Raw genomic sequence first — 44181 nt, forward strand, 5'->3', positions numbered from 1 at the left:
TAAACGTCCCGCCCTGGAACTCCCACATTTCTACCTTGCCGTCCGAATTGATGAATGACACCTTTAACCCGATATTTCTAAGTTCTTGCGGGACTAAGACTACTTTTCAAGGCAAAAAATAGAAAATGAGTGGCTTTATATAGGCTTCTGAAGTATATCTGTAAGGGGAATATAAGAAAAACATGAAAAGATAGAGTAGGGTAGAAAATCAGTAGTATTTATATTGACATTTTATGTCAGTGGAATGTAATATAAATAGGACGATTGGAATATAAGGAATTATAATTTTGGATAAAATTAAAATTTGGAATTATGATTTGTATGTTGATTTCTTTAGTTTTGATTGTAGCGTATATCGTATATGCTATCAGTGTCATGCAGGGAATTCCCTGGAGTGTGAGCGATACTTATTATCAGCTTGATAAACGGGGTCGCCCCAAATGGCTGTTCCAAGCGGCTATGATTGTCCCGGCTTTTTTACTTCTCCCCGCATGGCTGGATGTGTCTCCTGTGGAGATACAGTTTCTCGCTTTCCTTTCCGGCGTCGGGCTTATTTTTGTAGGCGCTGCGCCCTGCTTTAAGTTGGAACTTGAAGGCAAGGTGCATTATATCGCTACCGGAGTTTGCGGTGTGGCTTCGTTGGCTTGGATATGCCTGGTGGGGTATTGGCTGTTTCCTTTGCTACTGTTCGCTTCCTGTATTTATTTGACATACCGCTACCAAAGACCTATGTTCTGGGTAGAGTGCAGCCTTTTCCTGAGTGTTTATCTTACCGTGTTTTGTCTGCTGCTATGAATGTGAATGACTGGGTAATATTGATTACTGCATTAGGTGGTATCGAGGGAATCAAACAGCTTTTAAAATGGTGGATGTCCCGAAAGACGGACGCCCGTAAAGAGGATGCTTCTGCCGATGCTATGGAGAATGAGAATGAACGCAAACAAATTGCCTGGTTGGAAGAACGGATAGCACAACGTGATACGAAAATAGACGGTTTGTATGCCGAGCTGCGCCAGTCGCAAAGTGCCCATCTGGACGAAGTTCATAAACGGCATGAGACAGAATTAAAACTGAAAGAGGCTGAAATGAAACGGTGTGATGTTCGAGGATGCGGGGGACGAAAGCCGCCAAGTGATTACTGATGCATGGAAGGAAGGTGTTTCCCAACAGCTCCCTTCCGCCTTTAAATTTGACACAACTTAAAGTTTAACAAAGGCGAATTGCAAATATAACGAATATTTATGTAAAATCAAAAAGGAATGACAACTATTGATACTATTATCATTCATTGTTCGGCCACGAAAGCCGGGCAGGATTTACGTGCCAAAGATATCGACCGCATGCACCGTGCACGCGGCTTTAATCAGATTGGCTACAACTTTGTGATAGACCTTGACGGAACGGTAGAGAGTGGCCGCCCGTTGTCAATCGACGGGGCGCACTGTAATACGAAAGGCTTCTCCGGTTTGTCGTACAACAAACACAGTATCGGTATCTGCTATATCGGCGGGTTGGATACTAACGGTAAGCCGGCTGATACCCGTACGGAAGCGCAGAAAAAGGCTTTGCGTAATTTGGTTGTCAAACTCTGTAAGGAGTATCCGATTATAGAGCTGCTCGGTCATCGAGACACCTCACCCGATTTGGACGGCAGTGGAGAGGTTGAACCGTCTGAATACATCAAGGTATGCCCTTGCTTCGATGTACGGAGCGAGTTCTGCAATTTCTTACGTAACATTGTGATACGGCCATGAAACAACTGCCCTGGATATTGGTCGTATTGCTGGCTATCGCTTGTGTGGCGGCGTGGTTCCGCCCGCACGAGCCTTTGCCGGCAGAAATACGTACCGAAACGAGGATACAGACGGTTGTCAAACTTGATACGGTTCTTATCTCTGCACCGATAGCCGTCTTTTGGCAGATATTGCCGAATGATACTATACGGATAGGTGATACCTTGCTTCATCGCAAACGGGTTGTGTATGAAGATAGTCTGTATCGTGCGGTGGTGAGCGGATATGTAGACCCTCGGATGGATAGTATGACTGTTTATCCGAGGACGGTCTATCAGACTGTGACGAACGATATTTACCACACCATCAAACCCAAGAAGAAGCATTGGGGATTAGGATTGCAGGCTGGATACGGTTATCCTAATGGCTTCTACGTCGGTGCAGGAATAAGTTATAATCTATTTGTATGGTAAGAAAGAAATTAAGGATGTAGAAGTCTGCTTATATCTGGCACTCTTTGGAGGGCTTAGAGTAAACAACGTTTTACGTTAATATTACCACATGAATATCGTTCTTTTAATTATTGGGATTGCCACTTATTTTAATTTTTCGCTTATTTCTATAATAGAGCGATGTGTTATTTTAATTTTCCGTGAAAATTTGGAATAGGAAAAACTTTATTCTAATTTTGCCATAAAGATTAAAATAACAAATATGAAGAGTTTTAAATCAGGTACTTATATAAATCAAGGGTATTATAGCAGCTTCCAGCCTAATTTTATAAATAAGGCTTGGGAAATTTCTGATATGGAGGTAGTTACTTTGTTGAGTAAAGCTGATAGGATGCTCGGAAGATTAGATATGTATTCCGAACATATTCCTAATATTGACCTGTTTATCAGCATGCATGTGATGAAAGAAGCTACGCAATCATCTAAAATAGAAGGAACGCAAACCAATATGGAAGAAGCCATCTTGGCTAAAGAAGATGTTCCTCTTGACAAAAGAGATGACTGGGTGGAAGTTCATAACTACATCAATGCCATGAACGAAGCTATTAAGTTATTGGATGAATTGCCTTTTTCTTCCAGATTGATAAGAAACGTTCATAAAATTCTTTTGCAAGGCGTAAGAGGAGAACATAAGCAACCCGGAGAATTTAGAAGAAGCCAAAATTGGATAGGAGGTTCGAATATAAATGATGCCATATTCGTCCCACCTGTCCACTCGTCTATACCGGATTTAATGGAAGATATAGAAAAATTTGCACATAACGACAAGATATTCTTTCCTGAGCTGCTTAAAATAGCCTTGATACATTATCAATTTGAAACGATACATCCTTTTCTTGACGGGAATGGGAGGACTGGGAGACTGATGATTACGTTGTATCTGGTAAGCAAAGGTATTTTGAAAAGACCTATTTTATATCTGTCCGATTATCTTGAAAAGCATCGGAACTCTTATTATGCCAGTCTTATGCAAGCAAGAAAAAATAACGATATATCTGGATGGTTTAAGTTTTTCCTTACAGGGATTGTTAAAATGGCAGAGAATGGTGTTAGGACTTTTGAAGAAATACTATTGCTTCAAAAAGAAAATGAAGAAAAAATAAAATCGTTAGGAAGCAGATCTGCAAACGCGTTGAAAGTTGTTACGGAACTATATAAACTTCCTGTTACAGACGCCAATATGGTCACAAATATAACAGGAATTAGTAGTGCTTCTGCATATACTTTAATTTCAAGTATGGAAAAATGCGGAATACTATCCGAAGTTACTGGAGGAAGAAGAGGGAGAATTTATATGTTAAAGAAGTATTTTGATATATTTAATAAATGACATTTAAAAGAGTTATTTTATATTTAGGTGGTGATTTTAAAGTTTCACCGCTTTTTTGTATCCGGGCGGTTTCCGGGTGGTTTTTATGTTGGGGCTGTGGTGAGTTGTGATTTATGGCAGTGGTAATTTCTGTCTTAAAGTTCAGTAAATTAGTGAAAAAAATTATTTTGAACTCTTTTTTGAGCAGATATATACCTCTTTCTGATTTGTTATTTTTACAATCTGTATTGTTTCCATTTTCATGTGTTTTATTCGTGAAAGTCCTCAAAGCGAACAGGCATTTCATGTTTTTGGGCTATAATTGAATTTATTATTTTAATAGGAATAGCGACACCATAGCCAAGCTCATCATAACTATCTCCTTCGGCTATTGTATCGCTAATCGCAACACCAACAATGGAACCATATTTATTAATAACTGGTCCGCCACTGTTACCACCTGTTATCCGAGCTGTTATTAACATTAATTGAGTGATATTTTGTGTGAACATTTCATTTGCAATGGAAGTAATAGCCCCACGTGATGGGGTAAAACGAACATTTGCTAAAGACGAAACTGTAGCTTTTTCAACCGTGAGAAAATTAAGAAAACGGGGTATCATTGGATATCCCATAACAAGAATATCATCTAAGATATATGGATCTTGAATAAAAACTTGCTCCGTTTTTTGAGACAAATCTATATAGGCTATATCAATAGCATCATTGTCACTTATATAAATTTTGGCTTTGCTTAATTGTTCCTTGCTATAACCTGGTATTGAAACATAAGCCCCGTCTTCTAAACAGTGTTTAGCGGTAACAATGCCATTAAGAAACTTAAAGCAACTTCCCATCATAGGCTTTTTATCTTCTGTATATGCAATAATAGGAATAACCTTATCTTTGTAGAAATTATATACATATTCGAAACCATAAACTACAGAGTTATAGTAATGGGACATTTCGTCCTTTAGGGTAACTAAAGCATCTAAATTTCCTACATATCCATAATTATTGTTTATTCCCAGTGCAGTACCCCCTTTAATCAAAGACATTATATTGTTATTGCACAATATATCACATATCTTGGTAATGATAGCTGGCTGTAAAAATTGTACCCCCTGTGGAGAGTGTGTTGTACAAAAATCTACAATATTTTTCTTATTGATACTATTACTGACATGAAAATATTTCAAGATGTCAATTATTAATTCTGGATATAAAATATCATAGTCATTAAAGTCTTTCATTTCTACAAATTTAATATTGATAAGCAAAGATACTCATTGTTACTGAAAATATGGGTAGGTTATGTAATTTTAGTTAGAAGTAAATATCTATAATATTATAAATATCTACATTTAGTAGAATGGTAAAAATTGTGTTTTGATTAAATTTGCAGTGTTGGTAAAAGCATAAATGTATCAGTCAATAATGAATTTGATGTGCCACGTTGGGATATGGTTATTATGGATAATTGGGCATTGATAATAAGCAATTGATATAAAAATCCCCGATATGCTCGAATACCGGGGATTAGTTGTCATAAGAAACAGCTATTAACTTGTAATAGACAGCGAGCTGATTTTATTTCCAATTTCTTTTAGTGCGCGGTTGAATGTGTCTACTTCTTCACGGTTCAGGGTGTATACCTTTCCGCATACCTTATTACCGTTTATGCGCTGATATAACCATGCTGCGCTTTTACCGAAATAGTTTTTAGCAATGTAGGAGAGGGGCAGGATATCGGCCACTTCTTTCAACTGGTCTCTAATTTTTAATTCATGCTCTATATGGGTGATACTTTTTTCAATCTCCCCTAATCCCTCTTCATACCATACTTTAGCTGCAGCTTTATTTTCGGTAGTCATTTGAAGGGTTTTTAATTCCTCTTCTAAAGCATTTAACTTTTTCCGTTCTTCTGCATCCAAAGAACCCATTAGCGGTTTCATTTCTGCTAAAATATCTTGTACACTTCTCATAGGATAATGTTTTTAGGATGCCCGCTGAGGGGCATCCGGTTGTTTTTACTTCTTTTCCTTTAGCAATTTACTAAGGTCGTCTAACATTAGATTTATTTGCCCTTCCTTTTCTTCTGGTGTAATTCCCAGTAGTGGGGCGATTCTTGTGTAATCGGCAATCTTTTGTTTGACTTTCTCAATTTCTTGTTTTAGTTCTTCATCTGTCATTACTTGTTTTTTAAAGGTTAATACTCTGTTTTCTTATGACACTACAAATATACATAATAAATTTGTTATGTGCAACTATTACATGAATAATTTTCGTTATCTCGCATATTTTTTCCATATTTGCAATGCGTTACATGTTTTGATTTGCGTCGGGTGGTATCCTGACCGTTGAGCTACTGGTGATTGATTTTGCCAGTAGCTTATTCATATACGGTTCCGACCCCCGTGAGATAGCTTAATGGCATCCTGTATCCGACGCAAGTAGATATGTAACGCAACGGGAAAGCGGAACCGTTCTTTTTTCCGCTCCTTAAACCGTTGCATTATGGGCAAATCTCAATCATCCTCTCCAAAGCTCACAAAGGCTTTCATTGGCTACGGTCATTATCAGCTAACAGTCACGTATTCCGATTGCGTGAAAACCGCAATAACGGGAAATATGGAGTTAATAGACCGTTTGAACTCTGATGTAGAAAAGGAGAGGGAAGAAGCTACTGCCGAAGCAATAGTTTTCGTTCAGAAACAATCATTTTAAACTATCGAAAATTTTCCTCATTGCATCATCCGCATGTTTCCGCATTACTCGAAAATAGTTGAATATAGGGCGGTTCGTTTTCATTGACTGACCGATACAATATTCAAGAATTTCTAAGGATATACCTAATTCAAATCCATGCTGAACGAATGATTTACGTGCAGAATAATAAACTACATGCTTTCTTATTCCTGCTATTTTGGCGAGTTCTTCCATTTTGCGGGATACAACAGAATAACACTGCCCGAATGTTTTGTACTTGCCAAAAACAAGTTTTCCATTCTTCTGCATATATTTGTTTATGATTTCCCTTGCTTCCGGCTGGATGGAGAATGCAGTTTTACTTTCACCACTTTTTTTGTTTTTTGTTTTTCGCCGGTAATATTCTATCCATTCTTTTCGGAAATCGATATCAAGCATATCTACAAGATTGATACCCCCCAGATAATAGCTTAACATGAAAATATCACGTACTACTCCGATATTGTATTTAGGAATTTCCATATCTCGGATTGCTCTTACTTCATCAATGCTGAGGTCTAATTCACGGATATTGGCTGACGGCATTCTGCAAAATTCAAACGGTTCTACTTCGTATCTGACCATATTATGCTTTTTGGCATAGTTGATGATTACTTTAAGTAATGTAAGATAGATTTTGATAGTAGTAGGAGAGAGCCGCTTGTCTTCAAGGCTCATTTCAAAATGCTTGATGTTCCGGGGAGTAATCATTGAAAGTAACAAATCACCTTGGGACTTGATGAATGATTGGCATGCCAAGCGATACAACTTCTCAGATTTGTTTCTTTTTTCCTCTGCAAGCTCTGATAGATAAGATGCCATTGCAGAGGAAAACTTGGCATTGGTGTAGTCTTTCTTTTTTATGATGATTTCCCGGAGTTCGGAACATGAATATACGTCCACATCATATATGTTGTCGATAACATTCTGATAATGGTTAAGCAGATTCCGAAGTTTCATGTTCATGGAAGCCGCTTCCGGATGATTGATAACTTGCCCCTCTTTGAATTGTGATGGGGTGTCAATAATACAGTTTGTTGGAATATACCTGGTATTGGAATTATGAGCCAGTGATATTCTTACTTTGTGCTTTCCGTTGATAAGCACTTTTGCAGGTACGATACAAAGTTTAAGCGTTGCCATATTTTTGTTTAATAAAGTTGCGACAATTTGGTAGTAATAAAATCGGTGTCCGACAATTGTCCGACAATCAAATTTTGCAACCTGCTGCGAAATATTGGAAATACGCATTTTCGTAAGTACTTGATAAGTCTATAAATAAAAGCACTTCCAACGTTCGCTTACGAAGGAAGTGCTTACACAAAAACTAAACTAGACTTAACTAAACTATTCTATTGGGGGAGTTTCACAACTCCTATCTGTTCGCCGCAAAGGTAAAAAAACATCTTTTAATATGCAATAGGATATTATTAGAAATAGGCCGATTTCAATAAAATATAAACCTATGAGGGGCTTTTTAACTCCTTTTATTAAGAAAGTCCTGGAATATTTGTTTGTAACTGTCACTGATGGGGATATAGTTCTTGCCAAAAACGATACGTCCGCGGTCGATGATACGTATCTTATCTTTTTGAACGATATAAGAACGATGCACGCGTATGAAGCGGGAAGCGGGCAGGAGTTCTTCCATGGACTTCATGCTCATGAGTGAGAGAATGGGCTTGGGGGAGTTCTCCTCATAGATTTTGATATAGTCTTTCAGGCCTTCGATGTAGAGGATGTTCCTGAGTTCCACTTGTACCAGCTTGTAATCACTTTTCACGAAGATACTTTCAATTTCCTCTTTGGGCTGTTGCAGCAGCTCAAACCATTGCACGGCTTTGTTGGCGGCTTGCAGAAAGTCTACGTACGAGATAGGTTTCAGCAGATAATCGAGGGCGTTGACTTTATACCCGTCTATGGCATATTGGTCGAAAGCGGTGGTGAAAACTATGCGCGTATGCGTATCTACCATTCTGGAGAACTCCAGTCCGTTGAGTTCGGGCATTTGTATGTCGAGGAAGAGAAGGTCGATATGCTTGTCCGGCAAATCGTTCATCGCTTGCACCGCACTGGAGTATTTGCCGGCAAGTTCCAGAAACGGGGTTTTGTTGACGTAGCTCTCCAACAGGTTCAGAGCCAGCGGTTCATCGTCTACGATTGCGCACTTCAGATTCATATTGTCAGTGATTGATTACTAAAACCGATTTATATTCTTTTCCGTCCTCGCTTACGCCGTGCTGCCATGCGTACCGGCCGGGATAGGTCAGCTCCAGACGCTTGCGCACTTGCTCCAGTCCGATGCCGCTACCGCTCTTATCGGCTTCGTTCTTGGGGTGGTAACTGTTGGCGATTTCGCAACGCACCTCATGCGCGCTTTCACTGAAATAGATACGGATATAGCTGGGCTCGGTGGGAGAGATGCCATGCTTGAAAGCATTCTCTATGAGAGAGATGAATATCAGCGGGGCAATCTCCGTAGGGCTGTCGGGACGGATGTCGAAACGTGTTTCAACGGTGACATTGGCCGAGAGGCGGATGCGCATCAACGCGATGTAGTTCTTTATGAAATCCATTTCCTTGCCCAAAGTCACGAAATTCTGCTGATTGTCGTAAAGGACATGGCGCAGCAGGCGGCTCAGTTCCTGTACGGCCGTTTGAGCCTTATCCGTATCAAAGGCGATGAGCGCGTAGATATTGTTCAGCGTATTGAGCAGGAAATGAGGGTTGAGCTGATTGCGCAGATTCTTCAGTTCCGCTTCTGTACGGCTTTTCTCGGCTTCACGGCGGGCGGCTTCCACCTGTACCCAACGTCCGCTGAGACGGATGGCCGCACTCAGTCCTACGGTAAGTATCATGGAAAAGAAATCGCGCATGATGAATATCCATTTCGGCGGGCCCATGTGCCGTCTGCCCTCGTCTTCCACTTTGGCATAGGCGTGGAATGCGTACTCCTGCCAGAAGTGCACGCCGGCGGTAACGCAAACTATCAGCAACACATTCAGCAGCAGATACTGCCTGATGCGTCCCTCGAACAGATAGCGGGGGATGAGGAAGCAGTAATTACCGTAGAACACGATAAGAAACGACAGCGGAACAACACTGCCATGACGCAGGTATTCCACCCACGTAATGGTGAATCCGCTGCGTGTCATCATCACAAAAGGAAAGGCAAATACTATTCCCCAGCCGATGATATGAATCAAGGCTTCGATGATGCGCGACCGTGAGTAGAGAAATTGTTTCATACAAATGCAAAGATAGTTTTTTTTAGGGATTAGTGATAAGTGATTAGCGATAAGTGATAAGTGATTAGGGATTAGCTATCAATAAAAACTAACCGTTTATCCCCAATCGCTAACCGTTTATCCCCAATCGCTAATCGTTTATCCCCAATCGCTAATCGTTTATCACTTATCGCTAATCACTTATCCCTAATCCCTCATCACTCATATCGTATCGCTTCTATCGGGTCTAAGTCTGCCGCTTTCTTGGCGGGATACCAGCCGAAGAACACTCCCGTTACCGTACAGACGGCAAAGCTGAGGAATACGCTCCAGGCTTGTATGTAAATAGGCCAATGGGCTGCGCTCTTTACTATCCAGCTTGCGCCGCAGCCGATGATAACGCCGATAAGTCCGCCGGTGATGCTGATGAGGATAGCCTCGATGAGGAATTGCGACAGAATATCCACTCCTCTGGCGCCCACACTCATGCGCAGACCGATTTCGCGGGTACGTTCCGTTACGGATACATACATGATGTTCATGATGCCGATACCGCCTACTACCAGCGATATGCCTGCGATACAGGCGAGGAGAGTGGTCATCAGGTCGGTGGTGGTGTTCAGCATCGAGCTGAGCTCCTGCTGGCTGCGTATGGTGAAATCGTCGTCGTCGCTGTCTTTCAGTTTATGGTTACGGCGCAGAATCCCGGTGATTTCCTCGGTGGCGTTGTCCGTCATGTCCTCGGTGAGGGCGGATGCGAAGATACCTTGCAGATAAGTCTGTGCAAGCAGACGCTTCATCACGGTGGTGTAGGGAGCGAGCACCACATCATCCTGGTCCATGCCCATGCTGTTGTAACCTTTGGCTTTCAGTACACCCGTCACACGGAAAGGCACCTGGTTGAAGCGGATAATACGTCCTACGGGGTCTTCTCCATCGGGGAAAAGATTGTCCTGTATCGTCTTGCCGATGACGCATACTTTGGCGGAAGTCTGTATGTCGGCTTCCGTAAACATCGTGCCGTTGTCCACCGTAAGCTGGCGGATTTCGAGGTAGTCCGTACCTACGCCGTTTACGGAAGAGGGGTAGTTGTTGTTGCCCGCGATGAGCTGTCCCGACGAGGATACGTTGGGGCTGACGGCAGACAGGAAGTTCGTTTCGTTGCGCAAGGCTTCGTAGTCGGTGAGCTTCAGCGTCTGCATGGCGCTGGGGTCTTGCCGTACGCCGCCGCGCATGTCCGCTCCCGGATGAATCATTATCATATTCGAGCCCATTTCGGAGATTTGCGCCTGGATGCTTTTCTTTGAACCCTGCCCGATGGCAAGCATCGTGATGACGGACGCCACGCCGATGATGATACCCAGCATCGTGAGGAAAGCCCGCAGCTTATTGTTGGCAAGCGCCCGGAGAGCTATTTTGAAAAGGTTGGTTCCGTTCATTGGTTTAGTGTTTTATGAATATTGTTTTCTGTATCAATCATCCTCTTGTTTGGGCAGCGCGGCCAATGTCTCGGCGGCGTTCAGGATGTCGGAGTTGACTGTGTCGTCTTTCACCCGCCCGTCGCGCAATACGATGTTGCGGCTGCTGTATTGGGCTATCTCCGGATTGTGCGTAACGAAGATGATGGTACGCCCTTCGGCATGCAGCTTTTGGAAAAGCACCAGAATTTCAAACGAGGTGCGTGTATCCAGATTACCGGTGGCCTCGTCCGCCAGAATCACGGCGGGATTGTTTACCAGTGCGCGGGCGATGGCTACGCGTTGCATCTGTCCGCCGGACATCTGATTGGACTTGTGTTCCAGACGGTCGCCCAGTCCTACGGCTTTCAACGCTTCGACGGCGCGTTTCCTGCGTTCGGCGGCCGATACGGACGAGTTGTACATCAGCGGCAGCTCCACGTTCTCCACGGCTGTGGTCTTGGCCAGCAGGTTGTAGTTTTGGAATACGAAGCCTATTTTACGGTTGCGGAGTACGGCACGCTGTGACTTGCTCATGGTGCGCACGGAGATGCCGTCCAGCAGGTACTCGCCTACGGTAGGCGTGTCCAGACAGCCGAGTATGTTCAACAGCGTCGATTTTCCCGAGCCGGACGTACCCATGATGGTCACGAACTCTCCCTCGCCGATGGAGAACGATACGCCGCGCAACGCATGCACCGTTTCGTCTCCCACCCGGAAGTTCCGCTTTATGTTTTGAAGTTCAATTACGGTTTTGCTCATGGTTAATGATGTATTATCATTTACTTTTTCTTCTTGTTGCTTCCCGGGGGGCCCGGCATGAACGGACTCTTCTCGCCGCTGGGTTCCTGCTGCGTATCCGCCGTCGCGCCTTCGCCCGGCATGCGGCCTATGGTGGCTTCGGTCACTACTACCGCACCTTCGCCGATGCCGCTTACGATTTCCGTATTCACACCGTTGGAGATACCCACCACTACGGGATGCGCGGTGAATGTATTGCCCTCGCGTGTCCAAAGCTTGTGCTCGCCTTCGCAATCTTTTACGATGTCATTGTCGCCGATGAGCGGCTTTTCGGGAGTGAAACGGAGCGCGCGCGCCGGAACGGAAAGCACGTCTTTGCGGTCGAGTGTATAAATCGTGACGTTGGCCGTGAGACGGGGCTTCAGTTTCAAGTCGGGATTGGGGGCGGAGATAACCACCTCGTAGGTGACAACCGTACTGGACGTGGTGCTGCTGCCGGAACTTGAGGAGCTGTCCTCGCCCAAGCGAATCTGCGTTACCACGCCTTCAAAGGTATCGTTGGGATAAGCGTCTACGGTAAAGGTAACGCGCTGCCCGTCTTCCACACCGCCTATGTCGGCTTCATCCACGTCGGCCACCACCTGCATCTGCGTAAGGTCGGCGGCGATGGTGAACAGGGTAGGGGTTTCGAAGCCGGATGCCACCGTCTGTCCTTCCTCTACCGCACGGTTGATGACCACACCGTCGATGGGCGAGGTGATGGTGGCGTACGACAGGTTACGTTCGGCCTTGGCCAGCGATGCCTGACTGCTTTCGTAGTTGCTTTTCGCTTTCTCGTAGTTGTAGACGGACTGCTCGTAGTCGGTGTCGCTGATGAGCTGTTTTTCGTGCAGTCCGCGGTTGCGTTCGTAGTTCTTCCGCTGATACTCGTATTCGGCTTTCGCACCGTTGTAGGCGGCACGTTGGGAAGCTACTTCGCTTTGCAGCGTCACGCGATCCATTTCGGCTATGAGCTGGCCTTTGGTGACTACGGAATTGTAATCGGCGTATATCTTGTCGATGATGCCGCTGACCTGCGTACCGACTTCCACTTCCGTCACCGGTTCGATGGTGCCGGTGGCGGTTACCGATTCCGATATCTCGCCTTTGGTGACGGCGGCTGTCTCGTAGGTCACTTTATGTTTGGCCTTAGAGCCGCCGAAGAGCCGGAAGCCTGCGCCGACCACTGCTACGACGATTACGGCGATAAGGATGATTTTCTTCTTGTTCATACTCTGTATCTTTATTAAATGTTGAATTTTAGTTTATACCGATAGTATCGGTTGATTAGGCATCTTTACTTATTTTGAGTTAGCCGGTTAAAGCGTAATCTTTTCTCCCTGATAGAATTTCAGCAGTTGCGTGTTCAGTATCGCCATGTATTTGGCTTGCAGAGTTTCCTGCTGCGCATTGAGCAGGTTGTTCTTCTCCGTCAGCAGTTCCACGGTGTTCTTCATGCCGAGGTTGAACTGCTCTTGGATGAGGTCGTAGCTGGTTTGTGTACTGCGCAGCTTCTCTGTGGCGGCAACGTAGCGTTGCTGTGCGCTGTTGGCGTCCAGCCATAGGCCTTCGATGGTTTTGTACAGGGCTTTCTGGCTGTCCAGCAAGTCCAGTTCGCTGCTCTGCTTCTGGATTTTGGCTTTCTGTACGGCGCTCTTGGTCTGGCGGTTGTTGAAGATGGGCACGCTTACGGTTACGCCCAGAGAGTTGTTCCAGTTCTGCTTGATTTGCTCGCCGAAGGTGAAGTCGTTGCCGTTGGTGTTCGTGCTCCCTATGCCTGCGCTGAGGCTGACGGTGGGGATGTAACCGGAACGGGCGATGTCGATGTCGAGCTCCGAGGCTTTGACATTCAGCCGGCCTGCCTCGATTTCCGGGCGCAGGGTGAGGGCGGAGCGGTAGACGTCGGTCTTTGAGGGTAGCGGAGACAATACGTTCTCATCACCGGGCGTGGGGATGTAGAGCGTCATTTCCTTTTCGCCGTCCAGTTCGAGGAGTTGTTTCAGTTGCAGTTTGTAATCTTGCAGGGTGGCTTGTGCGGTTACCAATTGATAGTTGTCGGTGCTGACTTGCGCTTCCAGTTGGGCAAGGTCGCTCTTGGCGATGCTTCCCGCCGCGAGCAGGGCGCGTGCCCGTTCGCATTCCGCCCGGCTGACGGCGAGGGTCGCTTCGTTTACTTTGACGGCTTCGGCGGCGTAGAGAATCTGTACGTAGATTTGCGTGATGCTCTCTTCGATGTTGTTCTCGCTCTCTGCCACGCTCAGTTCGGCGATGCGGTTGTTCATCCGTTGCTGTTTCAGGGTGTTCAGGCGTTTGCTGCCGTTGTAGAGCGTCCAGTTGGCATCGATGCCGTAGCTGCCGTTGTAGCTGGTCTTGCTCTGGCTGCTGGTGATGTTGTCGCCGTCGATAATCGTATTCGTCTCGCTGTTGGGGCGGTTTACGATACGCTGGCTTACGGATGCCGTGAGGCTGGGGAAGAGAGCTGCCTTGGCGGTCTTCACGTCCACTTCGGCGCTTTCGGCGTTGAGGCGGTTCTTGAGGATGGTGATATTCTGCCGCAAGGCGTAGTCGATGCACGTTTGCAAATCCCATTGTGCGGGAAGTGCCTGTACGCTGTCCCGTTGCTGTGCGCCGTTGCCGGCGCAGGCGCTTGCCACACAGAGCGATATCACTGTCAATCTTCTTACGTTTATCATATTTCCTGATTTCTATGTTTTACCTTCACAAAAGTAGGCGGCGCTTCCGGAAACGGCAAAAACAATAGACGTTTGCCGGGATTGTATCGGCGGACTACTTTTTTCTGCCGACAATTAACTTTTCAGCCTTTTATTTGTTATTTATATAAAAGTATTTTATATTTGTAATGATTATAAATTGAGCTTCTATGAGAAACCTCGTGACCGGTATTTGGCAATTCTATGTTGAGGGCTTCCGGAGTATGACATTAGGACGTACTTTGTGGCTGATAATTGCAATCAAACTGTTTATCATGTTTTTTATCCTTCGCCTTTTCTTCTTCCCGAACTATCTGAACAAAGCCGCCGTAGGCAGCGATAAGGAAGAGTATGTCAGCCGCGAACTGATTCTGAGGGCGCAGGAGAATGGTGATTAGGGATTAGTGATTAGCGATTAGTGATTAGGGGGCGGGATGGCTCTTTTCACTATTCTTTATACTTGATATTATACTTTATACTTAATACTTTATACTTTATACTTAATATTTTACCTCTCATGCTTGAAAACATTGACACTTCCCTGATTGACTGGTCGAGAGCGCAATTCGCTTTGACCGCTATCTATCATTGGATTTTCGTGCCGCTTACTTTAGGACTGGCGGTGATTATGGGCATCATGGAAACGGTGTACTACCGTACGGGTGACGAGTTTTGGAAACATACAGCTAAGTTCTGGATGAAGCTCTTCGGCATCAACTTCGCCATAGGTGTGGCTACGGGATTGATTCTGGAGTTTGAATTCGGTACGAACTGGAGCAATTACAGCTGGTTTGTGGGCGACATCTTCGGTGCGCCGCTGGCTATCGAAGGCATCCTGGCATTCTTTATGGAAGCCACGTTCATTGCGGTGATGTTCTTCGGTTGGGACAAGGTGAGCAAACGCTTCCACCTGGCCTCTACCTGGCTTACGGGTCTTGGCGCTACTATCTCCGCCTGGTGGATTCTGGTGGCAAACGCCTGGATGCAGAACCCGGTGGGCATGGAATTCAATCCCGATACCGCCCGCAACGAAATGGTGGACTTCTGGGCTGTGGCTACTTCACCGATGGCAGTCAACAAGTTTTTCCACAGCGTATTGTCCGGCTGGGTGCTGGCCGCGGTGTTTGTGGTAGGCGTGAGTTGCTGGTATCTGTGGAAGAACCGTGAGAAGAAGTTTGCCCTGTCAAGCATAAAGATAGCCGCCTGGGTGGGACTGTGCGCCGCTGTGCTTTCCGCATGGACGGGCGACGGTTCCGGTTATCAGGTGGCGCAGAAACAGCCTATGAAGCTGGCTGCCATGGAAGGTTATTATCAGGGACAGGAAGGAGCCGGGCTGGTGGCTTTCGGCATTCTCAATCCCGAAAAGGAAACGGCCGGTGACGGAAAGGATGCTTTCCTTTTCCGCATGGAGATTCCCAAGTTCCTGTCGCTGCTTGCCGAGCGTGACTCAAAGGCTTTCGTGCCGGGCATCAACGACCTGCTGAAAGGCGGTTATCCCCTGAAAGACGGTACGACCGCGCTCTCCGCCCAAGAAAAGATTGAGAAGGGAAAGACGGCTATCGGCGCTTTCTCCGCCTATCGCGCCGCCAAGGCTGCGGGCAATGATGCCGATGCGCAGGTGGCTGCCAAAGTGCTGAAAGAGAATGTGGCGTATTTCGGTTATGGTTATATCAAGGATGTAAACGAGCTGGTTCCCAATGTGCCGCTCACTTTCTATATGTTCCGAATCATGGTGATATTGGGCGGGTATTTCATCCTTTTCTTTATCGTGGTTCTTGTGCTTGCCTATAAGAAAGACTTGTCGCGGATGCGCTGGATGCATTGGGTGGCCATGCTGACCATTCCGTTGGGCTATCTTGCCGGACAGGCCGGTTGGGTGGTTGCCGAGTGCGGACGTCAGCCGTGGGCCATTCAGGATATGTTGCCCACCAGTGCCGCTATTTCCAAACTGGATGTCGGCTCCGTGCAGACCACATTCTTCATTTTCCTCATACTGTTCACCATTATGCTGATTGCCGAAGTGGGCATTATGCTGAAAGCGATACGGAAAGGCCCGGAAAACGAACTCCCCCATAACTCATAACTTATAACTCATAACTCATAACTTTTCACATGAATACCTATCTATTTCTTCAACAATATTGGTGGTTTGTAGTGTCCCTGTTGGGGGCCTTACTTGTTTTCCTGCTGTTTGTGCAGGGGGGTAACTCGTTGATATTTTGTCTGGGCAAGACGGAAGAGCAGCGTAAGATGATAATCAACTCTACGGGGCGGAAGTGGGAGTTTACGTTTACTACGCTCGTGACGTTCGGCGGGGCGTTCTTTGCGTCGTTCCCGCTGTTTTACAGTACGAGTTTCGGCGGAGCCTACTGGCTGTGGATGATTATCCTGTTTACTTTCGTGTTGCAGGCCGTCAGCTATGAGTTCCAGTCGAAGGCGGGCAATCTGCTGGGTAAGACGACGTATCGCGCTTTTCTGGTGATAAACGGAGTGGTAGGGCCGGTGCTGTTGGGCGGTGCGGTGGCAACGTTCTTTACGGGGTCGGAGTTCTATATCGACAAAGGTAATATCGCCGATACGGTGATGCCGGTTATCAGCAGTTGGGCGAATGCGGGACATGGCCTGGATGCGTTGCTCAATCCCTGGAATGTAGTGCTGGGGCTGGCTGTGTTCTTCCTGGCGCGTATTCTCGGTTCGCTTTATTTCATTAATAATATCAGTGATGCCGATTTGGTGAAACGTTGCCGCCGCGCGTTGTGGGGAAATACGGGGTTGTTCCTGGTGTTCTTCCTGGCGTTCGTTATCCGTACGCTGCTCGCCGAGGGATATGCGGTGAATCCGGAAACCGGAGAGGTCTTTATGGAGCCCTATAAGTATCTGACGAACTTCATCGAAATGCCTGTGGTGCTGATTGTATTCCTTGTGGGCGTGCTTGCGGTGCTTTGGGGAATTATCCGTACGGTGTGGAAGCCTGCTTTCGATAAAGGAATATGGTTTGCCGGTGCGGGTACGGTGCTTACGGTGCTGGCGCTGCTGCTTGTGGCGGGCTATAACAATACTGCTTATTATCCCTCTACCGCCGACCTGCAAAGCTCGCTGACGCTGGCAAACAGTTGCTCCAGCCAGTTCACGTTGCGGGTAATGGCTTATGTGTCTGTTCTGGTTCCTTTTGTGCTTGCATACATTTTCTACGCATGGCGTAGCATCGACAAGAAGAAAATAGATGCGAAAGAGATGCGGGAAGAGGGGGGACATGCTTATTGATTGTTCCGGACACCGGGAGTTTGTGTCCTGATTGCCGGGGATTTCCCTTTAAAACTGCCGGAGATAATATAAAAATGCCTCGCGTTTGGATTACCAACGCGAGGCGTTTTTATTATTAATGAAAGGGTTTCAAGCCTTTATTTATTGCTTTTCAAGTACAAGTACCATAGCCTCTTCTTCACCGTCTTCGTCTTTTTCATAGAAAGACATGGTAGCCTTTTTAGCGTTCATCTGCTCAATGGTACATTCCATGCTGTAATGATCATATTTCAAAGTGAGCTTCTGAGCATTAATTTTCCAAGTGAAGTTTTCGGTGTAACCTGCCTGTTTTTCCGAACCGGTACCATCTTTTTTGAAGCTGAAGATTTCATTGATGTAGTCGCCGTCTTCCTTGCCGTATTCCTCTTTTACCCATTTGCCGGTTTCTTCGTCTTGATATTTGTACCAACCGTATTCGTCAACCACTTTCCAGTCACCGATAATCAGTTCGTTGGCATCTCCCTCGATACCTTCATCATCATCACCGCAAGATGTAAAACCAAGGCATAAAGCCATCATCATACAAGACAACCAAAATTTAAGTTCAAAGTTTTTCATTTTGTTCTTTTTTTTAAATTAATATTAAAACGATGCAAAGATAATTTCTATCGAATCGAAAAACTTTGTCTGTATGTAGTTTTTATTTATACAGAAGTGTAGGATAATATTCTACATGAGGTGCGCTTTATTCCGCATCGTTTTCTTTGTTGTCTACGGGTGGAAAAGGGTGTTCTTGAAGCTCGCCGGAGTAGTACCGGAAGAAATCGCAGTTCAGTATGTAACAGATGCGCATTAGTAAATCTGTGTCTATGCTGTGTCGTTTGAAGATGGAATACACATTGGTGCGGTCGCAGTATAATTTCTTTGCGAACCAGCTTGCAGAGCGTTCCTGGCGGTGTAATTCCATTTCTATCAGTTTGCCGATGTTTATCATGGTATAGTGCATAAGCAAGTAAAAACGTCCATTCCCCCTCTTGTTTCCACAGGCTTTGAAACTCTGTTTCCCGAATAAGGAACAGGGTGGCCGGAGCGATTTCAACCTGTGCGCGGGTAGCGACGCTTTCCTTTCGCGTTTTATAAACTAAATTTATTTTTCAGTTTATCCTTTTTCGTTTCTTTTTTATTGCTTATTGCAAATGTATGAAAATTCTTATTTCTTCACAAGAGAATGTTTTATTATTTCTTTTTTTTCTTAGAGCCCGTCGGCTCTTCCGGTGGAAATTTCGGTACGAGTTTCATCAATCGCAGTATCTGTCCCTGCCTTTTCAGGATATAGCTTGAGGGGTGTGCGGAATCAAAGCGGATAGGGTTGGGCAGGGTTGCGGCAATCAGTGCGCATTGTCCGGCGGTGAGCTTGGCGGCGGTGGTATGGAACTTGTATCGGGCGGCCGCTTGCGCTCCGTAGATGCCTTTGCCCATTTCGATGGAGTTGAGGTAGACCGTCATTATCCGCTTTTTAGACCAGAACATCTCTATCATCCACGTAAAGTAAACTTCAAAGCCCTTGCGAATCCATGAGGACTGCGGCCACAGAAATACGTTCTTTGCCGTCTGCTGGCTGATGGTGCTCGCGCCGCGTTTCCGCTTGCGCTTCTCGTTCTCTTTCATGGCTTTCTGTATTTCGATGAAGTCGAAGCCGTTGTGTGTGGCAAAACGGTTGTCTTCCGACGCTATGACGGCCATAGGCAGGTGAGGGGAGAGCTTATCGAACGGCACCCATTCGTGATGCCATGCGGGGCTTTCCCCTTTAAATACCTGTTGCACGCTTCGGATAATCATCAGCGGCGTGACATATACCGGCATAAAACTATAAACCACTACCGTTACGGTAGTGGATATAAAGAAGAAGAGCAACAGATTGCGGATGATACGTAAGGGTTTGGAAAACTTCATGGGAGACGATGGCCGGGACTATCATTTTCCCGCTTCCGCGTTCTTAATCATCTGCTCGCTGGCATACATAAAGATTACCACACGGCGATTCTGGGCGGCCGACAGGCTTTCGTCGTATTCATTGTATCCCACACCTTCCACTTGCTTGAATTGCGAGGGAGATACGCCGCAATCCTGCAAGTAATTCTCTACGGCATAAGCGCGGTTCTTGGAAACCTTCATGTTGGCTTCGTACGTACCGACCTTGTCGGTATGCCCTATGATGGCGATGTCCGTGGTAGTATCTTCCTTCAGAATCTTGGCAAGGTCGCGCAAAGAAGCTTTCGCGTCGTTGCTCAGCGTAGAGGAGTTGAAGGCAAACAGAATACCGGAGTCGAACGTCACCTTAACGGCATCCAGGTTGTTGGCGTCTTTCACCACTTCCACCTGCGCGCCTTCAATCTTGGCGGCTTCGGCGGCCTTTTTATCCATCTTATGGCCGATGGCCACACCTGCGCCCGTACCTACCGCAGCGCCTACCGCCGCACCGATGGCCGCGCCTTTACCTTTGCCGAACAGTCCGCCGATAATGGCTCCTGCCGCCGCTCCCGAGCCGCCGCCGATGATACCGCCCTTGGTCGTATTATTCATGGTGCCACAGCTACCCAGTAGGATGGCACCGCTCAGCAGGAATGCTGTAATTTTCATCTTTTTCATACCTTTTATTTTTTAAATTGGTTCAAGTTTTACTAATGCAAATTTATGTATATAATACATCCGTTGGCATCAAAAAGTTTACCATTGTAGTTTTTTTAGAGAATTTTCCTTTTAATAAAGATAAACCAGCCCGTCAGGATTATTCCTTTGGCGATGGTGGTGCCGCTTACCGCCCACCAGATGGCATCCACGCCCATACCCGTTTGCACCAGCAGCAAGGCTGCCGGAATGCGCATGTAGTTGCACCCTATGCTGACGATAGCCGGCGGTACGGTGCGCCCTATGCCGTAGAAGACGCCCTGCATGGTGATTTCCAGCATCATGAACAGTTGCGAGTAGCCGTCGATACGCAGGAAGTTGCCGCCCGCGCGATAGGCCGCTTCCTCGGGCACGAAGACGGAGAACAGCTCGTTGCCGTAAAAGATGAACAGCAGCGAGCAAAGCGTGCCGAACACGGCCGTCATCCGGAGCGTCGTTTTCCATGCCTGCCATACGCGCGCTTTCTGTCCGGCGGCGTAGTTCTGGGCGATGAAAGTACTCAATCCGGTGGAGAAGCCCTGTGACGTATTCCAGGTGATGGCCTCTATTTGTCCGCCGGTGGTAAAGGCCATGAGCCCGATGTGGCCGCCCTGTTCCGCTGCCGTGCGCGACAGGAACATGTTGACGAAAGCGTACAGCGTATTCAGCGTGGCGACGGGCAGCCCCAGTTTGAAGATACGCCGGCTGTACTTCTTTTTCAGTCGGACGAAAAACGGGAATCCGCCGAGCAAGTCGTCTTTTCGCCGGAGCTTGTAGACGAAGATGAAGCATACGGAAGCCTCGGCCAGCCATGTGGCGAGCGCTGCGCCTACCGTTCCCCAGCCGAAGCCGAAGATAAAGAGAGGGTCGAGCAGGATATTCATCACAAGTCCCGTTCCGCTGATGTAGAACGGTGTCTTGCTGCGTCCAGAGGCGTTGTAGATACCCGTGAAGGCGGCGGAGAGGAAGACGAAAGGCAGTGCCGTCGATATGATGCGCAGATATGTTACGGCATTCTCGGTGATATGCGGTTCCAGCTCGAAAAGGCGCATGACGGGTCGGGCGAAAACAAACAGCAGTCCGCCCCAGCATACGGCGATAAGCAGTGCGATGCTGATGTTGTGCGAGGCGAAGGCACGTGCGTCTTCCCGGTTCTGCGCTCCGATGGACTGGCCTACGCTGACTTCCGACCCTACCTTGTTCAGCAGGGCGATAGAGCCTGACATCCACGTGAGAATACCCACCGCGCCTACCGCCGCAACCGCCTCGCTGCCCAGACGGCCTACCCACGCCATATCCGTCAGGCTGTACGCCATCTGGATGAAGGACGTAGCCATGATGGGCATCGCCAGGCCGAATAGCTGGCGGTTGATAGGGCCTTGGGTAAGATTTTTCGCTCCGTGCATGGTGTCGGGGGGATTATAAGGAACCGGTAAAAGGAAGAATCACGTTACTTATAATTCAGGAAACTTTCCTGAACCAGCTTGCCCGCCTGCCATACGGCGCGTATGTTCAGCTCCTTGTCCATGATGAGGATATCGGCGTCCTTATCCTTTTGCAGGGAACCTTTGCGGTCGTACACACCCATGATGCGTGCCGGGGTTTCGGAAGCCATGCGCAGGGCGTCGCCCAACGGGATGCCGGCTTTTGCCATGGTGCGCACCAGTACGTCCATGGTGGCGATGCTGCCTGCCAGAGAGGAGCGGTCGGCAAGTTTGCATACGCCGTCCTCGATGATGTAGCGCGGGTCGTTGATTTCCTTGCCTTCGGTGGCGGCGCAGGAGAGGGCGTCCGTTACGAGGCAGGTGTGCTCCACGCCTTTCAGTTTGTATGCCAGTTTCAGGATGGTGGACGGCAGGTGGATGCCGTCGGCGATGAGTTCGATGGTCATGCCGTCGGTCAGGTAGACGCTTTCCACAGTGCCCTCGTACTTGTATTCGCGGCGTTTGTGGAAGCCCGGCATGGCGTTGTAGAAGTGGGCGGCGTGGGTAAATCCGGCTTCGTAGGCGGCACGGATGCCGTCGTATTCGGCTTCGGTGTGCGATACGGCTGCCAGTATGCCTTTTTCGCGCAGGTAGCTTGCGAATTCCAGCGCTCCGGGCAGTTCGGGAGAGGCGTCCCAGCGGCAGATGCAACGGGTGCTTTCTACAAGCTCGCGGTACTCTTGTTCGTCAATCTCTTTCACCTGGTCGGCAAACTGCTCGCCTGCCATTTTCCTGTTGAGGTAGGGGCCTTCGATGTGAAGTCCCAGCACGGGGCTGTCCGGTTCTGCCATGAGCCGCTCGCACACTTTGGCGGCTTGATGCAGCTTGTCGAACGGAGACGAGGAAATGGTGGGGTAGAAGCTCGTTGCGCCATGAGCGAGGTGTGCGTCGATGATGCTGCGGAACGCTTCTTCGGTACATTCGTTGAAGTCGTGTCCGCCACCGCCATGCGCGTGCATGCAGACGAAGCCGGGCACGATGTACATGCCTTTGGCGTCGATGAGACGTGCGCCGATAAGGGCGAGGTCGCAGTTGGTCACTTCAAGGATTTTTCCGTCACGCATCAGGACGGAACCTTCATTCAGCCAGCCTTGCGGGGTGAATATGCGTCCATTGATAATTTGAGTTAACATGGAGGGAGGGGATTTAAGAGTTATGAGTTATAAGTTATGAGTTATGAGTTATTGGGGGTATGGGTTATGAGGGGGTTACCGTATTCTCCGTCTCCGGTGGTGGCGCTGTTTCTGCCGGTACTTGCGTATCTTGCCGTACACCAGCCATACGAACAGCACGCCGAATACGGAGAATATCAGCAGTACGATGCCGGTGTTGAGGTTGTCGCCTTTCACGCGGCTCCACATTTCGAGTACGAGTTCGGTGCGGTCGCCGAAGTCACGTATCATGGCGCAGCGCTCCACGACTTTTCTGTCGGGATATTGTACGGGATTGATTTGCAGGCTGTCCGCACCTACACCTTCACCGAAGAAGTAGCTGAGGTCGGAACGCGTCGCGATGGCGGTGTCCCGTTTGGCTTCCATGATTTCGGGGGTGGCAACGGCGCTGACGTAACCTATGGCGTCCATATTGCGCAGGGCGATGCCGGGTTGGCAGAGATAGTTGATGAAGTAGGCGGCAGCCTTGGGATTACGCGCGTATTTGGGGATTACCCAGCCGTCGTACCAGATGTTGCTGCCTTCGCGCGGCACTTCGTAGGCAAGGTCTACGCCTACCGCTTCGGCTTCATCGATGGCCCATACGGCATCGCCGCTCCAGGTGAGGTTGAGCCAGGTCTTGTTCTTGGTCATCATCTCCTTGCCGAAATCGGCTTCCCAACCGGAGATATTGGGCTTCATGGCTTTCAGATACTTCTCGGCCAGGGCTATGGCTTCGGGGGAGTTGTCGTTCATCAGTTGCTCCACGGTGACGGTGCCGTCGGCAAGCCGGCGGGCGTGGGCGTAGATGATGGCGGTTCCGTAGGCGTCGCGGTAGCTGTCTTTCATCAGGATTTTACCCTTGTTCTTGGAGTTCCAGAGGCAGTGCCAGCTACCGGCTTCGTCGGGGGTGATGAAGTTGCGGTTGTACAGGATGCCGGCCGTGCCCCACATATATGGTACGGCATAGTCGGTGGTGGTGCGTCCCGGCTGACTGGTCTTGTTCAGCTCCCGGCGGATGTAGGGGGAGATGTTGGGCAGGTAGTCCGGGGTCTTGCCGAAGTCGCGGTCGATGGGCAGGAGAAGGTTCTTCTTCAGCATCCGTTCGATGATGTATTCCGAGGGGCACACCACGTCGAAGTCTTCGTGCCCGCGCTCTATCTTGGTGAGCATGATTTCGTTGATGTCGAACACCTGGTAGATAAGGCGGATGTCCTGCCCCGTCTGTTGCTTGTACCAGGCGGGGAACTCGGCAAGTACGTCTTCGTCGATGTAGTCCGCCCAGTTGTAGACTTTCAGTACGTGGCTGCGCTCTTCGCCCGAGTCCTTGCACGAGGCGGCTGCGAGGACGAGGCAAAGGAGAAGGAGTATGTGTGTTAATCTTTTCATTTTTTTTTGTTCAGCAGGTTTATCTTGACTATACTTTCATTTTTCGGCTTGCGGGATGAATCTTTCCGTCCTGCGGGATGAGAAAATTCGTCTCACGAAGCGGGTGTATCCCGTCTTGCGGGGCGGATGATTTCATCTCACGGGAGCAGTCACCTTAGCCCGTGAGCAATCACCTCGCCCCGTGAGATGGGGCGGGTTTAATTTTTCCGTGCACGCTCCGCACGCTTGTTGATGACAATAAGCAGCACCAGCACCGTAACGAATATAATGGTGGAGAGGGGACGCAGCTCCGGTGTCAGTCCGCCTTTGCGCGCATCGGCGTAGATGTAGGTGGAGAGCGTTTCCAGTCCTTCGTTTCCAATGGTGAATATGGTTACTGCGAAATCGTCGATGGAGAGCGTGAAGGCAAGGATGAAACCGCTTATCATGCCCGGAAATATCTCCGGCAGAATCACCTTGCGCAATGCCTGGAAAGGAGTGGCTCCGAGGTCGAGGGCGGCTTCGTACACGTTCTGGTTCATCTTCTTCAAACGGGGCATCACGCTCAGCACTACGTAGGGGGTGCAGAACGTGATGTGCGCCAGTACCACCGTCGCGAATCCCTGCGAGATGCCGAAGCTGACGAACAGCAGGAACAGCGACACACCTGTGATGATGTCCGCGTTCATCATCGGAATGGCGTTGGCGAAGTTCATTACCTGACGCGTGCGTGTGCGCAGGTTGAAGATGCCGATGGCCGCGATGCTGCCCAACGCCGTACTGGCGGTGGCTGCCAGCATGGCAATGGCGAATGTGTTCCAGATGGCGTTCATCAGCGAGTGGTGCATGCCGCCCGTGAAGAGGGAGCTGTACAGCTTGGTGGAGAATCCCGTCCAGTTGCCCAGCACTTTGGCCTCGGTGAACGAGAATATCATTATGATAAGGATAGGCGAGTAGAGCAGCGCAAGCAGCAGCCACAGGTAGCCTTTGGCAAGAATACGTGTCATCATATCACACCTCCGCTTTCATTGGATGCGCTGTCCTCTTCGTTCGTAAAGAGGATGGTGACGCCTATCAGCAACAGCATGATGAGCGACAAGGCCGCACCGTAGTTCCACATTCCGTTGTATATATTCTCCTGCACGGTCGTTCCGAAGAGCTTGATGTTGTTCATCGTCAGCAGTTCGGCAATGGCGAAGGTGCTTACCGTAGGCATGAACACCATTACGATGCCGCTCATGATGCCCGGCATGGAGAGGGGCAGTATCACTTTGCCGAATACCTGCAAGGGGTTGGCTCCGAGGTCTTGGGCGGCTTCAATGAGGTTGTGGTCCATCTTCTGCAAGGTGTTGTAGATGGGGTATATCATGAACGGCAGGAAGTTGTACACCATACCGAACACGAGCGCGCCTTCGCCCAACGGCAGGTTGAGGAAGTCGAACAGCGCCACTGTGGCGAGCGTGCGTATCAGTATGTTCACCCACATGGGCAGGATAAACAGCACCACCATCGTCTGCGAGGTGTTGAACTGCCGCTGGCTGAGGATGTAAGCCGCCGGATAACCCAGCAACAGGCACGCCAGCGTCGTGATGATGGCTATGCCGATGGAATATACGAACGTGTTCATCGCTTCCGGGTGCATCATGAACTTGCGGAAATTGGCGAAGGTAAACGCTCCGTCGGCATCCGTAAAGGCGTACAGCACAATCAGCAGTAGCGGCACTATCACAAATATCAGCAGGAACAGCGCGTAGGGAACCGTCCAGTTGCGCCGCCGCATGAAGAAAGAAGATAACTTGTTTAACATCGCCTTATCACTTTATCGCCTTGTCATTTACTGTTACCCGTATGTTTTCCGGCGCAATCCGTATGCCCACTCTGTCGCCGTCGTCCCATACGTCGTTGGTGTCTACGAAGATGTCTTCGTCCCAGTCGGTAAATACGGTGAGGTGGTAGTGGTTTCCTTTGTAGAGGATGAATTTCACTTCGCCCGTCAGTCGTCCGTCTTCTTCGTTGTCCTCGAGGATGACGTTCCGGAAGTCCACTTCCACCGTTACGGGCGTTTCGGGCTCGATGCCCTGCACCGGACTGCATTCAAAGCTGCAACCCAGGAATTCCACGTGCGTCTCGTCCAGGAGCTTGCCTTCGAAGGTGTTGCAGGTACGCTCTTTCTTCATCACGTGGATGTCGAAGGGTTTTACCAGCAGACCCACTTTACGGCCTGCCTCGAAGCAGTGGTAGTCCTGTACCATCAGTTCGTAGCCCTCGTCGGTCTGTACCAGCATTTCGTAGTGCACGCCTTTGAAGATGGAGCTTGTTACGGTTCCCGTCAGTTGCGCCGCGTCCGATGGCTCGAAGATGTAGATGTCTTCCGGACGGATTACGACGTCCACCTGCGTCTGTTCGCCGAAACCGGTGTCCACGCAGTCGAATTCCTGTCCGCAGAAACGGACGAGCTGGTCGTGCACCATGACGCCGTTCAGGATGTTGCTCTCGCCGATGAAGTCGGCCACGAAGGAGTTGATAGGCTCGTTGTAGATGTCTATCGGGGTACCGGTTTGCTGTATCTTGCCTTCGCTCATGACGACGATGGTGTCGCTCAGGGTGAGGGCTTCTTCCTGGTCGTGGGTGACGTATACGAAGGTGATGCCTAGCTTTTGGTGCATCTCTTTGAGCTCCATCTGCATGTCCTTGCGCATCTTCAGGTCGAGAGCGGCAAGGGGCTCGTCAAGGAGCAGCACTTCGGGCTCGTTGACGATAGCGCGGGCTATGGCAACGCGCTGTTGCTGTCCGCCGGAGAGGGAGTCTACGTCGCGGTCTTCATAGTCGGTCATGCCCACCATGCGGAGCGCCTGCTTCACTTTCTTCTCGATTGTGGCGGCGGGCAGCTTCTTCAGCTTGAGGCCGAAAGCAATATTGTTGAATACGTTGAGGTGGGGAAACAGGGCGTATTTCTGGAACACCGTGTTCACCGGACGCCGGTGGGGCGGTGTCTGCGTGATGTCCTTCCCTGCAATGGTAATCACTCCTTCCGAAGCAGTCTGGAAGCCTGCAATCAGACGCAGCAACGTCGTCTTTCCGCAACCGGACGGTCCCAATATCGTTACAAACTCGCCCTTACGGACAGACAAATTCACATCATTCAGTACGGCTTTATCTCCGAAGAACTTCGATACGTGCTCTACGCTGATGATGCAGTCGGACTTTTGCATAAGCGTTTCTTACTTTATCCAAACTAATTAAACAAATCTCTACCTGATACAGTCAGTCATAAAAAAGTGGCGCAAAGGTACATATTTTCTTGAAAACTTTAAGGGTTATGAGTTATAAGTTATGAGTAATTTACCGATGCTCGCAAATAAGTCCTAACTTTGCGGCCTGTAACATTAAATTCCTTATAAGAAAATGGAAAAGAAAATCGTACTCATCACGGGCGCCTCTTCGGGCATAGGAGAGGGCTGCGCACGCAAGTTTGCCATGAATGGCTACCGCCTGATTCTCAACGGACGGAATATGGAGAAGCTGACCGCCGTAAAGCGCGAGCTGGAAACGGAATACCGCGCGGACGTCTGCCTGCTGCCTTTCGACGTACGTGACCGCGGGGCTGCGAAAGCCGCTCTCGACTCGCTTCCCGAAGAATGGAAGGCGATAGACATCCTCGTTAATAATGCCGGACTGGTAATCGGCGTGGATAAGGAACACGAAGGTAACCTCGACGAATGGGACATCGTGCTCGACACCAATGTCAAGTCGTTGCTTGCCATGACCCGCCTTGTTGTTCCCGGAATGGTGGAACGCGGTCGCGGTCATGTCATCAATATGGGCTCCATTGCGGGCGATTACGCCTATCCGGGCGGCAGTGTGTACTGTGCCAGCAAGGCTGCCGTAAAGGCGTTGTCTGACGGATTGCGCATCGACCTCGTGGATACTCCCGTGCGGGTGACCAACATCAAGCCCGGTTTGGTGGAGACGAATTTCTCCGTAGTGCGCTTCCGTGGAGACAAGTCGGCTGCCGATAATGTGTACAAGGGTATCCGTCCGCTTACGGGCGACGATATTGCCGAGGTGGTGTACTTTGCCGCCGCCGTACCCGAACACATACAGGTGGCCGAGGTACTGGTAATGCCCGCCAATCAGGCGACGGGTACAATCGTCAGCCGGAAATAGAGGCTCTTCCGTGATAGTTAAGAGTAAAGTCTGCCATGGGCGATAAGTACGAAGAACGCCTGGGTACGGAGCTGATAGGGATTGCTGTATATTATTCTTGACCCTGTATTCATCTTTTGGTTGGATATGGGGTAAAGGGCGCTGCGCTGGCTACGGTGTTGTCACAGGCTTGCAGTGCGGTGTGCGTGCTGTCCTTCCTTTGCTCCCGGTGTGCTTCGCCGTTACGGTATTCCGCAACTTCAATCCTGTTTACTGTTTCCTTTCGCTTTTTTGAGGTATCAGCGCATTCCGGTGTTGTTGACGGTTGTTTTTTTGTTTTGCATTACATGCATCCCTAATCGCAAAATCAATGATTCGGGTATAAATATCCGTAAATCATATACAAACCGGTTTGCGTAACCGCGGTAAATTTGCAATCGTAAAACAACCGGTAATAGTAATAACCTCATACGATAAATGAAACGACCATGAACAAGATTCTTTTAATTTCAGTATTCAGTATTTTAACTTTCAATGTTATGGCACAAGAGAAAATAGTACAGACAGCCGGGCGTACCCAATTAGGGGAGTTCGCTCCTAAATTCGCAGAACTCAACGATGATGTTCTTTTTGGAGAAGTGTGGAGCCGTACCGACAAACTCGGTTTGCGCGACCGCAGTTTGGTAACCGTTACCTCGCTCATCAGTCAGGGCATCACGGACAATTCGCTCGTATTCCATCTTCAGTCGGCAAAGAAGAACGGCATTACCCGTACCGAGATTGCCGAAATCATAACTCACATCGGTTTCTATGCAGGTTGGCCGAAAGCATGGGCGGCATTCAATCTGGCAAAAGGCGTATGGGCGGAAGATGCTGCCGGTGAGGATGCTAAAGCCGCTTTCCAGCGCGAAATGATTTTTCCTATCGGCGAGCCGAATACGGCATACGCAAAGTATTTCATCGGTAACAGTTATCTCGCCCCCGTTTCGCGCGAGCAGGTGGGCGTTTCCAATGTCACGTTCGAGCCTCGCTGCCGTAACAACTGGCATATCCACCGTGCAACAAGTGGTGGCGGACAAATGTTGATCGGTGTAGCCGGACGCGGCTGGTATCAGGAAGAGGGTAAGCCTGCTGTGGAAATTCTGCCGGGTACGGTTATCCATATCCCGGCAAACGTCAAACATTGGCATGGAGCTGCTGCCGACGGTTGGTTCGCTCATTTGGCTTTCGAGGTTCCCGGTGAAAATACTTCCAATGAATGGCTCGAACCGGTGACGGACGAAGAGTATGACAAGCTCGAATCGGATAAGCGATAATCTCGGCCGGGCTTCCCGGCGAACATATATTAAATAATGTATGATGGGTATAATAAGATGCTTAGGCTGTCCATCATGGCAAGTAATCGGAAACATTCAAAATCAGAATAAAATGAAACAAATTATATTGATAATTATGAGTTTACTAACTTTCAGCTGCTCATCGAAAGCGCAAAAACAGACAACGGATGCCGATACGCAATCCGATAAGAAAATCCTCGTGGCCTATTTCTCCTGTACCGGAACTACGGAGAGAGTCGCCGATGCCATTGCCCAAGCTGTTAGCGGTAAGCTGTACCGGATTACTCCGGCTGCGGCCTACACCTCGGCAGACCTTAATTGGAATAATAAGGCAAGCCGCAGTTCTGTGGAAATGGCGGATGAAACCTCACGCCCCGCGTTGGGCGGAGAAACGCTCAATCTGCAAGATTACGATGTGGTATTCCTCGGCTATCCGATATGGTGGGACTTGTGTCCGCGTCCGGTCAATACATTTCTTGAGAAATATGATTTCTCCGGTAAGACAATCATTCCGTTTGCCACTTCCGGCGGCAGTTCTATTACAGGCAGCGTAAAGCAACTCAGGAAGCTATATCCTAAAATTGAATGGCAGGCTGGCCGGCTGTGTAATGGAAGCGCAAAGCAGGCCGGAGATTGGGCAAAACAGGTTGCCAATGCCGAATAGAATCCCCTTGTTACGGGAAAACCCACTAAACAGAGTGCCCGTATCAGGCAGGTTGGTAATGACACCTGCGATATAGTCGGAGATAAAAGAAAAAGTCCTGTAATATCAATGTATTACAGGACTTGTCTCTTTTTGCCGATTTCGGCTTTGTTTTCTGGTGATCCGCCTGGGTCTTGAACCAAACGTTATTTCTTCCTCAATATCAGTACTTTCAGAAATTTAGGCTTTACATCCGTCACGCTTTAGTCCTTAAAAACTGTCTGCTGTTGTCCGGTGTCTGTCTGCCAACATCTTGGGTTCAAATGTACGCATTATTTTTGGACTATGCAAATCGTTGAAAATAAACATTCTAAGGTTAGTGCAAGGTGCAAGCTATATATATAGATATATACTTGCACCTTGCACTAAAAATTTAAGACTAAAAGAAAAAGAGGATACTTTTGCTTGTCTAAGACAATGCCTTTTTATTATTTTGCATTTGTATATTTGTTAGTTTAAATATGTTAGAACATCCAATATGAGTATCAATGATATAATAAACAGTATTTATGAACTACCACAAGTATCTCTTAACACCTTAATTCGTTTGGTGTCAGAGGTTGAGTATCCTAAACATTTTCATTTGTTTTTAGAAAACAGAAAAGGAACTAAATCTTATTTTGTAAAAAAAGGAATAGTAAGGGCATATACCCATAAAGATGATAAGGATATTACATTTTGGCTTGGTCAAGAAGGTGATTTAATATTTCCGTTGCAGACTCTTTTTGCGGGTTTAGGAGAATACACTAATGTAGAGCTATTAGAAGATTGTGTTTTATATGAAATTGACTTAGAACAATTACAATCTTTGTACTACACTGATATACATATTGCGAACTGGGGACGTAAATATGCAGAATATGCTTGCATAAAATCAGAGAAGTTGTTTATAGCCCGACAATTTAAGACATCTTTAGAAAGGTATCAAGAACTTATAAACGAATATCCCAGTATAACACAACGTGTTCAATTAGGTATAGTAGCATCTTATTTAGGTATTTCCCAAGTTAATTTGAGCCGTATTCGAGCCCAAATAAAGTGAATAATTTATCAAATGTAAAACGCTTTTTTAAAACATGTAAAAAAGAAATAACCTGCAAATAGCGAACTTTGCGCTCAAAAAAATAAAAACGATGAATTGGTTGCTTTTAGTTTTATCGGGGTGCATTGAACTCGCTTTTACGTTTTGCTTGGGAAAAGTAAGCAAGAGTATGGGATTGGAGAAAGGGTTATGGTGTTTAGGAACTGTTAGTGCTATTGCATTAAGCCTATTTATTATAACTAAAGTTCTCAAAACATTACCAATAGGTACAGCCTATGCCGTTTGGACTGGGATAGGTGCAGTTGGGACAGTGTTAATGGGTATTATCTTCTTTAAGGAACCTGTAAGTTTTGGAAGATTGTTTTTTATATTTACATTAATAGCTTCTATTATAGGTTTAAAAGTAGTATCTGCTTAAAAAATAAAATTTTAATAGTACATTTTATAACTAAATGAGCATTGTTTTTATTCATCAGTGCTCATTTTATTTGCTAAATAAGAAGGTTGTAAATGAAAGAAAGGATAAGGCAGATATTATTGGATATTGATTCAGAGATTGATGAAATAGACTTCTATGGTTATGATATTATTTCAATTTCTCTTTCGATGGCGCACCGTTTACGGGTTATCCTTAATGACCTAAGAGAAGAACTACAAAATTATGTTTTTTCAACTAAGGAGGATGAAATATTATTTTTTAAGGCACAAAAACCGGAAATACTTGGGCGGTTGTTGTATTTTCATAAAATATACCGTATAGAAACGCAATGTCCTAATGGTAGTAATGAAGCCGTTAAAAGCTATCTTAATAAGGAACTGGACAATCTGACCTATTTCTTCAATAGGAATTTAGATTTTTATCAGTATTATCGTTCACATTCAACCGTATATGATGAATACTATTTTGTTCGTGGAAAAGCTGATTTAAGATTATGTACGGATAGCGCACAACTTGACAAAGACCCAAATTTCTCAACTGGATATGATTACAAGGTCGCAAAAATTATAGCCAATGAGATGTTACGTATTTATTTAAATAAGAGGTTAGTTAAACTGGAAACCGATAATCTTGTAGAAGATAACCTGCAAAAAGGCACGAAATATCCTTTTCGTTTTACGGGTAAAAAAGTTTTTCTTATAGAATTGGGTTATTCTCTTGTTTCTTCGGGGGACATTAACAATGGAAATGTGGAAATTAAAGAAATAATGAACTTTCTCGGCACAGTGTTTCAAGTGGAATTAGGGGATTATTATGCTGCTTATATTGCCATGAAAGAACGGAAGAAAGACCGAACGGCATATCTTACCCGTTTGCAAGATTGTCTGATTAAGCGTATGGACGAAGATGATAGCAAATAATATTTTTTTCTTTTCGCAAGTAATTATGTTCTTGCAATAAATAAACTATTCAGTATTTCAATTAATATTGAATGGCTTATTGTTTTCATTCAATCTTGCCATATTGAAATCTTGCTTTCAATCAATCAAGCTATCAATACTTCAATAAAACAAGATTGCAGGATTGCAAAATAAACTCATCGGTCGGGGAGCGCCCAGCGGCAAGGGGCGGGACCACCCGTCCCGACGAGCGAAAAATCTTTAGTTAGGGAATGTTTTTCTTTTACTGGCAACACGACTTCGGAGTGAATTTGCCCAAGGTGTTTTGTGGCACGGAAAACGGTTCTATGTGCCATAGAACACACCTTGCTGTTATCTGACGATAACATGATTTCATCGGCTGGCAGTCCGGTGTGTAGCGTCCAACTTTTGAGCTAACATTTCCATATCGTTACTGACCTTCAAATCGGTAATCCTCGCATAAATTTGAGTGGTTCTGATATTGGTATGTCCCAAAATCTTAGATACCGTTTCAATGGGAACACCATTGGAAAGCAGCACCGAAGTCGCACAAGAATGCCTTGCGACATGATAGGTCAAGTTCTTTTCAATTCCGCAAATGGCTGCGATTTCTTTTAGGTAATCATTCATTTTCTGATTGCTGATAACTGGTAAAATCTTACCGTTTGGCAATTTATCTTTGTACTTTTCCAATATGGCTTTTGGTATATCCAGCAATCGGACGGTAGATGTAACATTTGTTTTGTGTCTTTTCCGTATAATCCACAAATTACCGTCAAATCCGGTACGAATGTCCTCCTGCCTTAACTCGCATACATCAATGTAGGAAAGTGCCGTATAGCAGCTAAAAATGAACAAATCACGTACTTGTTCCAGTCGCTTGGTGCAGAACTTGTGATTGTAAATAGCGGTAATTTCTTCCATAGTCAGATAATCCCTATCGGTACGTTCAAATTTTACCCGATAAGACCCGAAAGGGTCGGCAGTCACCAAACCCGTATTCTTGGCAAAGTTTACCACTGTGCGAAAGCGTTGTACGAACTTCATAGCCGTATTATGGCTACATCCGTAGTTGTTCTTGATATACAGCAGGAAATCTTCAATGAATACCACATTTATATCTTTTATGAGCATGTCGGAAACGGAGTACTTGAACTTCATAAACTCGATAAGCCGTTTCTTTGTCAGTTCATAACGTGAATAGGTTTTGTCTGTGGTATTCATTTTGACCTTTTGTAAATACTGCTCGTTGTGCTGTTTGAAGAACTCTATCAAAGTCCGTTCTCTTGCTATCTTGCCTAAAAAAGCGTTCTTTACCAGTTCTGCGGTTACATATCCGTCTTGCGCCATTAACGCATGGTAATGTTGATGAACTGTGCTGCGAATACTTTCCAGCATGGAATTGATGTGTACGGCTTCTGCGGTTCTGCCGGAAGCCTTGCCTAATTTCACGCTCCAGTGAGCCGGATTTATTTCCAGCTTGGTGTTAAACTGGGCTACAACTTGGTCAATAGTGATACGTGCGATAATCGGTGCGTTACCATTCTTCTTTACTGCATTTCGTTTGACGAAATAGAGTAGCTTAAAAGTACTTCTCATAATCTCTTTTTTTAGTTACAAACTTAAATTGATAAACTGAAAATGAGATATTTGCAGTACGGACAAATCAAGACAACAAACCGCCAATTTTGGACATTCCGTGACCTAAAATCTTAGAGGGTGGACAGGTCACGAATTGGTCACGAAAGTGTGTCTTTTTGTGACCTTTTCGTGTCTTAGGTCACAGACATTATACAAAGAAAAACTCCTACAATACCTTGATGTTGTAGGAGTTGTACATTTACTGTCCATTTCTGTCCAGCGTTTCAGTGATCCGCTTGGGGCTCGAACCCAAGACCCCAACATTAAAAGTGTTGTGCTCTACCTGCTGAGCTAGCGAATCAATCCTTTATTGCTGTTAAGCGGGTGCAAAGATAGAGACTTTTTTGGAAGTTGCAAAAGATTTTCGCTTTTTTTCTTATCTTTGTACCGGAATTTCGTGTGTAAGAGTCTTATATCACATCTCGGACATTATATTTTATATTTCATACTTTATACTTAAATTACATGGCAACAGTAGACGATAAGAAAATTATCTTTTCTATGGTAGGGCTGAACAAGACCATTCAGCAGAACAACAAGCAGGTGTTGAAGAACATCTACCTCTCGTTCTTCTATGGAGCGAAAATCGGTATCATCGGTCTGAACGGTTCGGGTAAATCGACCTTGCTGAAGATTATCGCCGGCTTGGATAAATCCTATCAGGGCGAAGTGGTGTTCTCGCCCGGATATTCGGTGGGATACTTGGCGCAGGAGCCTTACCTCGATCCCACAAAGACAGTAAAAGAAGTGGTAATGGAAGGCGTACAGCCCATTGTGGACGCATTGGCGGAGTACGAGGAAATCAATCAGAAGTTCGGCCTGCCCGAATACTACGAAGACCAGGACAAGATGGACAAGCTCTTCACCCGTCAGGCAGAGTTGCAGGACATCATCGACGCTACCGATGCATGGAACCTCGACAGCAAGCTGGAGCGCGCCATGGATGCACTCCGCTGTCCGCCCGAAGACCAGTCGGTAGAGCATCTTTCCGGTGGTGAACGCCGTCGTGTGGCACTCTGTCGCCTGTTGCTCCAGAAGCCCGACGTATTGCTCCTCGACGAGCCTACCAACCACCTCGACGCCGAATCCATCGACTGGCTGGAACAGCACTTGCAGCAGTACGAAGGTACGGTAATCGCCGTTACCCACGACCGTTACTTCCTCGACCATGTGGCAGGCTGGATTCTCGAGCTCGACCGTGGCGAAGGCATCCCCTGGAAGGGCAACTACTCCAGCTGGCTCGACCAGAAGACCAAGCGTATGGAGCAGGAAGAAAAGACCGCCAGCAAACGCCGCAAGACGCTGGAACGCGAGCTGGAATGGGTGCGTATGGCTCCCAAAGCCCGTCAGGCAAAGGGAAAAGCCCGTTTGAACTCCTACGACAAACTGCTGAACGAGGATGTGAAGGAGAAAGAGGAAAAACTCGAAATCTTCATCCCCAACGGTCCCCGTCTGGGCAACAAGGTTATCGAAGCCAAGCACGTGGCAAAAGCGTTTGGCGACAAGCTCCTGTTCGACGACCTCAACTTCATGCTGCCGCCTAACGGTATCGTGGGTATCATCGGCCCCAACGGTGCGGGTAAAACCACTCTCTTCCGCCTTATCATGGGCTTGGAGACTCCCGACAGCGGCGAATTCGAAGTAGGAGAGACCGTAAAAGTGGCCTACGTAGACCAGCAGCATAAGGACATCGACCCCAACAAGAGCGTCTATCAGGTAATCTCCGGCGGTAACGACCTCATCCGTATGGGCGGACGCGACATCAACGCGCGTGCCTACCTGTCGCGCTTCAACTTCTCCGGAGCCGACCAGGAAAAGCTTTGCGGCGTGCTCTCCGGTGGTGAGCGCAACCGTCTTCACCTGGCTCTCTGCCTCAAGGAAGAAGGCAATGTGCTGCTCCTCGACGAGCCTACCAATGATATCGACGTCAATACGCTGCGCGCTCTCGAAGAGGGTCTTGAGGACTTTGCCGGATGCGCTGTGGTCATCAGCCACGACCGTTGGTTCCTCGACCGTATCTGTACGCACATCCTCGCGTTTGAAGGCGACTCCAATGTGTTCTTCTTCGAAGGCTCTTATTCGGAGTATGAAGAAAACAAATTGAAACGTTTGGGCAGAGAAGAGCCTACTCGCGTGCGATATAGAAAATTAATGAATGATTGATATTAGATTTTAATCTGAAAGCATATACGTCACATTTGTGACAAAAAGAAAGCTCCGCGGGAAACTTGCGGAGCTTTTTTATTTAAGATGTTTTCAAAAAAGTTTAGCAGCCTTAAAAAATGTAGCATAATAGTAATGTATATATAGCTAAATAATATTATATTTGCGATTCATGAATGTTTTTAAATATTAATTAACACTATCTATTAACTAAAAGCGGAATTATGAGAAAACATCTAATTCAATTCCTGTTGGTGGCTGTGCTGTCGGCTTGTAGTGCCGTTGCATGGTCTCAAACTACAGTAAGAGGTCAGCTTGTCGATGCTGAAACAGGCGAGCCTTTGGTCGGTGCTGCCGTTATGGTAGAGGGCACTACTCAGGGGTCGGTGACCGACATTGACGGTTATTTCAAGCAAGGCGTTGCTTCGAATGCTACATTATTGTTTAAATACATGGGTTATAAAGACCTGAAGAAGAAAGTTACGCAGAAGGGCGCTTCTGTAAATTTGGGTATTATCCAAATGAAACCCGATGCTGTGATGCTGAAAGATGTGGTGATTACTTCATCCGTAGCGGTAGCGCGTAAAACACCGGTCGCTTTATCCACGGTAGATCCGGTATTTATTGAAGAGAAATTGGGAACTCAGGAGTTTCCGGAATTATTGAAATCCACTCCGGGCGTGCATGCCAACAAGCAAGGCGGTGGTTTTGGAGATTCCGAAATTTATATGCGCGGTTTTGATAATAGTAACATCGCTATGATGGTAAATGGCGTACCTATGAACGATATGGAGTGGGGCGGCGTTTACTGGTCTAACTGGGCGGGACTTAGTGACGTAGCCCGCAGCATACAGACGCAGCGCGGTTTGGGTGCAAGTAAAGTGTCGGCTCCTTCTGTGGGCGGTACCATTAATATCGTAACCCGCAATTTGGATGCAAAGAAAGGCGGCTTTCTTTCTTACGGAATGGGAAATGACGGAATGAATAAAATCCTATTTTCGGTTTCTTCCGGAATAACCAAGAACGGTTGGGCATTCACCCTTATGGGGGGTAAGAACTGGGGTAACGGTTATATCCAGGGTACGGCGTTCGAAGGTTACAACTGGTTTGCCAGCATTTCCAAACGCATCAATGAAGAGCATCAACTTACGCTTACCGCATTCGGTGCTCCGCAGTGGCATGACCAACGTAATTCCTCTTACGGCGGTTTGACTATTGCCGACTGGAAAATGGTAGAGACTGTTTATGGTGTGAAAGACCATAAATATAATCCTACCTTCGGTTATCGTTCTAACGGTGAGTCATATAACTCTTATCGCAACTCTTATCACAAGCCACTCATCAGTTTAAATCACCAATGGCAGATTAACTCCAAATCTTCGCTCAGTACTTCGCTTTACGTGTCATTGGGTCGCGGTTCCGGTTTCTCCGGCCAAGGAAATACAGAGTTCTCCCCTTATTCATACACTTCATGGAGAGGAGCTTATAAAGGTACGTTGTACGATACTTTCCGCCGCAGTGACGGAACATTCGACTATGCTGCCATCGAAGAGATTAACCGTACGAGCGAATACGGTTCCGCATTGATTGCCGCACGTTCCAATAACAGTCACGACTGGTATGGACTACTCTCTACTTACACCACTAAGATAGGACAATATTTGGACTTCTATGGCGGCATAGACTATCGTTTTTATAAAGGTGTACACCGTAACGAGATTTCAGACCTTTTTGGTGGTACATATTATCTTGATTCTGAGCGTGGCAACGTAGATGTCAAGAACAATATTCACGCGGCCGACCCTAATTGGCGCTATCAGAAATTAGGTGTCGGTGACGTGGTTTTCCGCGATTATGACGGATTTGTAATGCAGGAAGGCGGCTTCTTCCAATTGGAATACAATAAAGACCGTTTGGCTGCTTTCGTCGCAGGGTCGCTTTCAAACACCGGTTACTGGCGTTACGACCGTTTTTACTACGATAAGGAACACGCCAAGTCCAAAACGGTAAACTTCTTGGGCTTCACCGCTAAAGGTGGCGCCAATTACAACATTACGGACAACCACAATGTGTTTGCCAATGTAGGTTATATCAGTCGTGCTCCCAAGTACTCATACGGCGCATTTATGACATCGGACAAGAGTAATATCCTGAACAAGGAAGCCGTGAATGAAAAAGTATTCTCGGCAGAGTTGGGTTATGGTTTCCGTAACACGTGGCTGACAGCTAATCTGAATCTCTATTACACTCGTTGGATGGACAAAACCATGACAAAGAGTGTGACGCTGGATAATCAGCAGAATGGCAATATCAATATGTCCGGCCTTGCCGCTTTGCATAAAGGCGCTGAGTTGGATATTAAAATCAGACCTTTCCGGTGGCTGGAACTTACCGGTATGGTTTCTTTAGGCGATTGGAAGTGGGATAGCGATGCTACGGGATACGTATACGACGAGTTGGGCAATGCCATGACGCAAGCCGGAAAAGTTACCACTCCGGGAGCCGAGGATCATGCCAAGGCGCACATCAAGATGAATGGTATCCGTGTAGGCGGTTCGGCGCAGACTACGGCAGCCGTAGGCGCCAATGTAAACATTACCAAAGACCTGCGTGTAGGTGCCGACTGGACTTACTACGGACGTAACTATTCTTACTATGCCGTAGACGGTACAATCCTGACGGTTGGTAAAGAAACTGCGGTAGCGGAACCGTGGAAGATTCCTGCTGCCAGTCAGTTGGATATGAACGCTTCGTACCGCTTCAAGTTCGGTAAGCTGAATGCGATTCTGTCCGGTAATGTAAACAATCTGTTGAACTACCAGTATATTTCCAAGGCTTGGAACCCCAGTGGCGCAAGTACGGCGGCTACGGCCGATAACGTATATGTATTCTATTCTTTTGGACGTACATATAGCATAAGATTGAAAGTTAATTTCTAAACCGAAAACAAAGACATTCACAATATGAAGAAGAAAATATTCGTTTCAATAGCGTTGCTGGCTCTGTTAGCAGCTTGTGACGACCATTACGATGACCAGTTCAACATCAAACCCGATATCACGGATGTGAAGGACATCGCCATGACGTTGGAAACAGCCGATTACGGTACTATCTCCAAATTGAGCGCCAACCAAGAGCTGGCACTTTCCAAAGACCCCGAAGGAAAGACGTATGTAGAGGCATTGGCGGAAGTCGGTACTAACCATTATTTTACGGAAGAAGCGCCCGCTGAGGATTATCTTCCGGCCTATCTGAAATCCAAATATCCCAATGCAGACGAAGGCTCGCGGTTTGTGGTTACTTACAAACTTTTCAGCCCGTCCGAGTATATGGGTGATTTTAAGAACCTGTCTGCCTATGACTTGACGGAAGATGACTATAAAACAGTATGGGGCGATAAAGTGAAAGCTTCTTTCCTTTCTCCTTCCACTGTATCTAAGATTCCGGGTTTGCTGAAAGCTGCTGTCAATAATCCGGCGGCAGGAGATATGAAAGTCGTGAATTATGCTTATTCTCAAACAGAGCCCAGTATCGGCGGTGGGGGTGATGGCGGTGATGAACCTGCGCCCTCTTACACAAGTGTTGCTGATTTGTTAAAACTTACATCAGAAGGAGAATATACTTCTAAGGGTGAAGTAGTGGCGGTTAATGCTAAAAGCTTTATACTTAAGGATGAAACGGGGCTTATTCGTGTTTATCAAGGAAAGCTTGTAACGTGTTCCGTTGGCGATGTGGTAGAAGTATCTGGTAAGGTAGAGCTGGCAAAGCAGGGCATGAACCGCTTTAGTTCGAAATCTGTTTTCAAAGTTCTTGAACGCAAGGAAGCATTTACGTATCCTGCTCCGCAAACAATGGAGACTGCTGATTTGGTGACTTATGCAAATGCTGCTGTTCCTGCTATACAATACGTCACTTATGAGGGAACTTTAACGAAAAACTCAAATAATATAAATATTGTTTTAGATGGTGGCAATTCAGTTCAAGGCTCTATTACCGATGCGTTGTTGGTAGATGATTCCTGGATTAATCAAACAGTTGTCGTAACCGGTTATCTTGCTGGAGTCAGTGGCAGTTCAGCTAAATATATCAATACATTCGCTACTTCGATTGTTGTGAAAAACACAGATAATCAAGTTACTCCGATAGGGCTGATAGCATACTCTCCGATAGGGAATTACACAGTGAAAGGACTGGTTACCGCCGTTCATACGAAAGGGTTTGTAATGACGGATGGAACAGGTGATATTTTGGTATACAAGAATGCCTTGCCTGACGAGAAAGTGGGAGACATGGTACAAGTGGTTGGTACAACGGAAGCCAGAAATGGTCTGATTCAATTTACGAGTACCGGACTTGCGGTAACAAGTATATCTGAAGGCAGTACCATTCCGAACGATATGGTTCCGCAAGTGCTGAGTGCCGCAGAGTTGAATGCTTATGCTGCCGCGCCGCGCTTTGCCTATGTTTCTGTTGAAGGTACGTTGACAATTGAAGATAGTGAAAAGGGATATAATTATTACAATCTGGCAGTGGAAGGGGTTGAAAAAGACCTCTCGTTATCTTATGTTGATGATTCCGATGTTGCGGCAAGCCTGAATGGGAAGAAAGTTGTCATGAATGGTTATTTGTTAGGGGCAAATAAAGGCGGATATATTCAGGTAATGTTGGTTTCTATAAAAGAAGCTGCTGCCGTTGCAGGTCTTCGTTCTCTTGCCTCTACCCGTGCTTCTTCCGTTTCTCCTACCACTTCCGCTTTGTATGTGTACGACGGCGATAACAATGCATGGAAAGAATATACGACTGAAGAAGCCAAGGTAGCCGTAGTAGAGCCGGGCGTTTACGAATCATTGGGTACGGATATGATTGAAGAGCCTGAAACGGTACTGCCTGCTTACTTGAAGCAGAAATATCCGTATGCGGCGGCAGAATCGGTAGTTGCGGTAATTTACAATGAGAAGGCGAATACGCCTGTGGTTGCAGAGTATACTTTGGGAGAAAATTGGATAGAAACGACTTCCAGCAGGCTGGTTACTACTACCTTTACGCAAGATGCCGAAGGCATCAGTGCCGAGGCAAGCATGTACGTAAACGAAACATTCAAGAAAGACTTGGGCAGTTTCACTATTCAGGACGTATTTATGGATGGAGTGAGCTGGGTATGGAAACAAGACTCATACGGTTATATGAAAGCGTCCGCTTACATCAAAGCTACCGGTAATCATCAGGCGGAGAGTTGGCTTGTATCGCCTGTTATGAACTTTAAGAAGTCGAAAGAGCCTGAACTGTTGTTTGAGCACGCCTGTCGTTTCCGTGCCGAGAATCCGGCCGACCATCTGAACGTGATGGTATCCGTAGACTATTCGGGTGATGTGAAGACCGCCACATGGACGGCTTTGACAGTCGAGAACTGGTCGGATGCTACCGATTGGACATTCGTAAGCAACAAAATAGACCTGAGCGCTTACAACGGACAGCAAGTTACCATCGCTTTCAAATATGCCAGCACCAATGAGGTTGCGCCTACTTGGGAAGTAAAGAATGTGGTAGTTCGTGAAAAGGTAGAAGGAGAAAGCGAAGGAGAAGAAGGCGGTGATGCCGAAACTCCGGCCGAATAGGTAAATAATGCGTTTGGGCGGGGTTTTACCCCGCTAAAGCGCCGTTTATCAAACAACAACATCCAATAAAGTAAAAAAAGAACAATGAAAAAACTTAGCAATATCTTAGGGTTGTGGCTGTTGATGCTGGGAATGGTTGCATGCGAAAGCTCCGACGCCCCCTATAACGGTTATATTGAAACAACGCAGGAAGGTGCCGCTACGCTTGTACTGAAAGGTTATGAGAATCCTCAGAGCGGATTTACGGTATTCGAACCGGAAGGTTTTCAGACTCCGTTCTATATTCAGGACAAGGCATTCTACGGCAAACAATACACTTTTGTGAAAAGTTCTTCCACCCGTCTGGACGAAATGAAAACACGTCCGGCTGATGATGCCTGGCAGACGGAAGTTCCCGTGATAGACGGTGCCGCTTACTGGGCGCGTACCGCGACGTTGGCGGCAGACCAATACGTTAAGTTCCGTATATGCGGTATCGACGGTAACAACGTTACGATAGAGTATGCGGTAGAGCAGGATGTAAGACCTAATGCCAATGCCAACGTAAAGGACGAAAGCGGCTATTCGCTCAATCTTGAGATTCCCCGCCTGAACGAAGCCAATGTTTTTGTAGCGCATTCGCTGAAAGTGAACGGTACGGAGATGCTGAACTACGCTTTGGAGTGGGACGACACGAAGAAACATTCCTCATGGGTGGCATTCTCTTTTGATGCGACAACACGTGTTGCCGGTGACGGTGTGGGACGTAAGGATAAGTTTATCGTCGACCCTCTTCTTCCCGAAGCGATGCAGGTTACCGATGCGCACCACAAGAGCGACGGCTTTGACCGCGGGCATATCTGCGGTTCTGCCGACCGTCTTTTCACTCAGGAAGCCAACGACCAGACATTCTATTTCAGTAATATGTCGCCGATGATACACTCTTTCAATAGTCCTTATTGGGCTGAGTTCGAGGAGCAAGTACGCAAATGGGGCGGAGCCGAGAGGGGTGTCACCACTACTTACAGTAAATTGTATGTGGTCAAAGGCGGCGCGTTGAACGAGCTTCTTGTAAATTATACAGGTACGAAGAAAGGCGGTGATCAAATAATACCTACTACCGACGAAAATGGTTTTACCATACATGGACTGGCTTGTCCGAAATATTACTTTATGGCTGTTTTATCCGAAACGGACGGTGTATATCATGCCATCGGTTTCTTGGCGGAACATAAGGAATACAGTAAGGCTCCTACTGCGGACGAAGTGAAAGCCCGTGCTGTCAGCATCGACGATTTGGAAGAGAAAACAGGAATAGATTTCTTCTGTAATCTGCCGGATGATTTGGAAAACACGGTAGAAAGCGATATGAATTTGGACGATTGGGCATGGTAATTATTCTGCCGGTTGTCTTATAGCGAGAAAGCGTTATCATTTACTTTGATAGCGCTTTCTTTTTTTATGTTTTCTTTTTTCACCATTTCTCCTTTTTCACCTCAAAGCACGGGCATTGCTTCGTCCACTCCATGGGTTCCACTTCGCCGTTGCCGTTCAGGTCGGGGCTCAAGTCGCGGTGTCCGGCCACCCGGGCATCGGAGTAGTCCAGCAGTAAAGTCCTTACGAGTACGCGGAGCGAATGACGTTGCCATTCGGTACGGGTGTCTTCGGGCATTCCGTAATGATTGAGCCCGCCCTCGTAGCAGATGCCGATGCTGTGGGCGTTGTAGCCTCTGGCATGCGCACCGGGACGTTCCAAAGGCCGGAGCGTCTTTATATCACCGTTCTTACGGATGTAAAAATGATAAC

40 protein-coding genes, 1 tRNA gene and 1 pseudogene are annotated in these 44181 nt (G+C 47.1%); 19 read left to right on the top strand and 23 right to left on the bottom strand.

Features of this window, described 5'->3' with window-relative positions; all coding sequences use genetic code 11:
• Nucleotides 1–312 precede the first annotated feature (312 nt).
• The 5 genes from BUB52_RS15085 to BUB52_RS15105 all read left to right on the top strand — a co-directional run bounded on the left by BUB52_RS15085 (nt 313) and on the right by BUB52_RS15105 (nt 3575).
• Complete coding sequence (locus BUB52_RS15085) at nt 313–795, top strand: hypothetical protein (RefSeq protein ID WP_139259738.1); 483 nt, start codon at nt 313–315, stop codon at nt 793–795.
• Nucleotides 792–1142: a hypothetical protein gene (locus tag BUB52_RS15090; RefSeq protein WP_009120402.1), complete on the top strand. Its 351-nt coding sequence runs from the start codon at nt 792–794 to the stop codon at nt 1140–1142. Before BUB52_RS15085 ends, BUB52_RS15090 begins: the two co-directional genes overlap by 4 nt.
• A gap of 117 nt (nt 1143–1259) precedes the next feature.
• On the top strand, nt 1260–1754 hold the full coding sequence (locus BUB52_RS15095; protein ID WP_009120403.1) for an N-acetylmuramoyl-L-alanine amidase: 495 nt from the start codon (nt 1260–1262) through the stop codon (nt 1752–1754).
• Nucleotides 1751–2206, top strand: a complete 456-nt coding sequence (locus BUB52_RS15100) for a DUF6808 domain-containing protein (protein WP_009120404.1) — start codon at nt 1751–1753, stop codon at nt 2204–2206. The genes BUB52_RS15095 and BUB52_RS15100 overlap by 4 nt, the downstream gene beginning before the upstream one ends.
• A gap of 241 nt (nt 2207–2447) precedes the next feature.
• A complete protein-coding gene (locus tag BUB52_RS15105; protein ID WP_009120405.1) occupies nt 2448–3575 on the top strand; it encodes a Fic family protein in 1128 nt (375 codons plus the stop codon).
• Between the two features lie 248 nt (nt 3576–3823).
• Here the strand turns inward: BUB52_RS15105 and BUB52_RS15115 are convergent, their stop codons facing one another.
• From BUB52_RS15115 to BUB52_RS15160, 10 genes are all read right to left on the bottom strand, one after another.
• On the bottom strand, nt 3824–4807 hold the full coding sequence (locus BUB52_RS15115) for a S1 family peptidase (protein ID WP_009120407.1): 984 nt from the start codon (nt 4805–4807) through the stop codon (nt 3824–3826).
• A gap of 309 nt (nt 4808–5116) precedes the next feature.
• Entirely contained in the window at nt 5117–5539 is a 423-nt protein-coding gene (locus BUB52_RS15120; protein WP_009120408.1) for a DUF5053 domain-containing protein, read from the bottom strand.
• Nucleotides 5540–5584: 45 nt separating this feature from the next.
• Nucleotides 5585–5746, bottom strand: coding sequence for a hypothetical protein (locus tag BUB52_RS15805; protein WP_009120409.1), 162 nt, complete (start codon nt 5744–5746; stop codon nt 5585–5587).
• A 526-nt stretch (nt 5747–6272) separates the two neighbouring features.
• Nucleotides 6273–7553, bottom strand: a complete 1281-nt coding sequence (locus tag BUB52_RS15130; protein ID WP_009120411.1) for a tyrosine-type recombinase/integrase — start codon at nt 7551–7553, stop codon at nt 6273–6275.
• Nucleotides 7554–7779: 226 nt separating this feature from the next.
• Complete coding sequence (locus tag BUB52_RS15135) at nt 7780–8481, bottom strand: LytR/AlgR family response regulator transcription factor (protein WP_009120412.1); 702 nt, start codon at nt 8479–8481, stop codon at nt 7780–7782.
• Nucleotides 8482–8485: 4 nt separating this feature from the next.
• Entirely contained in the window at nt 8486–9550 is a 1065-nt protein-coding gene (locus BUB52_RS15140; RefSeq protein WP_009120413.1) for a sensor histidine kinase, read from the bottom strand.
• 197 nt (nt 9551–9747) lie between these two features.
• Nucleotides 9748–10968: an ABC transporter permease gene (locus tag BUB52_RS15145; RefSeq protein WP_009120414.1), complete on the bottom strand. Its 1221-nt coding sequence runs from the start codon at nt 10966–10968 to the stop codon at nt 9748–9750.
• A gap of 33 nt (nt 10969–11001) precedes the next feature.
• The gene (locus BUB52_RS15150; protein ID WP_009120415.1) at nt 11002–11748 is read right to left on the bottom strand and encodes an ABC transporter ATP-binding protein; all 747 of its coding nucleotides are present in this window, start codon (nt 11746–11748) and stop codon (nt 11002–11004) included.
• Nucleotides 11749–11768: 20 nt separating this feature from the next.
• Entirely contained in the window at nt 11769–12998 is a 1230-nt protein-coding gene (locus tag BUB52_RS15155) for an efflux RND transporter periplasmic adaptor subunit (RefSeq protein ID WP_009120416.1), read from the bottom strand.
• Between the two features lie 87 nt (nt 12999–13085).
• Nucleotides 13086–14459, bottom strand: coding sequence for a TolC family protein (locus BUB52_RS15160; RefSeq protein ID WP_009120417.1), 1374 nt, complete (start codon nt 14457–14459; stop codon nt 13086–13088).
• Nucleotides 14460–14647: 188 nt separating this feature from the next.
• Here BUB52_RS15160 and BUB52_RS15165 point away from each other — a divergent pair, with 188 nt between their 5' ends.
• The 3 genes from BUB52_RS15165 (at nt 14648) to BUB52_RS15175 (ending at nt 17741) form a co-directional block, all read left to right on the top strand.
• A complete protein-coding gene (locus BUB52_RS15165; protein ID WP_009120418.1) occupies nt 14648–14875 on the top strand; it encodes a DUF4492 domain-containing protein in 228 nt (75 codons plus the stop codon).
• A 119-nt stretch (nt 14876–14994) separates the two neighbouring features.
• On the top strand, nt 14995–16560 hold the full coding sequence (locus BUB52_RS15170; protein ID WP_009120419.1) for a cytochrome ubiquinol oxidase subunit I: 1566 nt from the start codon (nt 14995–14997) through the stop codon (nt 16558–16560).
• 29 nt (nt 16561–16589) lie between these two features.
• Nucleotides 16590–17741 carry a cytochrome d ubiquinol oxidase subunit II gene (locus BUB52_RS15175; RefSeq protein WP_009120420.1) on the top strand — a complete coding sequence of 384 codons (1152 nt, stop codon included), beginning with the start codon at nt 16590–16592 and terminating at the stop codon, nt 17739–17741.
• 141 nt (nt 17742–17882) lie between these two features.
• Here BUB52_RS15175 and BUB52_RS15180 read toward each other — a convergent pair whose 3' ends face one another.
• The 10 genes from BUB52_RS15180 to potA all read right to left on the bottom strand — a co-directional run bounded on the left by BUB52_RS15180 (nt 17883) and on the right by potA (nt 27602).
• On the bottom strand, nt 17883–18338 hold the full coding sequence (locus BUB52_RS15180; RefSeq protein WP_009120421.1) for a hypothetical protein: 456 nt from the start codon (nt 18336–18338) through the stop codon (nt 17883–17885).
• Between the two features lie 127 nt (nt 18339–18465).
• Nucleotides 18466–18714 (bottom strand): helix-turn-helix domain-containing protein, encoded by a 249-nt coding sequence (locus BUB52_RS15185; protein WP_009120422.1) that lies wholly within the window; start codon nt 18712–18714, stop codon nt 18466–18468.
• Between the two features lie 242 nt (nt 18715–18956).
• Nucleotides 18957–19673, bottom strand: a complete 717-nt coding sequence (gene mtgA, locus BUB52_RS15190) for a monofunctional biosynthetic peptidoglycan transglycosylase (protein ID WP_009120423.1) — start codon at nt 19671–19673, stop codon at nt 18957–18959.
• Between the two features lie 21 nt (nt 19674–19694).
• Complete coding sequence (locus BUB52_RS15195; protein WP_009120424.1) at nt 19695–20369, bottom strand: OmpA family protein; 675 nt, start codon at nt 20367–20369, stop codon at nt 19695–19697.
• A gap of 95 nt (nt 20370–20464) precedes the next feature.
• Nucleotides 20465–21793, bottom strand: coding sequence for an MATE family efflux transporter (locus BUB52_RS15200; RefSeq protein ID WP_009120425.1), 1329 nt, complete (start codon nt 21791–21793; stop codon nt 20465–20467).
• 44 nt (nt 21794–21837) lie between these two features.
• Entirely contained in the window at nt 21838–23004 is a 1167-nt protein-coding gene (gene nagA, locus BUB52_RS15205) for an N-acetylglucosamine-6-phosphate deacetylase (protein WP_009120426.1), read from the bottom strand.
• A gap of 75 nt (nt 23005–23079) precedes the next feature.
• The gene (locus BUB52_RS15210; RefSeq protein ID WP_009120427.1) at nt 23080–24411 is read right to left on the bottom strand and encodes an ABC transporter substrate-binding protein; all 1332 of its coding nucleotides are present in this window, start codon (nt 24409–24411) and stop codon (nt 23080–23082) included.
• A 197-nt stretch (nt 24412–24608) separates the two neighbouring features.
• On the bottom strand, nt 24609–25400 hold the full coding sequence (locus BUB52_RS15215; protein ID WP_009120428.1) for an ABC transporter permease: 792 nt from the start codon (nt 25398–25400) through the stop codon (nt 24609–24611).
• Nucleotides 25397–26197: an ABC transporter permease gene (locus BUB52_RS15220; RefSeq protein WP_009120429.1), complete on the bottom strand. Its 801-nt coding sequence runs from the start codon at nt 26195–26197 to the stop codon at nt 25397–25399. Before BUB52_RS15220 ends, BUB52_RS15215 begins: the two co-directional genes overlap by 4 nt.
• Before the next feature lie 7 nt (nt 26198–26204).
• The gene (gene potA, locus BUB52_RS15225) at nt 26205–27602 is read right to left on the bottom strand and encodes a polyamine ABC transporter ATP-binding protein (protein ID WP_009120430.1); all 1398 of its coding nucleotides are present in this window, start codon (nt 27600–27602) and stop codon (nt 26205–26207) included.
• A gap of 193 nt (nt 27603–27795) precedes the next feature.
• Here potA and BUB52_RS15230 point away from each other — a divergent pair, with 193 nt between their 5' ends.
• From BUB52_RS15230 to BUB52_RS15255, 7 genes and pseudogenes are all read left to right on the top strand, one after another.
• Complete coding sequence (locus BUB52_RS15230; RefSeq protein WP_009120431.1) at nt 27796–28557, top strand: SDR family oxidoreductase; 762 nt, start codon at nt 27796–27798, stop codon at nt 28555–28557.
• 81 nt (nt 28558–28638) lie between these two features.
• Nucleotides 28639–28775, top strand: a pseudogene (locus tag BUB52_RS15510) (MATE family efflux transporter); the annotation flags it as partial.
• 249 nt (nt 28776–29024) lie between these two features.
• A complete protein-coding gene (locus BUB52_RS15235; RefSeq protein ID WP_009120434.1) occupies nt 29025–29852 on the top strand; it encodes a carboxymuconolactone decarboxylase family protein in 828 nt (275 codons plus the stop codon).
• 112 nt (nt 29853–29964) lie between these two features.
• Nucleotides 29965–30537 carry a flavodoxin gene (locus tag BUB52_RS15240; protein ID WP_039950146.1) on the top strand — a complete coding sequence of 191 codons (573 nt, stop codon included), beginning with the start codon at nt 29965–29967 and terminating at the stop codon, nt 30535–30537.
• Between the two features lie 517 nt (nt 30538–31054).
• On the top strand, nt 31055–31618 hold the full coding sequence (locus BUB52_RS15245) for a Crp/Fnr family transcriptional regulator (RefSeq protein WP_005778542.1): 564 nt from the start codon (nt 31055–31057) through the stop codon (nt 31616–31618).
• A gap of 91 nt (nt 31619–31709) precedes the next feature.
• Nucleotides 31710–32036 carry a DMT family transporter gene (locus tag BUB52_RS15250; protein WP_005778541.1) on the top strand — a complete coding sequence of 109 codons (327 nt, stop codon included), beginning with the start codon at nt 31710–31712 and terminating at the stop codon, nt 32034–32036.
• A gap of 92 nt (nt 32037–32128) precedes the next feature.
• The gene (locus tag BUB52_RS15255) at nt 32129–32977 is read left to right on the top strand and encodes an RteC domain-containing protein (RefSeq protein WP_009120436.1); all 849 of its coding nucleotides are present in this window, start codon (nt 32129–32131) and stop codon (nt 32975–32977) included.
• Between the two features lie 372 nt (nt 32978–33349).
• Here the strand turns inward: BUB52_RS15255 and BUB52_RS15260 are convergent, their stop codons facing one another.
• A complete protein-coding gene (locus tag BUB52_RS15260; RefSeq protein ID WP_009120437.1) occupies nt 33350–34576 on the bottom strand; it encodes a site-specific integrase in 1227 nt (408 codons plus the stop codon).
• Between the two features lie 270 nt (nt 34577–34846).
• A tRNA-Lys gene (locus BUB52_RS15265) sits at nt 34847–34919 on the bottom strand.
• Nucleotides 34920–35083: 164 nt separating this feature from the next.
• Between BUB52_RS15265 and ettA the strand changes: the two genes are divergently transcribed.
• The 4 genes from ettA to BUB52_RS15285 all read left to right on the top strand — a co-directional run bounded on the left by ettA (nt 35084) and on the right by BUB52_RS15285 (nt 43770).
• A complete protein-coding gene (ettA, locus tag BUB52_RS15270; RefSeq protein WP_009120438.1) occupies nt 35084–36781 on the top strand; it encodes an energy-dependent translational throttle protein EttA in 1698 nt (565 codons plus the stop codon).
• A gap of 224 nt (nt 36782–37005) precedes the next feature.
• Nucleotides 37006–39720, top strand: coding sequence for a TonB-dependent receptor (locus BUB52_RS15275; protein WP_009120439.1), 2715 nt, complete (start codon nt 37006–37008; stop codon nt 39718–39720).
• 24 nt (nt 39721–39744) lie between these two features.
• Nucleotides 39745–42396 carry a choice-of-anchor J domain-containing protein gene (locus BUB52_RS15280; RefSeq protein ID WP_009120440.1) on the top strand — a complete coding sequence of 884 codons (2652 nt, stop codon included), beginning with the start codon at nt 39745–39747 and terminating at the stop codon, nt 42394–42396.
• Between the two features lie 84 nt (nt 42397–42480).
• Complete coding sequence (locus tag BUB52_RS15285; RefSeq protein ID WP_009120441.1) at nt 42481–43770, top strand: DNA/RNA non-specific endonuclease; 1290 nt, start codon at nt 42481–42483, stop codon at nt 43768–43770.
• 79 nt (nt 43771–43849) lie between these two features.
• Here the strand turns inward: BUB52_RS15285 and BUB52_RS15290 are convergent.
• The coding region (locus tag BUB52_RS15290; protein ID WP_073212694.1) for an N-acetylmuramoyl-L-alanine amidase at nt 43850–44181 on the bottom strand (332 nt) is incomplete at its 5' end.

Source organism: Bacteroides clarus YIT 12056, assembly GCF_900129655.1.
GTDB classification, from domain to species: Bacteria; Bacteroidota; Bacteroidia; order Bacteroidales; family Bacteroidaceae; genus Bacteroides; species Bacteroides clarus.

Coding starts and splice junctions, on each gene's coding strand:
- BUB52_RS15155 (WP_009120416.1), bottom strand. CDS start 12,998: ATGAACAAGAAGAAAATCATCCTTATCGCCGTAATCGTCGTAGCAGTG.
- BUB52_RS15180 (WP_009120421.1), bottom strand. CDS start 18,338: ATGAAAAACTTTGAACTTAAATTTTGGTTGTCTTGTATGATGATGGCT.
- BUB52_RS15220 (WP_009120429.1), bottom strand. CDS start 26,197: ATGTTAAACAAGTTATCTTCTTTCTTCATGCGGCGGCGCAACTGGACG.
- BUB52_RS15230 (WP_009120431.1), top strand. CDS start 27,796: ATGGAAAAGAAAATCGTACTCATCACGGGCGCCTCTTCGGGCATAGGA.
- BUB52_RS15160 (WP_009120417.1), bottom strand. CDS start 14,459: ATGATAAACGTAAGAAGATTGACAGTGATATCGCTCTGTGTGGCAAGC.
- BUB52_RS15090 (WP_009120402.1), top strand. CDS start 792: ATGAATGTGAATGACTGGGTAATATTGATTACTGCATTAGGTGGTATC.
- BUB52_RS15215 (WP_009120428.1), bottom strand. CDS start 25,400: ATGATGACACGTATTCTTGCCAAAGGCTACCTGTGGCTGCTGCTTGCG.
- BUB52_RS15200 (WP_009120425.1), bottom strand. CDS start 21,793: ATGCACGGAGCGAAAAATCTTACCCAAGGCCCTATCAACCGCCAGCTA.
- BUB52_RS15105 (WP_009120405.1), top strand. CDS start 2,448: ATGAAGAGTTTTAAATCAGGTACTTATATAAATCAAGGGTATTATAGC.
- BUB52_RS15165 (WP_009120418.1), top strand. CDS start 14,648: ATGAGAAACCTCGTGACCGGTATTTGGCAATTCTATGTTGAGGGCTTC.
- BUB52_RS15240 (WP_039950146.1), top strand. CDS start 29,965: ATGAAACAAATTATATTGATAATTATGAGTTTACTAACTTTCAGCTGC.
- nagA (WP_009120426.1), bottom strand. CDS start 23,004: ATGTTAACTCAAATTATCAATGGACGCATATTCACCCCGCAAGGCTGG.
- BUB52_RS15145 (WP_009120414.1), bottom strand. CDS start 10,968: ATGAACGGAACCAACCTTTTCAAAATAGCTCTCCGGGCGCTTGCCAAC.
- BUB52_RS15170 (WP_009120419.1), top strand. CDS start 14,995: ATGCTTGAAAACATTGACACTTCCCTGATTGACTGGTCGAGAGCGCAA.
- BUB52_RS15255 (WP_009120436.1), top strand. CDS start 32,129: ATGAAAGAAAGGATAAGGCAGATATTATTGGATATTGATTCAGAGATT.
- BUB52_RS15095 (WP_009120403.1), top strand. CDS start 1,260: ATGACAACTATTGATACTATTATCATTCATTGTTCGGCCACGAAAGCC.
- BUB52_RS15210 (WP_009120427.1), bottom strand. CDS start 24,411: ATGAAAAGATTAACACACATACTCCTTCTCCTTTGCCTCGTCCTCGCA.
- BUB52_RS15115 (WP_009120407.1), bottom strand. CDS start 4,807: ATGAAAGACTTTAATGACTATGATATTTTATATCCAGAATTAATAATT.
- BUB52_RS15130 (WP_009120411.1), bottom strand. CDS start 7,553: ATGCGTATTTCCAATATTTCGCAGCAGGTTGCAAAATTTGATTGTCGG.
- potA (WP_009120430.1), bottom strand. CDS start 27,602: ATGCAAAAGTCCGACTGCATCATCAGCGTAGAGCACGTATCGAAGTTC.
- mtgA (WP_009120423.1), bottom strand. CDS start 19,673: ATGAAGTTTTCCAAACCCTTACGTATCATCCGCAATCTGTTGCTCTTC.
- BUB52_RS15135 (WP_009120412.1), bottom strand. CDS start 8,481: ATGAATCTGAAGTGCGCAATCGTAGACGATGAACCGCTGGCTCTGAAC.
- BUB52_RS15120 (WP_009120408.1), bottom strand. CDS start 5,539: ATGAGAAGTGTACAAGATATTTTAGCAGAAATGAAACCGCTAATGGGT.
- BUB52_RS15285 (WP_009120441.1), top strand. CDS start 42,481: ATGAAAAAACTTAGCAATATCTTAGGGTTGTGGCTGTTGATGCTGGGA.
- BUB52_RS15085 (WP_139259738.1), top strand. CDS start 313: ATGATTTGTATGTTGATTTCTTTAGTTTTGATTGTAGCGTATATCGTA.
- BUB52_RS15280 (WP_009120440.1), top strand. CDS start 39,745: ATGAAGAAGAAAATATTCGTTTCAATAGCGTTGCTGGCTCTGTTAGCA.
- BUB52_RS15235 (WP_009120434.1), top strand. CDS start 29,025: ATGAACAAGATTCTTTTAATTTCAGTATTCAGTATTTTAACTTTCAAT.
- BUB52_RS15140 (WP_009120413.1), bottom strand. CDS start 9,550: ATGAAACAATTTCTCTACTCACGGTCGCGCATCATCGAAGCCTTGATT.
- BUB52_RS15175 (WP_009120420.1), top strand. CDS start 16,590: ATGAATACCTATCTATTTCTTCAACAATATTGGTGGTTTGTAGTGTCC.
- BUB52_RS15275 (WP_009120439.1), top strand. CDS start 37,006: ATGAGAAAACATCTAATTCAATTCCTGTTGGTGGCTGTGCTGTCGGCT.
- BUB52_RS15150 (WP_009120415.1), bottom strand. CDS start 11,748: ATGAGCAAAACCGTAATTGAACTTCAAAACATAAAGCGGAACTTCCGG.
- BUB52_RS15185 (WP_009120422.1), bottom strand. CDS start 18,714: ATGATAAACATCGGCAAACTGATAGAAATGGAATTACACCGCCAGGAA.
- ettA (WP_009120438.1), top strand. CDS start 35,084: ATGGCAACAGTAGACGATAAGAAAATTATCTTTTCTATGGTAGGGCTG.
- BUB52_RS15245 (WP_005778542.1), top strand. CDS start 31,055: ATGAGTATCAATGATATAATAAACAGTATTTATGAACTACCACAAGTA.
- BUB52_RS15250 (WP_005778541.1), top strand. CDS start 31,710: ATGAATTGGTTGCTTTTAGTTTTATCGGGGTGCATTGAACTCGCTTTT.
- BUB52_RS15100 (WP_009120404.1), top strand. CDS start 1,751: ATGAAACAACTGCCCTGGATATTGGTCGTATTGCTGGCTATCGCTTGT.
- BUB52_RS15260 (WP_009120437.1), bottom strand. CDS start 34,576: ATGAGAAGTACTTTTAAGCTACTCTATTTCGTCAAACGAAATGCAGTA.
- BUB52_RS15805 (WP_009120409.1), bottom strand. CDS start 5,746: ATGACAGATGAAGAACTAAAACAAGAAATTGAGAAAGTCAAACAAAAG.
- BUB52_RS15195 (WP_009120424.1), bottom strand. CDS start 20,369: ATGAAAAAGATGAAAATTACAGCATTCCTGCTGAGCGGTGCCATCCTA.